We start from the raw sequence: 56,291 nt of genomic DNA on the forward strand, positions 1-56,291 counted from the left end.
GCGGGCTTCCCGATCGCGGTTACCAGCGATTTCGATGGCAGTGCGACGTTCAAGGACTTCAACCCGCGCGCCTCGATCAGCTGGCAGCCGAACCGCGATCACAACGTCTATTTCACCTATTCGCAGGGCTTCAAGGGCGGCGGGTTTGACCCGCGCGGCCAGACCACCGCGTGCCGCAACAGCGCCGGCGGCGCCTGTACCGCGGACGAGGTGTTCGACTTCATGGCGTTCGATCCGGAAACGGTCGACAGCTTCGAGCTGGGCTGGAAGGCCTCGCTGCTCGATAACCGCCTGAACATCCGTCTTGCCGGGTTCATCGGCCAGTATGACGATGTCCAGATCCCCGGCTCGGTCGGTTTCGACAGCAATGGCGATGGCACCAACGACAGCTTTATCGGCATCACCTCGAACGCGGCGAGTGCCGACGTCAACGGGATCGAATTCGAAGGCACGGCGCTGGTGGGCAAGGACTTCGCGGGCGACGGCAGCCGCTTCAGCATCAACTGGTCGCTGGGCGTGCTGGATGCCAAGTTCAACACCTTTATCGATGCTTTCGGCAATGACGTGGCCGATCAGCGGGTGTTCCAGAACACCCCCGACATCACCGCGCACATGGGCTTCAACATGGGCCTGCCGGTGGCGAGCGGGATGGTCGACTTGATCGGCCTTGCCTCGATGCGTTCGGACGCGAGCCAGTTCGAAGTGCCCAACCCGTTCCTCGATCAGGACGGCTTCGTGCTGGTCGATGCGAGCATCGTCTACACCCTCGACAGCGGGCTGTTCTCGATCGGGCTGCACGGCAAGAACCTGTTTGACAAGGAATACATCGTCGCAGGCTACAACTTCGTCGCGGGCGGCACGCCTCCGGGCACGCCGTTCGTTCCGACGCTGGGCCGCGAAGGCACGCTGACCGGCTTCTACGGCGATCCGCGCCGGATCTTCGTGACTGCGCAGGTCAATTTCTGATCTGCTCTCCCCGGGACGGGCGGCGGCCTCTCAGCCAATCACCGCCGCCCTTCCCCTCTTCCCTTGATGAACGCGAGCGGGCATAGGCCCGTGCCATGCACGACATCCGCTTCATCCGCGAAAACCCCGAATCTTTCGATGCAGCACTGGCCCGGCGCGGCCTCGAACCGCTCGCCGCCGGCCTGATCGCGCTGGACGAGGAACGCCGCGCGCTCACCACTCAGGTGCAGCTCGCGCAGAGCCGCCGTAACGAAGCGTCGAAGCTGATCGGCGCGGCGATGAGCAAGGGCGACAAGGAAGCCGCCGAGGCGCTGAAGGCAGAAGTCGCCGCGCTGAAGGACGAAATGCCCGCGCTCGAAGCCCGCGCCGACGAGGCTGCGGCGAAGCTGAAAGCGGCGCTGGAGATCATCCCCAATCTGCCCGCCACGGACGTGCCCGATGGTGCAGGCGAAGAGGAGAATGTCGAGGTCAGCCGCTGGGGCACCCCGCGCGAATTCGACTTCGAACCGAAGGAACACGCCGATATCGCGCCAGCCCTCGGCATGGATTTCGAAACCGGCGCACGGCTCTCCGGCGCACGCTTCACCTTCCTGCGCGGCGACATGGCGCGCCTCCACCGCGCGCTCGGCCAGTTCATGCTAGACACCCAGACCCGCGAGCAGGGCTATCAGGAATGCAACCCGCCGGTGCTGGTGGGCGACGATGCGATGTACGGCACCGACAAGCTGCCAAAGTTTGCCGAGGACAGCTTCTGCACCACCAACGGGCGCTGGCTCATCCCCACCTCGGAAGTCTCTCTCACCGCCAGCGTCATGGGCGAGCTGCTCGACGAGAGCGCGCTGCCGATGCGCCTCACCGCGCTTACCCTGTGCTTCCGCTCCGAAGCGGGCGCAGCCGGGCGCGATACGCGCGGTTTCATCCGCCAGCACCAGTTCGAGAAGTGCGAGCTGGTAAGCATCGTGCGGCCCGAGGACAGCGAGGCCGAACACCAGCGCATGATCCGCGCGGCCGAAACCATCCTTGAAAAGCTGAACCTGCCCTATCGCAAGCTGCTGCTGTGCACCGGGGACATGGGCTTCGGCGCGCGCAAGACCTATGATCTGGAGGTCTGGCTGCCGGGGCAAGGCGCCTTCCGCGAGATCAGCTCGTGCTCGAACACCGGCGATTTTCAGGCGCGCCGGATGAACACCCGTTACCGCGTCGCGGGGGAGAAGCGCACCGAGTTCGTCCACACATTGAACGGCTCGGGCCTTGCGGTCGGGCGCACGCTGGTGGCGGTGATCGAGAATTATCAGAACGCCGACGGCAGCGTGACCGTGCCCGACGCATTGCAGCCTTACATGGGCGGCATCACCAAGCTGGAGCCTGCCCGCTGATGCGCATTCTGCTGACCAATGACGACGGCGTGCACGCCCCCGGCCTGAAGGTGCTGGAAGAGATCGCGCGGCAATTCTCCGACGATATCTGGATTTGTGCGCCTTCGGAGGAACAGTCGGGCGCGGGCCATTCGCTCACGCTGACCCGCCCGGTGCGGCTCAACAAGCTGGGCGAGAGGCGCTTTGCCGTCACCGGCACGCCGACCGATAGCGTGATGATGGCGCTGCGCACGGTGATGGATTCTCCGCCCGATCTGATCCTTTCAGGCGTCAATCGCGGGGCCAATCTGGGCGACGATATCACCTATTCGGGCACCGTTTCCGCCGCGATCGAAGGCGCATTGGCAGGCATTCGCGCGATCGCCTTCAGCCAGGTCTATGCCCGCGAAGGCATGGGCGACGACGTGCCTTTCGGCGCGGCGCGCGAATGGGGGCCCAAAGTGCTTGCGCCGCTGCTCGACGCGCCGATGGCCGAACGCACGTTGATCAACGTCAACTTCCCCGCGATTGCCCCTGAACAGGTCAAGGGCATCCGCGTGGTGCGGCAAGGCTTCCACGACTATTCGCGCGGCAGCATCGTCGAAGGCCGCGACCCGCGCGGCTACCGCTATTTCTGGTTCGGGCTCGACCCGATCGAACACACGCTCGATCACGGCACCGATCTGGAGGCAATCGACGAAGGCTATGTCGCGGTGACGCCGCTCCAGCTTGACCTGACCCATTATTCGACCATCGGCGTGCTGGCCGAGCGGTTCGGGGACTGAGCGGAGGCGGGGGCGGATGGCCGAGAGCAAACCGGGCCGCAATCCCTTCCGCCGCAAGGCGATGCTGGCGAGCCAGTTCCGCCCGCTGCGTCGCGCGGTCAAGATCCCCGTCTGGGGCGACCTGGGCCTGAGGGCAGGCTTTGCTTTTGCCCTGCTGTTCATGGTCATCATGATTCACTGGTACGACCGGGCCGGGCTGATCGACAATGTCGACGGGCATATCAGCTTCCTCGACGTGGTCTATTTCACCATGATCTCGGTCACCACCACCGGCTTTGGCGACATCGCCCCGGTGTCCGACCGCGCGCGGCTGATAGAGGCGGTGATCGTCACCCCGGTGCGTATCGCCGTGCTGTTCATCTTCGTGGGCGCGGCCTATGATTTCGTCATCAAGCGTAGCTGGGAGAAATGGCGCATGGCTCGCATTCAGGAACAGCTCACCGATCATGTTGTGGTGCTGGGCTATGGCGTGTCCGGCTCGCAGAGTGTGGGCGAACTGGTCGAGCGCGGCATCGATCCGCGCCGCATCGTGGTGATCGACCCGAGCGAGGAGCGGCTTGCCGAGGCGGAAAAGCTCGGCGTCAACGTGATGGCCGCAGACGCGACCCGTGACGAAACGCTGAAGGCGGTGCGCATCGCGCAGGCGCAAAGCGTGCTGGTATCGGCCGGGCGCGACGACACCTCGATCCTGATCGTGCTGACCGTGCGCCATCTCGCGCCCGACGTGCCGATCAGCGTGGTGGTGCGGGCTGACGATAACGAGCTGCTCGCGCGGCAGGCGGGGGCAAACAACGTGATCAACCCGGTGCGCTTCACCGGCCTTTTGCTGGCCGGCAGCGTCAAGGGCGAACACATTGCCGATTACCTTGCCGATCTCGCCAGTGTCGGCGGGCGGGTGCAACTGGTGGAACGGGTGGTCAGCGCCGAGGAATGCGGCTGCCCGATCACCGATCTCAAGAGCGGCGGTCAGGGCCTGCGCATCTACCGCAATGGTCGTGCCATCGGTTTCTGGGAGGACGAATGCCAGAACCTGCAGCAGGGCGACGTGGTGGTCGAAATCGTGCCGACCATGGCCCGCGACAACGCCTGAACCGCGCTCAGCCCCTCAGCCAGACGAACACCCCGCCCATCGCTGCCATGCCGACCAGAAAATGCCCGGCGTCGATCAGGAACAGCGCCAGCGGTTTTCTGAGATAGAGATAATTGATGCCGATCGCAGGGATCATCACGCCCACAGCAAAACCCACCGCCATCATCATCACCACGAAGGGCGCAGGGTCGGTGCGGGCGAGCAGGTGCCACAGCACCATCGCCACCAGCATCTCGAAGGCAAAGGTCAGCCCGAAGATCAGCGCCATGTTGCCGCTTTTCAGCTGCGCGTCCGATAACCCTGCCGCGCGCTGCCAGGGCTTTGCGAAGATCACGCCGTACCAAAGCGCGCCGACAGCGAAGAAGGCGGCTGTTCCGGCCAGCACCGGCCACAGGGCAAAGTCATTCATCGGCGCATCTCCTCTCGCTTGCACGCTCTGCTAGCGCAAACCCGCGCGCTGGTGTAGGGGCGCGCCGCTATGTCCACTGCCACCACCGCAATCCCCGACCAGAAAAAGATCGGGATGGTCAGCCTAGGCTGCCCCAAGGCGCTCGTCGATTCCGAGCGTATTCTCACCCGTCTGCGCGCCGATGGCTACGCCTTTGCCGAGGATTACGCGGGTGCCGACGTGGTGCTGGTCAACACCTGCGGCTTCCTCGATTCCGCCAAGGAAGAAAGCCTTGCCGCGATCGGCGAGGCGATTGCCGAAAACGGCCGCGTGATCGTCACGGGGTGCATGGGCGAGGAAGCCGACGCGATCCGCGCCGCGCACCCCAGCGTGCTCGCGGTAACCGGCGCGCACCAGTACGAACAGGTGGTGGAAGCGGTCCACACCCATGCCCCGCCCTCGCAGGGGCCCTTCATCGACCTCATCCCGCAGCCGTCGGACACCGACATCAAGCTGACCCCGCGCCATTACAGCTATCTGAAGATTTCGGAGGGCTGCAATCACTCCTGCGCGTTCTGCATCATCCCGCAGCTGCGCGGCAAACTCGCCAGCCGCCGGATCGACGCCGTGCTGCGCGAGGCGGAGAAGCTGGTCGCGGCGGGAACGAAGGAACTGCTCGTCATTTCGCAGGATACCAGCGCCTACGGGGTGGATATCCGCCACGAGAGCCGGACATGGCATGGCCGCGAAGTGCGCGCGCACATGACCGATATGGCACGCGAACTCGGCCAATTGCGCACCGCAGACGGCACCCCGCCGTGGGTACGGCTGCACTATGTCTATCCCTACCCGCATGTCGATCAGGTCATCCCGTTGATGGCCGAAGGGCTGCTGACGCCCTATCTCGACATTCCCTTCCAGCACGCCTCGCCGAAGGTGCTGAAGCTGATGAAGCGCCCCGCGAACGAGGCCAAGGTGCTCGAACGGCTCAAGAGCTGGCGGGAAATCTGCCCGGACATCGCGATCCGTTCGAGCTTCGTGGTCGGCTTCCCCGGCGAGACCGAGGAGGATTTCCGCTATCTGCTCGACTGGCTGGAAGAGGCCCAGCTCGACCGCGTCGGCGCCTTCCGGTTCGAGCCGGTCGAAGGCGCCACAGCCAACGCCCTGCCCGATCCGGTACCCGAGGAAGTGAAGGAGGAACGCTACGCCCGGATCATGGAAGTGACCGAGCGGATCAGCGCCGCTAAACTCGCCGCCAAGGTCGGTCGCACGCTGCCCGTCATCATCGACGAGGTGGGCGAGGCGGACGAGGACGGCGATATTGGTGCCACCGGACGATCGCAGGCTGATGCACCGGAAATCGATGGCGCGGTTTACCTGCGCAACGTCCCCTCCACCCTCGCGCCCGGCGATATCGTCGAAGCGACCATCGAGGATGCCGACGCGCACGACCTGTTCGGGGTGATCGCACAAAAATAAGCGCGGGCTTTGCGAAAATTACAAAGTATACAAAGGTGACACCCTGTCACCTTTGAAGCCCACCCCTATTACATTGATTTATCATTGCTTTCGGGATGCCCCGCAGCCGGACGGACACAGGCTGCGGCGCGCGGAAACGCCAGACAGGCGGGAAACCAACGATGGCAAAGAGCGGATCGCCCGAAGCCTATCGCGCCAGTCTGCGGTAGGAAACCGGGCTAGCGCGCTGCCCCCTCATTCAGCGCCACCCGGCGCAGCGCCGCCTGCGGAATGAAGGCTTCGGGCATCTCGCGCACATACTTGGCAAGCGGCGCGGCCAACAGGCCGGCGGCAAGCGAAAGAATGGCGCGGACGGATATCGTCATGATAGCGATCCCCTTGTGAGGGAAGCCTTTTCCGGCGAACGGACGGCAAAGAAAAGGGAAAATCTGCCGCGACTGCCCACCTTCGGCGTTAATGCATCGCCGGCCATCGTCCCCGCAAGGGACGCGGATTGGTTAACCGCTGGCAACCATTCGCCCGACACGGCATAATGCGGCGCATGATCCGGTCTCTCGCCCTTCCCATCGCCCTGGTCGCCCTTGCCGCCTCGTGCGCGCCGTTGCTGGCCCAGCCGAGCGCGCAGGATGCCGCCGAAGCCGCGCAGCTTGTCGCCGCGCGTGCCGACAGCGCGTTCGAGCGGATCGATCCCGATCGGGAAATGTCGCCGCAGATCGACACCGTCCTGCCCGCTGGAACGGCGCAGGAAGAACCGGCGATGATCTATGCCAGCCTGCCACCGCTCGCCGCAGACGACGAGGTGACTTTTGCCTCCGCCGACGCTGCCTCCGAAGCTCCGCGCGGCCCGGCGGTGCGAATGATCGCCAGCGAAGTGGTGCAGCCGATCCCGGTTGCCGTTCCGGCTTCTGCGCGGTCCGCTCCGGTCAGCAATGATCCCTTCGTGATCAAGTCGATCCTGCCGATCGAAGGCGGCATCCGCTATGGCGAATGGTTCTGGGACGAAAGCGCCGCCCCGCGTTCCGGCAAGCTGGTGATCACCGTCGATCTTGATGCGCGGGTGATCAGCGCCTTCCGCGACGGTCACGAAATCGGCACGGCAGTGGCGTTGCTCGGCACGCAAAAGCACCCCACCCCGCTCGGCACTTTCCCGATCCTGACCAAGGAAAAGGACAATATCTCGGAAAAATACAACAACGCGCCGATGCCGTGGACGCTGCGCCTGACGTGGGACGGGATTGCGATCCATGGTTCGCCCGTGCTCAACGGCTATGCCAGCCACGGCTGCATCGGCGTGCCCGACGAATTCGCGGCCAAGCTGTTTGCCGCGGCCAAGCGCGGGGACAAGGTCATCATCACCCGCGGCAAAATGGTTGGCGTCGGCGACAAGGTGATGTGATTTTCGGCCACCTTCGGCGGCGCAATCAATTAACGGAACGCGGCGGCTCCGGCCGGAACCGCCACACCCGCATCAGCACGCCGATCTTCTCGACCCGTTCAATCCCGGGCACGGCTAGCACCCCGCCGAGCGACGCGTTCTCGCCCTGCCACAACCGGTCCCACATGCGCGCAGCCTCGGCACGGGTGGCGTGGCCGCCGAGTTCGGCGATGATCCGCAGGATAGTCTCGATCGCCACCACCCGCGGGACGTTGGCGCAATAGACGAAGCCGATCCCCCCGGGGGCGCTGTCGTCCTTCATCACCATCTCTTCCCAGTCGCATTCGGCATACCACTGGAGCGCCTGCCACCCTTCGGCGAGGTGCGCCGCACTGGCAGCAAGCTGCGCTGGATCAATCCAGTCCGCCGCCCCGGCCAGCCGTTCGCGCAGCGCCACCCGTTCGAAATCGCGGTTGGTGTTCGACGGATCGCGCACGGCGGCAATCCCCGCTCGGGTCACAACGGCTTCCAGTTCGGCCTTTCGCCAGCCGAGCAGCGGGCGCAACAGCACAGCATCGGTACCTTCAATGCCTGAGCGGGCACGCACCCCGGCCAGCCCCGCCAGCCCGCTGCCACGGTTCAGGCGCATCAGCAGCGTTTCGGCCTGATCGTCGGCATGGTGCGCAGTGGCAATCGCGCCCAGCCCTTCGCTGTTCGCCCAGGCCGCCAGCGCGGCATAACGTCCGGCGCGGGCCTGCGCCTGAAGATTGCCCGGCTGCAGGGTGAGCGTAATGGCGGCAAAGGGAATGCCGCGCTCACCGGCCAGCCGCTCTACCAGCGCAACCTCGCCTGCTGCCTCTGCGCGCAAGCCATGGTCGATGCTGGCGACGGCGATGCCGCCGGGCAGCGCCTCATGCGCGAGCAGCATCAGCGCAAGACTGTCGGGCCCGCCCGACACCGCAAGGCCAAGCGGGCCGGACCGATCTTCCTCCGGCCACAGCGCCGCCAGATCGGCGGCGAAGCGCGCCGTGAGATCAGGCGTCAGTTGCACGTCACCTTGTCAAAGGTGGCCTTGTATTCGTCGGCGAGGCGACCGCTGGCGACCAGCGGATAGGTGTCGCCGAATTCGGACAGGGCGATACAGGCCTTGCGCATGTCGTTCAGCGCGATCATCGACCTGGCCAGATAGAGCAGACTGTCCGCCGCGCGCGCACCGTTATTGTCGGCTTGGTAATTGCGCAGGAACCAGCGCGCCGCCTCGTTCGGCATGTTGTCGTCGAGGAAGGCCCGGCCCAGCAGGTTGCGCCCGAAGCTGATGCGCGAGTGGCTGGGGTATTTCTCGACAAAATCCGTCAGCTGCTGGCGCGCCTCGGGATAGAAGCCCGCGTTCCACAGGCGGAAGCCGTAAGAATATTCGTCGTCTCCGGCATCGCCGGTCTGCGGCTTGGTAATCGCCTGCACCGCTGCCAGCCGTTCTGCGCTGGGCGCGGCGACCGGAGTGGAAGCGGGGGCCTGTGCGGGTGTAGCGGCCATGACAGCCGACGTGCTGCCCGCGCCGCTGCGGTCGATCGCGGGCGGAGCGGCGTAAGCCGGTTCGGGTGCCGGTGCGGCGGCAGTTTCGAGCGCCGCCAGACGGGTCTCCATCTGCGCGAGCATGTTTGCCTGCTCCTCGGAACGCGCGGTCAGCGTCTGAAGCTGGGCCTCAAGCGCATCAAGCCGTACGAGGATGTCGGTCACCGCCGTCGTCGCAGGCGGAATCACCCCCATCACCTGGCCATTATTGCTCGGAGCCTGAGTGCCGGGCGCGATCTGCGGCTCGAAATAGCGTCCGTCGGCACCGGGAAATACCTTGCGCTGCAACGCGCGCACTTCGGCCTCGAGCTTGCGCAGCCGCGCCTCGTCTCCCGAATCCTGCGCGAAGGCCGGCACGGGCACGGCCGCAATGGCTGCGACTGCCAGCATCGCGCGCATCACGCGGGGACGAAGCATCGGAAAAGCGGTTTTCATGTCGGGTAGGCTCCCTTGCGATGGCCGCCCCGCTTTGCAGCGGGGCGCATGAACTTCAGCCGAACCCCTGCCGCTTCGCCCCGCGCAAGTCGAGAGCGAGGACCAGCCTAATCAACCGGAAATCGCGTGCGCGAGCGGCTCAATCCGCAGGTGCTGTCTCCGGCTCAGGCGCCGGGGCTTCGGTGGGGACGGATTCAGAGGCGGGAGAAGCAACCGGGGATGCCTGAACCGGCGCGGGCGCGGGACTGGCCGACTGTCGCACGGCGGGCCTGGGGGAAGGCGTCGATGCTGCAGGTCGAGGCGCGGAAGCAGCCAGCGGCGCGGGGGACGAACCCGGCGCGGGAGCGGGTGCCTCGCGCCCCAGCAGCGCACCGGCAGAAATCGCTGCGCCCGAAAGCGTCAGGGGCGTTTCTGCCAGCTTGGGAACGCTCCGCCCGCCAACCGTGATCCCCAGTGCATCGGGCCGCCCGGTATTGATGCGCGGATCAACCGCATCGGTGGGAACGACGAAACGTTCGTCCTTGGCCAGTTGCCTTTCGATCAGTCGTTCGCCGCCTTCTTCGTAGATCCGTACCCACACGCCGTCTTCCAGCGCGGTCAGCACCACTTCGCCCCCTTCAACCGGCACGGCACCAGGGGCAGGCGTCGCAATCGCCGTCGGCGCGGGCGTGGGGGGAGCAGTGAGCGGCGCGGGGCCGCTGCCCGCCCCGAAACGCGAGCCGAAGAATGCAATCAGTCCTGCTGCCAGCACCAGCGCCGCGAAGGCACCGAACCAGGCCAGCCCCGCAGACGGCAGCTTTGCCGGATCGCCCGGCTCCATCCCCGATCCGGCTGCGGAACGGCGCGCTGTATCGTCGGCCAGTTCGGCCCGCACAGCATCGGTAATCACAGCCTCGTCCAGCCCGACCGCTTTGGCAAAGGTGCGCGAGAAACCGATGGCATAGGCGCGCGAAGGCAGGGCGGTGAAATCGCCCGCCTCGACCGCCTCGAGATGGCGCAGCGGAATGCGTGTCTCGGCGGCGATCTCTGAAAGATCGAGCCGCCGCGCCTCACGCGCCGCCCTTAGCCGCGCGCCTGCCCCGGCATAGGCCGTGTCCTGCGCATCTTCGGCGCTGATATCCTGTTCGCTGTCCATGACCCGGGTCCGCGCCTTCTTCTGAGGCTGTTGTGACGATTTCGCGTGAATTGTTCTTGAACGGGACTCAGCCTGTCGCAGTGGTCCGTGTCAAGCAGTCACGGCGCAGGGTGCCCCATCCCGCGCACGGGCAGTCGCAAGGCCGCACCAGCAGCCGTCAGTCATATTCGATTTCACGCGCGTCGGCCCAGGCGGAAAGCGCCGCGCGCAGGCTTACCTGCGGATCGGCCAGCCATCCTGTCATCGCCGCCGAAAGTTCGGCCAGATCGACCTTGCGCACCAGTTCCTTGATCGGGCCGACGGCGGCAGGCGTGATCGACAGGCGGCGATAGCCGATGCCCATCAGCGCCAACGCCTCCAGCCGCCGTCCGCCCATCTCGCCGCATACGCCGATATCGACACCCGAACCGATGCTGGACTGCATCACCCGCCGCAGGAAGCGCAGGATCGAGGGGCTGAGCCAGTCGTAACGCTCGGCCAGCTTGGGGTTCGCGCGGTCGGCGGCGAACAGGAACTGGGTAAGATCATTGGTGCCGATCGACAGGAAGCTGAGCTTCGGCAACAACATGTCGAGCACTTCGGCCAGCGCCGGCACTTCGAGCATTGCGCCGAAATGGATCCGTTCGGGCAACAGCTTCTTCTGCGCCCGCAGATAGGCGAGCTGTTCGTCGAACACCGCCTTGGCGGCATCGAATTCCCACGGTTCGGAGACCATCGGGAACATGACATAAAGCGAGCGTCCGGCGGCGGCTTCAAGCAGCGAGCGCGCCTGCACCTTCATCAACCCTTCGCGTTCGAGTGCGAGCCGCAGCGCGCGCCAGCCCATCGCCGGGTTTTCATCCTGCGCGGCAATTTCCGAGGCGAGGTAGGGCACCGACTTGTCGCCGCCGATATCAACGGTGCGGAAGATCACCGGCTTGTCACCTGCGGCATCAAGAACGTCGCGGTAGAGCCGGGTCTGGCGTTCGCGTTGCGGCAGGGTGGCGGAGACGAGGAACTGGAACTCGGTACGGAATAGGCCCACGCCGTCGGCCCCCGTCATCGCCAGCGCGCTCATATCATCGCGCAGCCCGGCGTTCATCATCACCTGAATGCGTGTGCCGCAGCGGGTGAAGGGTTCTACATCCCTTAGCGAGGCATAGGCCGCCTGCTTCTCGCGGCTCTTGGCAAACCGCGCGTGGAAGGCATCGGCCACCTGCGGCAGCGGGCGCACGATGGCGCTGCCCGCGGTTGCGTCCAGCAGGATCTCGTCGCCTTCGCGGATGGTGGTGCGCACCCCCTTGACCCGGCCGATCACGGGTACGTTCATCGCCCGCGCCACGATTACGACATGCGCGGTGAGCGAGCCTTCCTCAAGGATCACGCCCTTCAGCCGGCGCTTGTCATATTCGAGCAATTCGGCCGGGCCGAGATTGCGTGCGATCAGGATGGTGTCCTTGCGCAGACCCTGCGATGCGGCAGTGCCGATCTGCCCCGCGACGATCCTGAGCAGCCGGTTCGCCAGATCTTCCAGATCGTGCATCCGGTCAGCCAGCAGCGGATCGTCGATCTCGCGCATGCGCATGCGGGTGTGTTGCTGCACGCGCTCGATCGCGGCTTCGGCGGTCAGGCCGGAATCGATTGCCTCGTTGATGCGCCGCGACCAGCCTTCGTCATAGGCGAACATCTTGTAGGTCTCGAGCACCTCCTCGTGCTCGCCACCCACGCCGAATTCGGCCTGGCTCGCGAGGCTGTCGATCTGCTCGCGCATCTTGTCGAAAGCGCGGTAGACGCGCTGGCGTTCGGCCTCGATGTCCTCGGCCATGACCTGCGTGATCTCGACCCGCGGCTGGTGATAGACCGCGGCGCCCGCGCCAAGGCCCTTTACCAGCGTCAGACCGGCAAGGGTCTGCGGCCCGGTTTGCTCCTGCGTCAGCCCGCGTGCTTCTTCCTCGTCGACCAATTCGGCATTGGCGATCAGTTCGGACAGCACCATTGCGGTGGTCTGGAGCGCCTCGATCTCGACCTCTTCATAGCGGCGCTGCTCGACATGCTGGACGCACAAGACGCCGACCGCGCGCTCGCGGTAGACGATCGGCACGCCGGCGAAGGAATGGAACTTTTCCTCGCCGGTTTCGGGGCGATACTGGAAGTCGGGATGGGCCTTGGCCTCGGCAAGATTGAGCGTCTCGACCTTCTGCGCGATCGCGCCCGTCAGCCCTTCGCCGATCGCCATGCGCGTGACGTGGACCGCGCTCTGGTTCAGGCCGCGGGTGGCGAAGAGTTCGAGCATGCCTTCGCGCAGGAGGTAGATCGAACACACCTCGCTCGACAGGCATTCGCCGATAATCTCCACCACCTGATCGAGCTTGCCCTGCGCGTGCAGGCGCGAGGCCATGACCTCGGTCAGGCGGGTGAGAATCTGGCGGGCTGCTGCGGCTGCACTCATCGGCTTGCAGGCTTAGGGCCGCGACCCGCAACCTGCAACTCTCGCCGCGATTAAGCGGTCGTCAGAAGCCGGCAATTTCTTCCTTCAATCGCAGCTTCTGCTTCTTGAGAGCCTGGATCGTCGCGGTGTCGGGCACAGGCCGGGCCATTTCATCGTGCAGCCGCTCGTCGAGCTCGGCATGCTTGGCCTGAAGGGCGTGGATGTGGGAAGACACTGCGGTCGATGCCATATGAGTTCTCCTTTCCTGCGGGGGTGTGCCCCCAGAAGGCGACTCGGCAAACACGCGGCCGAGCCGCAGGTTTCATTGAAACCACATGCAGGTTGGCTTTGAAAGCCTTTCCGCAATGTGAATCGTCCTATCCGCATCTGTCTGCGACGAACCGTTGGCGGGCGGATCGCGGGAAAAATGCGCAGGGCATCTTATCGAATCGCACAGGAACGCGTAGCGCGGCCAGCAGGCTAGACGCGCAGCAAGGGGACACAAGGCAGGCATGACCGAGCAGGAGCTCCGCAAAAAGCTCGAATTGCTCAGGACCGAGCATCGCGACCTCGATGCCGCGATCGCCGCCCTGACCGAGGCCGCGCGCCAGAATGCCTTTGCCGACCAGCTTCAGATCGCCCGCCTGAAGAAGCGCAAGCTGCGCCTGAAGGATCAGATTGCGATCATCGAGGACACGCTGCTGCCGGATATCATCGCGTAACAAGACGGTTCGTCGCCGTCACGGCACAGCCCGCCTGCCCGCCGCGTTAAGCATCGCGGAAAACTGTTCCCGGTCGGGACAAAGCGCAAAAATTACTTGGAAAGTAACCATGCCCCAGTGGCGGGCCAGGCGCGGTGTGCGTAATCTCTGACGCACATGGCACGGACCACCAATCTCTCGCGCCCGATCATCGAGGCGCTTTATACCGAAGCGCTTGTGCTCGCCGATGAAGTGCGTGCGGTGTTCGCCGCCGGCACGCGTGAACCGCTGATCGGTGAGGATGCCTTCGTGCGGCTCGCGCTCTCGACCGAGGGGCTGAAGACCACCACCCGGATGATGCACGTGCTGGCATGGCTGCTGAACCAGCGGGCACTGTTTTCCGGAGAGCTCAGCGAAAGTCAGGTCCGGCTGCACGGCACACTGCCGCCTGATCGCGGCGCGGACGAGAAGCAGCTCGCTCTGCTCGAACCCGAAACCCGCGAACTGATCGCCGAGACCGAGCGGCTGCACCAGCGTATCGCCCGGCTGGACGAGGCATGGCGCCAGCATTTCGAGATGACCTCGCCCGCACGCTCATTCCAGGACCGGATCGGGCGGGCGTTCGGTAATCTGGGCTAGACCTCTCGGTATGCCTTCAGCGCAAGCTGACAACAAAAGGCGCAATCACGCCGCGCCAAGCGCCTTGCGCCACCGCGCCAGCCGCTCGTTCCGCACGCTTTCCTCCATCGCCGGCTCGAACCGCGCCAACTGCCCGCGCATTGCCGCTGCCGCTTCATCCAGGCTGCGGTAAAGGCCCGCTCCGGTCGCGGCCAGCATCGCTGCGCCCAGCGCAGTCGTTTCGACGAAGCCCGGTCGTTCGACGGTAATGCCGAGCATGTCGGCAAGGTCCTGCGCCATCCAGTCATTTGCCGCCATGCCGCCATCGATGCGCAAGGCCTGCCATGCGGCCCCGTCGGCAGCAAAAGCGGTGGCAAGATCGTGCGTCTGGTGCGCCATTGCCTCCAGCGCCGCCCGCGCAAGCTGCGCCTTGCCGCTGGCGAAGCTGAGGCCCGCGATGACACCGCGCGCCTCGGCCTGCCAGTGCGGCGCACCAAGGCCCGCCAGGGCAGGCACGATCACCACCCCGCCGCTATCGGGAATGGAGCGCGCCAGCGCCTCGGTCTCCTCGGCGACATCGACAATGCCGAGCGAATCCCGCAGCCACTGGACAAGACTGCCCGCGACAAATACCGAACCTTCTATGGCGTAGCTGCGCTGACCTTCGATCTGAGTCAGCACCGTGCCGAGCAGGCGGTTGGAAGAACGCGGGATGCGGCTTCCCTGACAGGTCAGCACAAAGGCGCCGGTGCCGTAGGTCGCCTTGGTCTGTCCGGGCGCAAGACAGGCCTGCCCGATCGTTGCGGCCTGCTGGTCGCCCGCAAGGCCGGTGATCGGGATTGCGCAGCCGAACAGCGCCGGATCGGTCATGGCCAGCGGACCGGCCATGTCGGTCACGCCGGGAAGCGCCGACCATGGCACGCCGAGCAGATCGCAAAGGCCTTCATCGAACTGCGCGTCCTCCAGCCCCATCAGCAGCGTGCGGCTGGCATTGCTGGCATCCGAGATATGCGCCGCACCGACGGTGAGCTTGAAGACCAGCCAGCTTTCAACCGTCCCGAAAGCCAGCGTCCCGCGCTCCGCCGCGGCGCGCACTTCGGGCACGTTGTCGAGCATCCAGCGCATCTTGGTACCCGAAAAATAGGGGTCGAGCAGCAGGCCGGTGCGTTCCTGCACGCCTGCTTCATGCCCGGCATCGCGCAAGCTCGCGCACAGCGGCTCGGTGCGGCGGTCCTGCCACACGATCGCGCGGGTGAGCGGTTCGCCGGTCGCCTTGTCCCACGCCACCACGGTCTCGCGCTGGTTGGTGATGCCCAGCCCAGCGATCATCGCCGCCCCGCCCGCCCTGGGGATCACCTCCAGCGCGCAGGCCAGAGTCTTTTCCCAGATTTCCGCCGGATCATGTTCGACCCAGCCGGCCTGCGGGTAATGCTGCGTCAGGGGCGCCTGTGCGCTCGCCACCGGCACACCGTCGCTGGCGAACAGCATCGCGCGGGTCGAGGTCGTGCCTTCGTCGAGAACCAGAATGTAGTCGGACATCTTTGTTGCGCTACCACTTCGTTGCTTGAGCGCGCGGTTGTTGCGCTACCGCTTCGCTGCCTGAGCGCAGGGTGGTGTTACCCCGGCTCCTCTCTCTTGCGTGACTTCTGCCACGTGAGACTCCATATGCAAGCCCATGGTCACGATCCCTCCCAAGCCCTGGCCCACGGGCCTTGCCGAAGATGTCGAGCCGCTGGTGCGCCGCGTGCTCGCGCCCAATCCCTCGCCCTATACCTTCACCGGCACCCAGACCTATGTCGTGGGCGAGGCGGCGGGGCCGGATTGCGCGGTGATCGATCCGGGGCCGAACGAGGAAGCCCATATCGACGCGATCATCGCTGCGATTGCGGGCCGCAAGGTCGTCGCGATCATGTGCACCCACACCCACCGCGACCATTCGCCCGCCGCCGCCCCGCTGGCCGCGCTGACAGGCGCACCGATCGTCGGCTGCGCGCCCTTGGTGCTGAAAAGCGACCTGCCGCGCGCCGACGAGGCATTCGATCCGACCTACGCCCCCGGCCGCGTGCTCGCCGACGGCGAGGCGATGCGCGGCACGGGCTGGACGCTGACGGCAGTGGCTACGCCGGGCCATACTTCCAACCACCTGTGCTTCGCGCTGGAAGAATCGGGCGCGCTGTTCACGGGCGATCATGTGATGGGCTGGTCGACCAGCGTCGTCATCCCGCCCGACGGCGACATGGGCGATTACATGGCGAGCCTCGAGAAGCTGCTGGCGCGCGAAGATGTGCGCTATCACTCCGCCCATGGTGCCGCGATCGAGAAACCCCGCCAGCTGGTGCGCGGCATGATCGGCCACCGCCGCCAGCGCGAGAACCAGATCCTGCGGCTGCTGGGCGAACGCGCACGGCCTGTCTGCGACTTCATCCCGGATATGTACAAGGGACTGGACGAACGCCTGATCCCTGCGGCCGAGATGAGCGTCACCGCGCATCTCATCGACCTCGAGAAACGCGGCATGGCGGCGCGCGAGGCAGAAGTGTGGCGCACGTGCTAGGGATGGGTTAGTCTCCCGGCGCGGCGCACAAGTGGGGGGATTGTTGATGCAGGCGACCAGCGCACAGGCCTATGCCGCGCAGAACCGCTATTTCCGGCGGACGGCGTTCACGCTTGTGGGCATCGCAGTTGTCGGCTTTATCGCCTTCAACCTGACGGGGATTACCGACATCACCGCGATGCCATCGGCAACCCATGTGCACGCGGTTGCCATGGCCGCCTGGGTGTCAGTTTTCGCGGCGCAGGTCATGCTCGCGACGGGAGGCAAGATCGCCGCGCATCGCAAGCTGGGCAAGGCCGGGATGGCGCTTGCGGCTATCACCTTCGCAACCAGTTTCGGCGCAATCTTCGCCACTTTCGCGGCAGGCCGCGTGCCGCCGTTCTTCCCGCCCGGCTATTTCCTCGTGCTCGGTTTCGCCAATGTCACCATGTTCGGCCTGTTCGTCGCCGGAGCCGCGATCATGCGCAAGCGCACCGACTGGCACAAACGGCTGATGCTGGGATCGCTGGTGATGATCTACGAGCCTGTGCTGGGCCGCACCCTGCCCTTCATCGTGATCCCTGCGCTGGGCGGCCCGGAGGCGGCCTTTCCCGCGATCATCGAAAACCGCGAAGCCTTCGAGCTGTTCCGCTTCACGGTTCACATCGCAATCGCCGGCCTGCTGCTGGTGCTGGACCGGCGCGTCAGCGGCCGGGTGCATCCCGCCTCGTGGATCATCGTCGGGGCTGTTGCCATGATCTATGCGCTGGCCAACGGCATCGGGCTGGGCGCGGGCATGACGGAATATGCGATCAGCCTCACGCCCTCGGGCACCGCCGGCGCGCCGCCGGCTGGACTTTAGGCTCGAAAATCCCTGCGGCCGTGCCTATGTCCCCTGCACGATAACGAGCGGGAAGACCCATGAACCAAGTCACCAAAGTCCCCACCGGCGCCGATCTGCTGGCCGAGATCGACCGCCTGCGCAAAGAACGCAACGCGGTGATCCTTGCGCATTATTACCAGACGGCGGACATTCAGGACATTGCCGATTTCGTGGGCGACAGCCTCGAACTCTCGCGCAAGGCGGCGGCGACCGATGCCGACGTGATCGCCTTTTGCGGGGTCAAGTTCATGGCCGATACCGCCAAGATCCTTTCGCCCGACAAGATCGTGATCCTGCCCGACATGGACGCCGGATGCAGCCTTGAAGACAGCTGCCCGCCCGAGAAGTTCCGCGCCTTCCGCGAAGCCCACCCTGATCACATCGCGCTGACCTACATCAATTGTTCTACGGAAGTGAAGGCGCTGTCCGACGTGATCGTCACCTCCTCCAGCGCCGAAACGATCCTTGCCCAGATTCCGCCCGAACAGAAGATCATCTTCGGGCCCGACCGGCACCTTGGCGGCTATCTGTCGCGCAAGTTCAATCGCGAGATGCTGCTGTGGCCCGGCGTGTGCATCGTGCACGAAGCGTTCTCCGAAACCGAATTGCTCAAGCTGAAAGAGCAATATCCGAACGCGCCGATCGCCGCGCACCCGGAATGCCCGCCGACGATCATCGACCACGCAGACTATGTCGGTTCGACCAGCGGCATTCTAAAGTTTGCGCAGGAATTCGAGGGCGACACGCTGATCGTCGCGACCGAGCCGCACATCATCCACCAGATGGAGAAGGCGCTGCCGGAGAAGAATTTCATCGGCGCACCGGGCGCTGACGGGAACTGTTCGTGCAACATCTGCCCCTACATGGCGCTCAACACCATGGAGAAGCTCTACGTCGCGCTGCGCGATCTGGAGCCGCGTATCGAGATCGAGGAAGGCATCCGCCTGAAAGCCAAGCGCAGTCTTGACCGGATGCTGGAAATGGCCGGCGGGACTGTCGGGCTGGGCGATCTGGGCAAGGTGCCGTTCAGCGGGGATTGATCCTTAGCCGCCCTAGGTGCCAGCTTTCGCTGGCATGACGTCAATTTCCCCGTCACCCCAGCGAAAGCTGGGCCTAGGGCGGCCATGTGCTAAGCTTCTCAAATGGAGCGCGGTGGCTGTGTCTACATCATGACGAACAAGCGCTACGGCGTGCTCTATACCGGCGTCACCAGCGACTTGGCCGCTCGCGTGATGCAGCACCGCGAAGGGAAGGGCGGCGCATTTACGGCCAGGTACAAATGCACCCGTCTGGTATATATCGAACACCACCTGACCATCACGGATGCTATCGCCCGCGAGAAAGCGATCAAAGCTTGGCAGCGGATGTGGAAGATCGAGGCTATCGAGAAGCAGAACCCGGCTTGGGATGACCTCTTCCACAGGCTGAACGCATAGCCGCCCTAGGCCCCAGCTTTCGCTGGGGCGACGATGAAAACTAGGTTGCCCGCCCCCTGCTCACCGCCAGCGCCGCGCCGACCAGCATCATGCCCACGATATCCAGCCCCGACAGCACCTCGCCAAAGGCCAGCCAGCCGCAGAGCGAGGCGACTGCGGGCTGGGTCAGCAGCGCCAATCCCACCACCAGCGGCGGGAAATATTTGAGCGAATAGACCATCAGGCCCTGCCCGATCAGCTGGCTGACCACGAACAGGCCGATCACCGGCGTCCAGTCGGTCGGCCATACAGGCTCGCCCAATACCAGCGCGATGGCGAGCAGCACGGGGCAGCCGAACAGGCTCACCCAGACCAGCAGGCTCCACGATCCGAAGGCACCGCGCGCGCCCTGCAAGGTCAGCAGGTAAACCGCGTAAAGCAGACCTGCGGCGAGGCAGAACAGGTCGCCCACCAGCGTCGCGGTGGAGATTTCAAGGCTGCGGCCCATCAGGATCGCCGCGCCCGCCAGCGCAAAGATGATCGCCAGCCACTCCAGCCCCTTGGGCAGCATCCGCGCGGCAACGAAGCCCCAGAACAGGAGCACAATCGATCCGGCATTGCCGAATAGCGTCGCATTTCCCAGCCGGGTCATGCCGATGCCGATGTGCCAGCTGGCCAGATCGAGCGCGAAAGTCACCGCCCCAAGCGCCACCAGTCCGAGCGTTTTCGCGCCCATCCCCGTCAGCCGTTGGCCGCCGATCTTCGCGAACAGAATGAGGAACGGCAGCGCCAGCAGCAACCGCCAGAACCCGGCGGACACCGGCCCGGTATCGGCCATCCGCACGAACCACGGCCCCAGCGCGAGCGCCACGTTCCCGCCCAGCAGCGCGGCCAGCAGCAGGATGCTGCGGGGGCGCGCCAGCGCGGCGACAAGATTCTCTTGGGACGCCCCCTCATTTTCCATGCTTGCGCCCTAGCCTCGCGCGCCCCAAGTGCCTAACCCAAAGACGTTACCGAAGGAGATTTTCCCACATGCATGATGCCCTGTTCCAGCCGCTCCAGATGGGCGCGCTCCATGCCAAGAACCGCATCCACATGGCCCCGCTCACCCGCGGGCGCGCGGCCGAGCCGATGTTCGTGCCCAATGAACTGATGGCGACCTATTACCGCCAGCGCGCCGGCGCGGGCATGATCCTGACCGAAGCGACCGGTATCAGCCGCGAAGGCCTCGGCTGGCCGTCGGCTCCCGGCATCTGGAGCGACGAGCAGACCGAAGCGTGGAAGGCCACCACCAAGGCGGTGCACGAGGAAGGCGGCCTGATCGTCATGCAGCTGTGGCACATGGGGCGCATCGTCCACCCGGTGTTCCTTGACGGGCAGCCGCCCTTCTCCGCCAGCGCCACCACCGCGCCGGGCGAAGCGCACACGCCGACGGGCAAGCAGCCCTATGCGCAGGCGCGCGAAATGACACACGAGGATATCAAGCGCACGATCGGCGACTATCGCCGCGCTGCCGAGAACGCCAAGAAGGCGGGCTTTGACGGCGTGCAGCTGCACGGCGCGAACGGCTACCTTGTCGACCAGTTCCTGCGCGACAAGACCAACCTGCGCACCGACGAATATGGCGGCACCCCCGAAAACCGCACCCGCTTCATGCGCGAGGTGCTCGAGGCGCTGATCGACGTGTGGGGCGCGGACCGCGTCGGCATTCGCTTGTCGCCCAACGGCGATTCGCAGGGCACTGACGACAGCAATCCGCCCGCGACCTTCGGCGCAGCTGCCAAGGTGTGCGAGGAACTCGGCCTAGCCTTCGTCGAACTGCGCGAACCCGGCCCGGACGGCACCTTCGGCCAGACCGAGGTGCCCAAGCAGAGCCCGCTGATCCGCCAGATCTACACCGGCAAGCTGATCCTCAACTCGGACTACACCGCCGAGCAGGCCGAGGCCGACGTCACCAGCGGGAAGTGCGACGCGGTGAGTTTTGGACGCCCCTATATCTCCAACCCCGATCTCGAAAAGCGGATCGCGGCGGGCGCGCACTGGAACCCCAACAAGGACGTGCCCAAGAGCTGGTACTTCCCGATTCCGGAAGGCTACATCGACTATCCGACGCTGGAAGAAGAGCAGGCGCAGGCCGCCGAGTAAGCTCTATTCTTCGGCGGAAGCCGTTTCGGGGGCCGGAGCAGCGGGGGCTGCTTCGGCCCCTTCGCTTTGTGCTTCGCCTTCGGCGGCGGCATCTTCGCCAGCATCGGCAGCAGGCGCAGCGTTCTCGCGCGGCATCGGCGGCGCTTCGGAGCGCAGTTGTTCCAGCGGGATCATGTCATCGCTGATTGAGCCGCCCAGCACCTCGCCCGCCGCCTCTCCGCCCTGTTCGGACGGCGGTGCGGCCGGTTCGTCGCATCCGGCAAGGGCAAGCGCGACAAGGGCAACGGCGAATGCGGGCTTCTTCATCCGCATGTCCTTCGCCCGGCCTTGTCGAGCGCGTCAAGAAAATCCGCACTGGTGGCGATCAGCGCCTCGTCCCATTGCTCGGGCGAAACCGTCAGCCCCAGCTTCGCCAGGCTGGTGACGCCATATTCGGCAATGCCGCAAGGCACGATTCCGCCGAAATGCGAAAGGTCGGGATCGAGGTTCACCGAAAAGCCGTGCATCGTCACCCAGCGCCGCACGCGCACGCCGATTGCGCCGATCTTGGCCTCGCTGCCGTCGATGTCATGGGTCCAGATGCCGACGCGGCCCTCGGCCCGCCAGCTTTCCACCCCGAACGTCGCCAGCGTGGCGATCACCCAGCCTTCGATCGCGTGGACGAAACAGCGCACGTCTTTCCCGCGCCGATTGAGGTCGAGCACCAGATAGCCGACCCGCTGGCCCGGCCCGTGATAGGTGTAGCGTCCACCGCGTCCGGTCGCGACCACTTCGAAACGCGGATCGACCAGTTCGGCAGGGTCCGCGCTGGTGCCGGCAGTGTAGACCGGCGGGTGTTCGAGCAGCCAGACAAGCTCTGCCGCCTCGCCCGCGGCGACCGCCTGATTGCGCGCCTCCATATCCGCCAGCGCCTGCGCGTAAGGCACCGGCGCGACTTCGCGGCGCCATTCGATGGCTACAGCCGATTCAACCCGGGGAGCAGTGCTTGCCATGCTGCTCCGGTGGGGGCATTGAGCGCGCATGGCAAGAGGCGATTGTGCGATCGCCCCTGCGGGCAAAGGGATCGTGAGGCAGCACTATGGCAAACCGCAAACTCGACATGGGCAAGGCGTGGACGCAGACGACCGCGTTGATCGGTGCGAACAAGGACACGATCTCGGCGATTGCCGGGCTGTTCATTTTCCTGCCCTCTTTCGCCGCGGCGCTGTTCGTGCCGGAAATCGCAAACCCGCCGCAGCCTGCACCCCAGCCCGGGGCCGATCCGCAAGTCGCGATGCAGGCCACGCTCGACCAGCTCACTGCAATGTATGCCGATAACTGGGCGCTGTTCCTCGCTATTACGATCGCCGGTTTCGTGGGATCGATGAGCCTGCTGGCGCTGCTGACCGACCGCGGCAATCCCACCGTGGGCGAGGCGCTAGGCAAGGGTCTGAAAAGCATCCCTTCCTATATCGCGGCGCAGATTCTCTGCGGGTTGGCTGCAGGTCTGGTAATCGGCTTGCCGCTCGGGCTGGTCGGCGCTTTCGCTCCGCCAGCGGTAACGGTGCTGGTCAGCCTGTTGCTGGTGGTGCTGGCGATATATCTGGTCATCAAGTTTTCGCTGATCGCGCCGGTGATCGCCATTGACGAGGTGCGCAATCCCTTCACCGCCATCGCCCGTTCGTGGCAACTGACCAAGGGCAACAGCTTGCGGATCTTTGCCTTTCTGGTGCTGCTGTTCGTGGTGATCGTGATCATCGGCGCGCTGGTGCAGGGGGTTCTCACACTGATCCTGTCGGCCTTTGGCGGGTCGGTGGCGAGCATTGGCACCGGAATTGTCGGCGCGCTGGTCAATGCCGTGGTGACGGTGATCTTCCTCGTCGTCATCGCTGCGGTCCATCGCCAGCTGGCAGGAGCCTCGCCCGAGCGGCTGGCCGAGACCTTCGAATAGCGCGCCGCGCCCATTCGATGGCCGATACCGATCCACAGCTGAGCCGCGCCGCCTCCCCCGGCACCGACGCGCGGGCGATCCCGCCGTCGCGCATGGCGCTGCTGTTCACTGTCATGCTGGTGACTGCGGCGGGCAACACCGCGATGCAATCGGTGATGCCCTCTATCGGCACAGCGCTCGGGGTGGCCGATGTGTGGATCAGCCTCGCCTACAGCTGGTCGGCACTGCTGTGGGTGGTGTGCGCGCCGCTGTGGGCGCGGCGATCGGACAAGCGCGGACGCAAGGCGATGATGGCGCTGGGGCTGGCGGGCTTCATCATCTCGATGCTGCTTTGCGGACTGGCGCTCTATGCCGGGCTGTCGGGCTGGCTTTCGGCACTATGGGCGCTGATCGCCTTTGCTGCCGCGCGCAGCCTTTACGGCGGGTTCGGCAGCGCCGCACCTCCGGCGGTGCAGGCCTATGTCGCTTCGCGCACCCCGCGCGCCCAGCGCACGCAGGCCCTGTCGCTCATCGCGTCGAGCTTTGGTCTGGGCACGGTGATCGGCCCGGCACTGGCGCCGCTGATGGTGCTGCCGCTGCTGGGTCTGGGGCTGACGGGGCCGTTCATCTGCTTCGCCGCGATCGGGCTCGTCGCGCTTGTTACCCTGCGGCTGCGGCTGCCCAATGACGAGCCGCAATTCGCCGCGCGCGGGCAGGCCGCGCCCTATTCCAGCGCATCGAGCGGCGCGCCCAGCGATCCGCAGGGGCAACTCGACACGGACGAGGATGGCGCGGAGAATGGGGAACCGCCGCGCCTCAGGTGGCTCGATCCGCGCCTGCGCCCATGGGTCTTCGCGGGCTTTTTCGGCGGCCATGCACAGGCGATGGTGCTGGGGATTTCGGGCTTTCTGGTGCTCGACCGGCTGGGCCTGCGCGACACGCCTGCCGAAGGCGCGGGGCCTGTAGGTCTTGTGCTGATGAGCGGCGCGATTGCCACCTTGCTGGCGCAATGGGGGCTGATCCCGCGCTTCGATCTGGGGCCGCGCGCGGCAACCTTGTGGGGGATCGCCACCGCTGCCTTCGGCACGATCGTGCTGGCCGTGGCGGGCGATCTGCACCTGATCGCACTGGGCTATGCCATTGCCTCGCTGGGTTTCGGCCTGTTCCGGCCCGGCACCACGGCAGGCACCTCGCTCGCCGTGACGCGGTCCGAACAGGGACAGGCATCGGGGATTGTCGCCAGCCTCGCCGGGGCGAGTTACATCTACGCCCCCGCGCTCGGCGTATGGCTTTACGGCCATTCGGACTGGCTCGGCTTCGGGCTGATCGTGGCGCTGTGCGCGGCGGTGCTGGTGCATGGCTGGAAAGGCCTGCAGGCCGATACGGAACTCACCCGCGAGCGCGGGTAGCGTCTACAAGATCTCCAGCACCACGTCCTGCGGACGGCACAGCCGCACGCCCTTATCGGTTTCCACCAGCGGGCGTTCGATCAGGATCGGATCGGCTGCCATGGCCGCGAGCACGGTGGCGTCATCGGCCTGCGGCAGGCCGCGCTCCGCGGCATCGGTACCGCGCAGGCGCAGGCCCTTTTGCGGGGTAATCCCGGCATCACGATAAAGCTGGGCAAGTTTTCCGGCGCTGGGCGGATCTTTCAGATATTCGACCACGGTCAGCTCCACCCCGCCCAAATTCTCCAGAATCGCCAGCGTTTTGCGCGAAGTGCCGCATTTGGGGTTGTGCCAGATTGTCGCCTTCATCGCCGCCTTCCTCCTGTTGCCGACCCCCTGCGCAAATAAACGAGCGGCGACCCGAAAGCCACAGTTTGATGATTATCAATTTCATCGTCACGCAAGACTTGCAGATGCGAGTAAGTTGCAATAGCTGACCCGGCAACACGAGAAAGGCTTTCCATGATTCTTCCCTTCGCGCGCACCGCCCTGCTGCTGGGCTGCGCTGCCATCGCTTTCCCCGCCCTGGCCGAAACCGCTCCCGCTGCGGAAGCCGCCGGCGCAGCTGCCGAAGCCGCAGCGGGTGCCGATGACGCAGGCGACAGCGGCCCCAATATCGTTGTTACCGGCGACGTGCTCTATTCCAGCCAGCTCAACGCGCTGAAGACCCCGACGCCGATCATCGACATTCCCCAGTCGCTCAGCATCACCACCGCCGACCAGATTATCCAACAGGGCTTCGACAGCGTCGGCGACATCATCGCCTACACCCCCGGCGTCACCACTTCGCAGGGCGAGGGGCACCGCGATGCCGTGGTGTTTCGCGGGGTGCGATCCACCGCCGACTTCTTCGTCGACGGGGTGCGCGACGACGTGGAATATTACCGCGGCCTCTACAATCTTGAACAAGTGGAAATCCTGCGTGGCCCCAACGCGCTGCTGTTCGGGCGCGGCGGCACCGGCGGCATTCTCAACCGCGTAACCAAGAAGGGCGTTGTGGGCGAGACCTTCGCCGGCGGCGTTGCGACGTTCGATACCTTCGGCGCCTACAGCCTGTGGGCCGACGTCAACCTTGCCACCGGCGAGAATTCAGCGTTCCGGATCAACGCCGCTTACGAGCATCTCGACAACCACCGCGACCTGTTCGACGGCGAGCAGATCGGCATCAACCCGACCTTCCGCGCCGAACTGGGCGGGCGCACCACGATTGATCTGTCCTACGAATATGTCGATCACGAACGCTTCATCGACCGCGGCATCCCGACCGACGCCAACGGCGATCCGGTGCGCTCCCTGCGCGACATCACCTTCGGTGACCCGCAGGAAAACTACACCACCTTCAGGGCGCACGTCCTGCGCGGCACGGTGCAGCATGCTTTCTCGGATAGCCTGAAGGGCAATCTCACCGCCTCGTGGGGCGATTATGACAAGGTCTACGCCAACTATTTCCCGGTGGGTTACAACGAGGCGACCAACGTGGTGGCGATGGACGGTTACATCGACACCACACAGCGCCGGAACCTCGTGCTGTCCGGCAACCTGATCGGCGAATTCGCCACCGGCGGGATCGGTCACACGCTGATCGTCGGCGGCGAATATATCGACACCAGCAACGACAATGACCGCTTCAATCCGGTGTTCGACACAGCGCTGGCCGACGGCCGCCGTACCGATGTCGAATTCTTCCCGGCAGTGCGTCCCTTCCCGCTCGTGGGCGGGGTTGGCACGCTGGCCGATGGTCGCACCACCACCGCGACCTTCTCGCAGCTCAACGATGATACCGCCGCCGATCTCACGGTGTTTTCGGCCTATATTCAGGACGAGGTGAAGCTGGCCGAATGGCTGCGCGTCGTCCTCGGCGCACGGTTCGACAGCTTCGAGATCACGGTGCGCGATCTCAAGAACGGCGGCACCCGCACCCGCAAGGACGAGGAAATCACGCCGCGCGTCGGCCTGATCGTCAAGCCGCAGCAAAACCTGTCGCTCTACACCAGCTATTCGGAAACCTTCCTGCCGCGTTCGGGCGACCAGTTCGCCGACATCAACCCGCCCGCTGACGCGCTGGACCCGGATACCTTCTCCAACCTCGAAGCGGGGGTGAAGTGGGACATCAAGCCGGGCCTCGCGCTGACGGGGGCGGTGTTCCAGATCGAACAAACCTCGCCGCAGGTGTCGGACAACAACCCCGATACGCTCGACGTGATCGATTCCAAGATCCGCGGTTTCGAAGCGCAGTTGCAGGGCCAGGTCACCGACTGGTGGTTCCTGTCGGCCGGCTATTCCTATCTCGACGGCGAACAACAGAGCCGCACCGGCCCGACCGGCCGCCGGTTGCGCGAACTGCCGGAAAACATGTTCTCGATCTGGAACAACTTCCAAGCGACGGACCGGCTCGGCTTCGGCCTCGGCCTGACGGCGCAGGACGAAAGCTTTGCCGATAACGCCAACACCGCGACCCTGCCCGCCTATGCGCGGGTCGACATGGCGGTGTTCTACCAATTGTCGGACAACCTGCGCCTGCAGGTGAATGTCGAGAACCTGCTGGACGAACTCTACTTCCCCAACGCCCATTCGGCGAACGAGTTGACCGTTGCCCCGCCGCTCAATGCGCGGTTCACGATCACCGGCAGGTTCTGAGGATTACTCCGTTCCCGGCTGCGCAACACGCAGAGCCGGGACGGCCTTGGCTGCGTCCTCGGCACTGATGCCGGGTGCGGGTGCGGCGCTGATGCTCTCGCGCCGCCGGGCAACCCGTCCGGCCTGCTCGACTGCACGCACCAGCCGGGGGTAGACCCCGCAGCGGCAGATATTGGGGATCGCGCTTTCGATCTCCTCGCGGGTGGGCGAGGGATTGCGCTGGATCAGCGCGGCAGCGGAAATGACGATACCGGGGGTGCAGTATCCGCACTGGATCGCCTGCTGCGCCACCATCGCCTGCTGGACCGGGTGCGAACGATCGCGCGACAGCCCCTCGATCGTGGTTATCATCCGCCCTTCGGCCTCGGCCAGCGTGATCTTGCAGGATCGCAGCGCCACCCCGTCGACCAGCACCATGCAAGCGCCGCCGCATTCGCCGCCGCCGCACGCCTTGGTGCCGGTGAGGTTCATCGCCTCGCGCAGCGCGTAGAGCAGCGGCGTGCGCGGATCGAGATCGAACTCGACCGGCCGCTCGTTCACGGTCATGCGCGACATTGGTGGGCCTTAGCTGCTTACTGCCGCCAGCTGTCGTCGATCTTGTCGACCCGGCGCTTCCACGCCTCGAAGTCGAACATCCCGGCACCGCCCTGCCCGCTCATCACAGACAGATCGCGCTGGTGGACATCGACAACTTCCTGCGGGACGAGGTTGGGATTGCCCATCGAAAGCGTCGCCACCTGAATCTCGCAGGCGCGCTGGAGCGCCCACATCTTCACGAACATGCCCTGAATGGTGCGGTCCATCACCACGGGGCCGTGGTTGCGCAGCATCAAGATCGAATGGTTGCCGAGGTTCTCGACCAGCCGCTCGCCTTCCTCGGCACGGACAGTCACGCCTTCGAAGTCGTGATAGCCGATCTGGCCCTGGAAATTGCAGGCATAGAAATTGGTCGGCAGCAGCCCGTCCTTGTGGCTGCACACCGCCATGGTCGCGGTGGTGTGGACGTGGCAGATCGCCGCCGCCTTGTCGCCCAGATGCTTGTGGAAATAGGCGTGCTGGGTGAAGCCCGCCTTGTTCACCATATAGGGCGAACCGCCGACATTATTGCCCTCGACGTCGATCTTGACGAGGTTGCTGGCAGTCACTTCGGAATAGAGCAGGCCGAAGGGGTTGATGAGGAAGGTGTCTTCCTCGCCCGGCACCTTCACCGAGATGTGGTTATAGATCGATTCCGACCAGCCGAGATGGTCAAAGATGCGGTAGCACGCCGCCAGATCGAGCCGCGCCTGCCATTCTTCCTTGCTGCATTCGATACCGGGTTTGAGCTGGGTCGCCATGGGCCGTTCCTCTCCGTCTGTCCTTGCCGAGTTCTATCGCACGCGCAGGGAATGCTTTGCAAGGTGCTCGCGGCGGGCTAGGCCTCGAAACCGCATGAACGCTTCCGAGCAAAGCCTTCCCAGACTGGTCAGCGGCTCCATCCCGGGACACCTCGTCAGCCAGACGCTGCCGATGGTGATCGGGGTTGCCGCGATCATGTCGATCGGGCTGGTCGATGCCTATTTCATCGGCCGGCTGGGCAGCGACGCGCTGGCGGCGATCTCCTTCATCTTCCCGGTGTCGGTCGCGATCACTTCGCTTGGTGTCGGCATCATGGTCGGCATCAATTCGGTGGTCGCGCGCGCGCTGGGCGAAGGCGACCGCGAAAAGGCCGCAAGACGCGCCAATTTCGGGATCGTTTTCGCTGCGGGCTGCGGCCTGCTCATGGGCATTGCGCTGTGGCTGGCGATCGACCCTATCTTCGCCGCGATGAACGCTCCGGCGCAGCTGATGCCGCTGATCCGCGATTACATGCGCCCCTATGCGACGGGGTTCCCGCTGATCCTCGTCATCATGGGCTTTAACGGCGTCCTGCGCGGACAGGGCGAGGCGCGCAAAACCAGCACCATCAGCATTTCCTATGCCGCGGCCAACTGGGTGCTCGATCCGCTGCTGATTACCGGCGCTTTCGGGGTGGAAGGCTACGGCATGGCGGGCGCTGCCTATGCCACTGTCATCGGCTGGGGAATCGGCGTGGCGGTGGCGGTGTGGCTGGTGCGTTCGACCACCCTGCCGCTCGATTTCACCTTGCTCAGGAATTGCAGCCTGATCGATCCGGCCACCGCGATCATCCGCGTCGGGCTGCCTGCGGCATTCTCGAACGCGATCAATCCGCTCGGACTGTCGATCCTCACCGCGCTGGTCGCGCTGGAGGGCGAGGCGGCGGTGGCGGGCTTCGGCGCGGCGGGGCGGCTGCAGAGCTTCGTGATCGTGCCGCTCCTCGGCCTGTCGGGCGCGATCGGCGCCATCGTCGGCCAGAACTGGGGCGCGGGCCGTTACGACCGTTCGCGCGAGGCAGCGCTATGGGCGGCGGGTTTCTGCGTGGTCTGGGGGCTGTTCGTAGCCATCGCGATGGTGGCGGCGGGAGAGAATTTCGCGAGGCTGTTCACCGACGATCTGGCAGTGATCGCCGAATTCGCGCGCTATCTCGAAATTGCCGCCTGGGGCTATGCCGGCTTCGGGCTGCTGATCGTCGGCAACGGCATCATGAATGCGGTCGACAAGGCGGGCTATGCGTTGCTGCAATCGGTGGCGCGGGTGTTTCTGGTGATGCTGCCCGTGGCCCTGGTGCTGCAACCCGGCATGGGCAGCGCCGCGATCTACACCGCCGAACTGGCCGCCAACCTGTTCGGTGCGGTATCGGCGGTGCTGCTGGTGCGCCACATTTTCGTCCGGAAGTCACCCGCTTGGGGCCAGCGTTGAGCCGCGCGCTAGGCCTTCATTAACCAACCTGTTCCATAGAGTGCCCTGAAAGACCAAAGGGGCGCGCTACCGCATGGACGATCTGCTGGCGGAATTCATCGCCGAGACCCGCGAAATGCTGGAGGCTTCGGGCGGCGAAATCGTCGCCTGGGAAGCCAATCCGGACGATCGTGCGCGGCTCGATACGATCTTCCGTTTCGTCCACACGGTGAAGGGCAATTGCGGGTTCTTCGACTTCCCGCGCCTCGCCGCGCTCAGCCATGCTGCCGAGGACGCGCTGGCCGATTGCCGGGCCGGACGACGCGATCCCGATCATGCCCTTGTGTCTGCCGTGCTTGCCATTATCGACCGGATCGCGGCGATGGTGGACGCGATCGAAGCGGGCGAGGAATACCCCGAAGGCGGCGACGAGGCGCTGATCGCCGCGCTCGATGTTACACGTGAAACATTGCTGGAAGACGAGCTGGAAGAGGGCAAACAGGGGTCAAACCCGCCGAGAAACGCCCAAAACGGCCCGAGTTTCCGGCAAGACGACGATCAGACCCGCGCCCGCCGCGCCGACGGCAACGCTGCCGGGCAGCGGACCATTCGCCTGCCGGTAGAACTGCTCGACCGGGTGATGAGCGGCGTTTCCGACATGGTGCTGGCGCGCAACGATCTCGCCCACCGGTTGCGGCAGGCGGGCAACCAGCCGACCATCGACGGGCCCTTCGAACGGCTCACCGCGATCCTTTCCGACGTGCGCGATGCGATCACCCGGATGCGGATGCAACGGATCGAGACGCTGTTCGGCGTGCTGCCCCGGCTGGTCCGCGATCTTTCGGCGGAACTCGGCAAGCAGGTGATGGTCGATCTCGACGGCGGCGACGTTGAGCTTGACCGCGAGATGATCGAGACCATCCGCGATCCGCTTACCCACCTCATCCGCAACGCTATCGATCACGGGATCGAGGCCCCTTCGGCCCGCCACGCCGCAGGCAAGCGCGAGATCGGCCTGCTGGCCATCGCCGCGCGCCAGTCGGGCAACACCATCGCCATCCTGATCAGCGATGACGGCCGCGGTCTGGACGAGGAAAAAATCGCCGCCAAGGCGCTCGCCACCGGCCTCATCACGCCCGCCGAACGCGCCGGCATGAGCCGTGACAAGCTGCTGAACCTGATCTTCGAACCCGGCTTCTCCACCGCCGACGCCGTCAGCGCCGTATCAGGCCGCGGGGTCGGACTGGACGTGGTGCGCCAGAATCTCGAAAAGGTCGGCGGCAGCATCAAGGTGACGAGCGCGCCCGGCGAAGGCACCCAGTTTGCCCTGCAGATCCCGCTCACGCTCAGCATCATCGCCGGGCTGACAGTCGAGGTCGCCGGCCAGCGCTTCGCCATCCCGCAAGGCTATGTCGAGGAAATCGTCCAGGCTTCGGCCGCGGCGCTCGATTTCACCCGCATGGGCGAGGCCGCACTGGTCACGTTCCGCGGCAACCGCATTCCCTGCCTGATGCTGGCCGATGTGCTCGGGCTGGAGGCATGCGATCTTTCCGCGCGTGATCTGACGCTGGTGCTGCTGCGACTGGCCAGCGGCGATCTGTTCGCGCTGGTGGTAGAACGCATCAACAGCCACGGCGATCTGGTGGTAAAGCCGCTGGCCCCGGCGGTGATGAAGCCCGGACTTTATGCCGGATCGACCCTGCTTGACGACGGCCAGCCGGTGCTGCTGCTGGATGTCACCAACATCGCTGCGATGCACGATCTGGTGTCCGATGGACGCGCGCGGATGCTTCAGCCAGCCGAAGAGGAAGCCGCCGTCGCCGCCGCACCGCGAGCGATGCTGTTCACCGATTTTGCCGGACGCCGCTGCGCAGTACGTCTCGAACTGGTGCAACGTATCGAAACCGCGTCGGCCGGTGCGGTCGATCGTTCGGCCCCGCGGGCGCGGATGGTTATCGATGGCGCGATCCTGCCGCTGGCCGGCCTGCCCGACGGGCCGGTGACGGGCGAGAAGCTGCGCCTATTGCGGCTCGGCGACGGGGCGAGCGAACTGCTCCATGCCGTGCGCGAGATCGAGGATGCGGTAGAACTGACAGAGGCGCTGGTGCCTGTACCCGAGGATCCGCTGGTCGAGGCCATGACGCTGGTCGAAGGCCGTCCGGTCGCGCTGCTCGATGCCCACGAACTCTTCGCCCGTTACGGCGAGCCGCCGCTGTCGAGCCCCGGCGCGCGTCCGCGCTGCGTGCTGCCCGACAGCGAATGGGCGCGCAGCATCCTCGCCCCGCTGGTGACGTCGGCGGGTTACGAGGTGGTGAGCGAAGCGGGCGATGATCCCGACGTGGTCACGATCCTTTCGCAGGATGTTTTCGAGGTTGCCGAGGCGCTGGGCCGCATGCCTGCCGGGCCGGTCATCCGGCTCAGCGATCATCCGCAGAATTCGGGCCAGGACGGCGCAATCTACCGCTACGACCGGGAACGCCTGCTCGCCGCACTTGCCGCCGCGCGTCACCCCCGGGTCGCAGGAGGAAAGCGGACATGAGCGAATTGCTCGTCATCATCCAGATCGCCGGACGGCGCTGCGCGCTTTCGGCGCATGACGTGAAATCGGTGATCGAGATCGGCGTTGTAACGCCGGTGCCGCGCACGCCCGATTTCATCGCCGGAATCACCGCGCTGCGCAGCCAGACGCTGACCGTGATCGATTGCCGCCGCGCGATCGGACTGGACGCTGCACAGGCACCGACCGACGAACGCGCCGTGGTGATCGCCCAAGGCGGACATTCCTATGCCCTGCTGGTCGATGCGATCGAGGACATTACCACCGCGAATGGTGAGCCGGGGCAGGTTCCTGGCGGGTTCGGTCCGGACTGGTCGCGCATCGCCACCGGCATGATCGAGACTGCCAGCGGCCCTGCCTTGCTGATCGATTTGCCCGCGCTGATCGCCGGCCCGGATACGGTACGCGGCGAAATCGAAGCAGCGGCTTAATCCTATGCTTACCAGAAGTTTCTAGGCTCATGCCCGGTCCAACGCAGGAAAAGCCATGAAAACGTGTCTGATCGTCGATGATTCGCGAGTGATCCGCAAGGTTTCGCGGCATATTCTCGAAACCCTGGGCTTTGCCGTGGAAGAGGCCGAGAACGGCAAGGCCGCGCTCGACGCCTGCGAGTCGGCAATGCCCGACGTGGTGCTGCTCGACTGGAACATGCCGGTGATGACCGGGATCGAATTTCTGGTGCAACTGCGCCAGCGGCCCGGCGGCGACAAGCCCAAGGTGGTGTTCTGCACCACCGAAAACGACGTGGCACATATCCGCGAGGCGATCGAAGCCGGTGCGGACGAATATGTGATGAAGCCGTTTGATCACGAAACCCTCCAGATCAAGCTGCAGCTCGTCGGCTTCGTGTGAACCTTTCCGCGCGCCCCTTGTCTACGGCCACGGCGCGTCGGGCGGGCGCGATCCGGGTGATGATCGTCGATGATTCGCTCACCGTGCGCACGATCTTCAAGCGCATGGTCGAAAGCGATCCGGCCCTTGCGGTCGCGGGCACCGCCAGCAGCGCCGAACGCGCGATTGCCCAGCTTTGCGAAGAACCCGCCGATGTGGTGCTGCTCGATCTCGAAATGCCCGGCATGGGCGGGCTCGATGCCCTGCCCGCGATCCTCGCCACGCCCGGCGGGCCGCAGGTGCTGGTGGTATCCTCGCTCACTGTGGACGGGGCCGAACACACGCTCGCGGCGTTGCAGATGGGGGCTGCGGATACGTTGCTGAAACCGCTGCCGGGCGGCTTCAACGAAGATTACCGCACCCAGCTGCTCGGCAAGATCCGGGCGCTCGGCACGCGCAGTTCCGAACCGGGCGGCAATGCGGCCGAACCCCCGGAAAGATCCTTCGCGCGGCCAGCCGCCACGCTGCGCCAGCGCCGCACCGAAGTGCTCGCCATCGGAGCCTCGACCGGGGGTATCCATGCGCTCGGGCTGATGCTCGGCGCGATGGGGCGCAGTTGCGACCTGCCGATCCTGATTACCCAGCACCTGCCCGCCTCTTTCATTCCGGTCTTCGCCCGCCAGGTGGAAAATGCCTGTGGTCGCCCCGCCGACATCGCGGAGGACGGCATGGATATCCGCCCGGGCCGGGTCCTTATCGCTCCCGGTCACGGGCACCTGCTGGCACGCCGCAGCGGTCAACGTCTGGTGGTGCGGATCTGCACCGAACCCGCGCCGAGCGGCTGCGTGCCTTCGGTCGATCCGATGCTCTCAAGCCTCGCCGCAGCCTGCGAAGGCCGCGCGCTCGGCGTGATCCTGTCGGGCATGGGCCGCGACGGGCTGATCGGCGCAACGGAACTGGTCGCCGCGGGCGGCACCATCTTTGCGCAGGATGCCGAAAGCAGCGCGGTTTGGGGGATGCCCGGCGCAGTGGCCAAGGCAGGACTTGCCAGCCTTATCGCCAGCCCCGAACGCCTTGGCGAGACCATCATCGCGCGAACCAGCGCCCCGATGCTGCGGCAAGGATAGGGCGCGCATGATGGACAGCAGCGAAGCCTCGCACCAGATCATTGCCGATCTGCTTGCCGCACGCACCGGCCAACACCTCACCGAAAGCCGGCGCTGGCGCGTCAATTCGGCGCTGGCGGGGATCTTCCGCGAACATGGCATCAGCAATGTCGACCAGCTTGTATGCCTGCTGGCCCAGCCGCGGGCCGGGCCCGAAAGCCCCGATCTGTCGCAGGACGTGGTCGAGGCGCTGCTCAACAACGAAACCTATTTCTTCCGCGACAAGCCGACCTTCGATCAGCTGCCGCACGAGGTCCTTCCCGAACTCGCCAGCCGCCGCGCCCATGCAAAGCGCCTTTCGATCTGGTCGGCGGGATGTTCGACCGGCCAGGAGGTCTATTCGCTCGCCATGCTCTTCGCCGAGCAGAAGGAGCGCTGGGCAGGCTGGACCATCGAGCTGCTCGGCACCGATGTTTCCAACCGCGCGATCCGCGCCGCGCGCAGCGGGCTCTACAGCCAGTTCGAAGTGCAGCGTGGGCTTGGCGTGACGCAGATGCTGCGGTTTTTCGACGAGACTTCCGGCGGCTGGCAGATCCGCGAGGAACCGCGCCGCATGGCCCATTTCCGCCAGCACAATCTCCTCGCCCCGCACCCGGGCCGCCAGCCGTTCGATCTCGTGTTGTGCCGCAACGTGCTGCTCTATTTCGATCGCACCACCCGTGCCGCCGCCTTCGACCGGCTGGCCTCGGCGGTTGCGCACGACGGGTTCCTGATGCTCGGTGCGGGCGAAACCGTGGTCGGCCAGACCGATCGCTTCGCGCCCTGCCCGCGCCGCGCGAGCTTTTTCGAGCCGCTGCAGGATGCCCGCCAGCCCCGCCTGATGCGCGCCGGTTGAACGCCACGTCAAACGCGGCAACGCGCCATGCCCGGCATCGTGCTTTACGCTTCCTTAGCCGCTGGCGTTTACGATGTTGATCGAAAGGCCGCCGCCACCGTTGGCGGCCGAACAGGGATGTGATCTTGGCCGCGAAGAAGAATTCCTTGCGTTTGACACCCACCGGCCTTGTGCTGGTGCCGCTGGCAGTGGCCTGCGTCATCACCGGGGTGGCGGTGCTGGCTGTCAGCCTCAACGAACAACTTACCATCGTCGCCCCCGGCGCGCTGATAACCGCCACCATTCTTGTCTATTCGGCGCTGCTGGTGCTGATCGGTCGCAGCGCTGTCGCCAATGTGCGTGAACTCGAAGCGCTCGGCATCACCGATTCGCTTTCCCGCCTGCCCAATCGCCGCGCCCTGCACGATGATGTCGTGCGGCTGTCGCAAGGCACGGACGAGGTTGCGCTGGCGCTGATCGACCTCGACAGCTTCAAGCAGGTGAACGACCATTACGGCCATGAAACAGGCGACGAACTGATCGCCCGCTGCGCCGATATGCTGCGCGAGGTCTGCGGTGACGAGGCCCGGGCCTACCGTCTGGGCGGAGACGAATTCGCCGCCGTGATGTCCGGCAAGGTCGCCGGAACGATCCTCGAAGGCATTTGCCGCACCCTGCTTGAACGGTTGGTCGCTCCGGTGAGGGTGGGAGAGCGCCAGATCGCAGTCGGCGCCAGCATCGGCCTTGCCCGCAGCCTTGCCGACCAGCGCATCCCCTCGTCGGAACTCCTGCGCCGCAGCGATGTCGCCATGTCGATATCAAAGCGCGGCGGCAAGATGCGCTGCACATGGTTCAACGAAAGCTTCGACCGTCGCCGTGAACGGCTGCGCGCGATTGAGGACGAGATCCGCACCGGCATCGCCACGAGCGAATTCAGCCTGGCCTACCAGCCTTTGGTCGATGCCGCAGACCGCCGGATCGTTGCGGTCGAGGCGCTGCTGCGCTGGGATCGCGGGGAACGCGCACCGCTCGGTCCGAATGTGTTCATTCCGGTGGCCGAGGATTCGGGGTTGATCAACCCGCTGGGCCAGTGGGTGCTGCGTCAGGCGGTGTGCGACGCGCTGCGTTGGGGCGATATCACTCTGTCGGTCAACATCTCGGCCGCGCAGCTGCGCAATCCCGAATTCCCGATCAAGCTGGGCGAGGTGCTGGAGGAAACCGGCTTCCCGCCGCACCGGCTCGAACTCGAAGTCACCGAAACCTGCCTTGTACTCGATCCGGTGGTGGCAGAGCGCACGCTCGACGTGATCCGCGCTTTCGGGGTACGGATAGCGCTCGACGATTTCGGTACAGGCTATGCCTCGATCGGGTTCCTGCGGCGGTTCCGCTTCGAAAAGCTCAAGCTGGACCGCAGCCTGATCGAACTGGCGGGCGGCGATGACGGCAGCCGGGCGATGATGCTTTCGAGCATCGCGCTTGCCCGCGCGCTCAATATGGGCGTTGTCGCCGAAGGTGTCGAAACCGAAGATCAGGCCGAACTGGTGCGGCTGGCCGGATGCGACCAGATCCAGGGCTGGCTCTATTACCGCGCCCTGCCCGCAGCCGAAATCGATCGGCTGATCGCGGCGCAAAGCGCAGCGAAACAGGACGGAAAAGCAGCATGAGCGCATTGCAGGAACTTGCTGTCGAGCTTCAGGCCGAAACGGTCAGCGCCCCCGCCCCGGCCCGCGGCGGATTTCTGCCCCACGTTCGCGACTGGTTTTCAGGCCTGTCGATCGGCGGCCGGATCACCCTTTTCTTCACCCTCAATCTGGTTTTCGCCCTGTTTGCAGGCCTGTTCGCCATCGGCGGCTTCATCGAACTCGGCAATCGCGCCGAAGGGATCAATGTCACCCATGATAATGTGATCGAGGCCGAACGGCTGATGGTGCACCTGAGCGAAGGTCACCGGCATGCCGAAATGTTGGCAGTCGGTGCAGGGCAGGCACGCGCCCGCGCCGCGCTCGACGAACTCGCCGCCGCCGATCGCACGGTTGCGGTTCTCGGCGAAAGCCTGCGCGTCTCCAATGTCGCGGCCTATGATCGGCTTGCCCTCATCCGCGAGGGCATTGCCGATTTCCGACGCCAGATCGATACGCTGGAACTTCGCGCAAACGATCCCCGCCGCCGCGCAGCACTTGCGCGGGAACTGACTGCCACCGGCGGAGCCGTGCTGGAAGCGGGGCGCGAGATGGCGCAGATGCTCAGCGCAGAGGCCGACGCGCGCTCTGACGCGGGGTCTGATCTGATTTCGGCCTTGCTGTTCGCGTGGATCGGTATCGCCGTTGCGCTGACGGCGATCACCCTGATCGCTCAGCGCTATGTCAACCACACCGTCAGCGGTTCGCTGAAGTCGATGGCCGGGCAGATGGCGCAGCTTGCTGCGGGCGAAAGCGATCTCACCATCAGCGGCAAGGAACGCCGCGACGAGATTGGCGAGATGGCGCGCGCGCTCGAGGTGTTCCACCGGGCCGGACTGCGACTGGAGCGGCTCAGCCGCGAACGCGCCAACCGTGCGCGGGTGGAGCTTGACGAACAGACCCGGCTCCAGCTCCAGCAGGAAGAGGCGCGTGTTGAACGCGAAAGAATGCTGCGCGATGTGGCCGACCAGTTCGAACGCACCGTCGGCGAAGTCGTCACCGGCGTGGTCGCGGCCTCTGGGCAGTTGCAATCGACTTCGAAACTAATGGCCGCCACGGCTGAAGAAACCAGCCGCCGTGCCAGCGACGTCGGGGCCTCGATGGAAGAGGCTAATCGCGGTGCGACCGCAGCCGCTTCGGCCAGTGACGAATTCGCCATGTCGATCGGCGAGATCAGCCGTCAGGCGGCCTCTTCCGCCGAACTGGCGCGCGAGGCGACGTTGTCTGCACGGCAAGCCGACAGCACCATCGGCGCGCTCACCACATCGGCGCAGCAGGTCGGCGAGATCGTCGAACTGATCCAGACTATCGCCCGGCGCACCAATCTGCTCGCCCTCAATGCCTCGATCGAGGCTGCGCGCGGCGGCGAGGCGGGCCGCGGCTTCGCGGTGGTGGCAAGCGAGGTCAAGGAACTGGCCAACCAGACCAGCCGCGCGACCGAGAAGATCGCCGAACAGATCCGCGAAATGCAGGACACCACAGGGGCCAGCGCCGCCGCCCTGCGCGCGATTGCGGGCCAGATCGAACAGCTCGAAACCACCGCTGTCTCGATCGCCACTGCCGTCGATCAGCAATCGGTGGCTGGGCGCGAACTGGCCCAGAGCATCGATCTTGCTGCACGCGGCACCGAACGCGTGGCGGGCCATATCGACGACGTGCGCCAGATGGCGCTGTCGACCGGATCGGCAGCCAGCCAGGTGCTCTCCAGCGCAACCAGCCTCGAATCCCAGGCCGCAACGCTGCGCCAGCAAGTCCAGTCTTTCCTGAAAAGGGTGCGCGCCGGATAATCCGCAAAAGTCCCTAGCTTACGCTGCGGAATCAAGCTTTTGGAAAGGATTTTCCTTCACAAATGCTTGAATACAAGCCCCGGGGGATTGCGGCATGAACATGATGACCCTGCAGGAGCGCCGCGAGGAACAGGCCGTTCCCGAATTCGTGCGCGACCTCAGTTCCGAAATCGAGGCGGAAGAAGCCCGGTCCGCCGACAGCGATTCCGCTGCATCGGCAACGACCAGCCTGCTTGAAAGGCTCGCATGGTTTCGCGACCTTTCGCTGGCGAAAAAGATCAACGCGATCTTCGGCACCTTCTTCGCGGTCGGATTTGCCATGTCGCTGGTACTGGGTCTGGGCCTGAGCGAATTGTGGGGCCGCTACAATGCCTCCGCGCGGGTACAGGAAGCGGTGGTCGCTGCGGGCGAGTTTGAATCAGCAGCGGGGGAACTGCGCTATCACTCCGTCCGGGCGCTGTATGATCGCTCGCCAGACTTGGGCGAAAGCCAGCGTGCCAGCGAGGTCGAAGTCGCAACGCAGATCGCCGCAATCGACGCGGCACTGGCAGAGCATCTGCCCGACATGCAGCCGCGCGCTGTGGCGGCGGGCGAACAGCTTCGCGCGTTTCAATCCGAATTCGACCGCGCCAGCCAGGCCGTGCGCGGCAACGCCAGCACCGGTTCCGCCGTCGCCGGGGTCGCCTCGCAGGGTGATCGGCTGGTGGAGGAAGCCTCCCGTCTGGCCGCCGATCTGGCCGCACGCGGCGAGACACAGGAAGCAAGCGGCATAGGCTATTTCTTCAATATGGTGCTGATCCTCGGCGTCCTGGCTGCCATCGGCGCCGCGATATTGCTGCTGGGCCTTGCCTATCTCTCGCGCGATTTCTCGCGCAAGATCGTTGAGATCACCGCCGGGATGAACCAGCTGGCCACGGGAGACCGGCACTTCACCATCGCCGGGGCTGAACGCAAGGACGAGGTCGGCCAGATGGTCCGCGCGCTCGACCTGTTCAAGCGCGCCAACAAATGGATGGAAGACCGCGCCCGCGAGCGTTCGGAAAAGGCCGAACAGGAATTGCTGATGCAGCAGGAGCGCGAACGCGAACGGCAGGAAGCCGAAGCGCGCAAGGCCGCGATGCTGGAAGATGTGGCACGCCAGTTCGAACGCACGGTCGGTGACGTCGTCAACGGGGTCGCCGCCGCGTCAAGCCAGCTCCACACCACCGCCACCCGCATGGCCAGCAGCGCCGAGGAGGCGAGCCGCCGCACCGGCGAAGTCGCAAGTTCGATGGAAGAAGCCAATGCCGGCGCCACTGCCGCAGCAGCGGCAAGCGACGAATTCGCATTGTCGATCAGCGAGATCAGCCGGCAGGCAGCGTCCTCCAGTGAACTCGCGCGGCTGGCTGCCGATGCCACCGGCGAGGCTGACGAGACCATCTCCGCCCTCGCCGCTTCGGCCGAGGAAGTGGGACAGATCGTCGAACTGATCCAGACCATCGCCCAGCGCACCAACCTGCTCGCCTTGAACGCCTCGATCGAGGCCGCCCGAGGGGGCGAGGCCGGCCGCGGCTTTGCGGTGGTGGCCAGCGAGGTCAAGGAACTGGCGATGCAGACCAGCCGCGCGACCGAAAAGGTGGCCGACCAGATCCGTGCGATGCAGTCCACCACCGGCTCCAGCGTCAAGGCGCTCCGTTCGATCGCCGGGCAGGTCAAGGAACTCGAATCCACTGCCGTTTCGATCGCCACAGCGGTGGATCAGCAATCGGTCGCTGGCCGGGATCTCGCCCAGAGCATCGATCTGGCTGCGCGGGGAACCGAAAAGGTGGCGAGCCATATCGAGGACGTGCGTCAGCTGTCGCTCCACACCGGCGCGGCGGCGAGCCAGGTGCTTTCCAGCGCCAACGAGCTGGAAGCGCAGGCAGCCCATCTGAACGATCAGGTGCGCGGGTTCCTGTCGCGGGTGCGTGCGGGATAGCCCCCCCCTATCGAGACGCCGATTACGTCAAATCGGAGACTTTGCGAACACGCGGTGCGGCGGTCAGACTTGCCATGCGCCGTTCGTCAGTACCTATCAGACTGCCGGAATGCGCTTATCGGCGTTGTCGTTGCTCGCGGTACAGCGCTCCTCACCTCCGCGCGGTGTAAGGCGCCGATCCTCATTGGTCGTAGCAGCATCAAGGACCTCGAGCGCCCCACGCGAGACCCCCGCCAGAGCGCCGACATGGCTACATTATGAGCCCCGGTCGGTGGGCACCAATCCCGACAGTGCTACAGCCAGGAGCGTTTGATCCTCACGGTGGGATTTGCCAACGCTATGACTGCGGCCCTGATCGGGTGAGTTGCAGGGGCATATTCCCCGTCACGGATCTGCGTTCACCGCTTCGGGTTGTACAGTCCGGCGCACGTCGGTCAGGCGCGTCCGCGCGTCTTCGTTGGAACAACGCAAAAGGCGCTCGGCAGCGAGGCTGCGGACGTGAAAAAACAAAACAGAAACGGGTTTTTGACGATGGTTGCGGGAGTTGGATTTGAACCAACGACCTTCAGGTTATGAGCCTGACGAGCTACCGGACTGCTCCATCCCGCGTCACCGACGCCTAAGCGTAAAGACGCCAAAAGGGCCGCCCTTGCGGGACAGCCCTGTTGACTATGTGAATGGGTTTATTCCGCGCATCCACTGGCTGCAATGCCTGGCGACGCCCTACTCTTCCGTGCCTTGAGACACAGTACCATCGGCGCAGTCTGGTTTCACGGCCGAGTTCGAGATGGGATCGGGTGGGGCACAGACGCTATGGCCACCAAGCAATGGAGCCAGTGGAATGCGGGTTTTAAATCGATGCACTCTCTGTTCGAGAGCAAAGGGCGTATCTGGCTGATCAATTCTCGCCTTCAACGCGATCCTGCGAGGCAGGACTGACGTTGATGGTGGGATTCATCAAGCGCGATATGAACTATTAGGACCGGTTAGCTCCATACATTACTGTACTTCCACACCCGGCCTATCAACGTGATGGTCTATCACGGTTCAAAGATACCTAATCTCAAGGGAGGCTTCCCGCTTAGATGCTTTCAGCGGTTATCCCGTCCGTACATAGCTACCCTGCGGCACTCTTGGCAGAATGACAGGTACACCAGAGGTACGTTCACCCCGGTCCTCTCGTACTAGGGGCAACTCCTTTCAAGTATCGACGCCCACGGCAGATAGGGACCAAACTGTCTCGCGACGTTCTGAACCCAGCTCACGTACCACTTTAATTGGCGAACAGCCAAACCCTTGGGACCTGCTCCAGCCCCAGGATGTGATGAGCCGACATCGAGGTGCCAAACGATTCCGTCGATATGAGCTCTTGGGAATCATCAGCCTGTTATCCCCGGCGTACCTTTTATCCGTTGAGCGATGGCCCTTCCACGAGGGACCACCGGATCACTATGACCGACTTTCGTCTCTGCTCGACTCGTCAGTCTCGCAGTCAGGCAGGCTTATGCCATTGCACTCTAACAGACGGTTTCCAACCGTCCTGAGCCTACCATCGCGCGCCTCCGTTACTCTTTAGGAGGCGACCGCCCCAGTCAAACTACCCGCCACAGAGGGTCCCTACACCGGATAACGGTGCGAGGTTAGACATCAGAAAACAGCAGGGTGGTATTTCACCTATGGCTCCACGACAGCTGGCGCCGTCGCTTCAAAGCCTCCCACCTATGCTACACAACTCTTTCCTAATGCCACTCTGAAGCTGCAGTAAAGGTGCACGGGGTCTTTCCGTCTAACCGCGGGTACTCCGCATCTTCACGGAGAATTCAATTTCGCTGAGCATATCCTGGAGACAGTGGGGAAGTCGTTACGCCATTCGTGCAGGTCGGAACTTACCCGACAAGGAATTTCGCTACCTTAGGACCGTTATAGTTACGGCCGCCGTTTACTGGGGCTTCAATTCGGAGCTTGCACTCCTCCTCTTAACCTTCCAGCACCGGGCAGGCGTCAGACCCTATACGTCGTCTTGAAGCCGACTTAGCAGAGTCCTGTGTTTTTGATAAACAGTCGCTACCCCCTGGCCTGTGCCCCCCACCAAAAGTTGCCTTAAGATGGGGCCTCCTTCTTCCGAAGGTACGGAGGCAATTTGCCGAGTTCCTTCAGGATACTTCTCTCAAGCGCCTTGGTATACTCTACCTGACCACCTGTGTCGGTTTCGGGTACGGTCTATACGGTGGGGCTATTTCCTGGAACCTCTTCACTGCCCGACCAATCCAATAAGGTCGAACAATTTACGAGATCCGTCACACACCACCAGGCCCACGAATATTAACGTGGTTCCCATCGACTACCCCCTTCGGGCTCGTCTTAGGGGCCGGCTCACCCTGCGCCGATTAGCGTTGCGCAGGAACCCTTGGTCTTTCGGCGAGAGGGCATCTCACCCTCTTTGTCGCTACTCATGTCAGCATTCGCACTTCCGATACGTCCAGCGTCGGTTACCCTTCGCCTTCACTCGCTTACGGAACGCTCCGCTACCGCTGCAGTAAACTGCAACCCTAAGCTTCGGTGCATATCTTTAGCCCCGTTACATTTTCGCCGCAGGAACCCTTATTTAGACCAGTGAGCTGTTACGCTTTCTTTAAAGGATGGCTGCTTCTAAGCCAACCTCCTGGTTGTTTTGGGATTCCCACATGCTTTCCCACTTAGATATGACTTGGGGACCTTAGCTGTAGGTTAGGGCTGTTTCCCTTTTGACGACGGACCTTAGCACCCGCCGTCTGTCTGCCAGACAAGACTCGATGGTATTCGGAGTTTGGTTAGGTTTGGTACCGCTCGCGCAGCCCTAGCCCATCCAGTGCTCTACCCCCATCGGCATACATCTGACGCTCTACCTCAATAGATTTCGCGGAGAACCAGCTATTTCCCGGCTTGATTGGCCTTTCACCCCTAAACACAAGTCATCCGAGCATTTTTCAACATGCAACGGTTCGATCCTCCAGTGCGTGTTACCGCACCTTCAATCTGCTCATGCCTAGATCGCCGGGTTTCGGGTCTAATCCAACATACTCAGTCGCCCTATTCAGACTCGCTTTCGCTTCGCCTACACCTAACGGCTTAAGCTCGCATGCTAGATTAAGTCACTGACCCATTATGCAAGAGGTACGCTGTCACCCCCTATGGGGCTCCAACTGCTTGTAAGCATCCGGTTTCAGGTACTGTTTCACTCCCCTAATCGGGGTGCTTTTCACCTTTCCCTCACGGTACTGTGTTCGCTATCGGTCATGTACGAGTATTTAGGCTTGGAGGGTGGTCCCCCCATGTTCAGACAGGATTTCACGTGTCCCGCCCTACTCTAGTCCTTCATCATCACTTTCGCATACGGGGCTGTCACCCGCTATGGCCACACTTTCCAGAGTGTTCTGCTAGTTGAAATGGAGGCACTGGCCTGGTCCCGGTTCGCTCGCCACTACTACGGGAATCTCTGTTGATGTCTTTTCCTCCAGGTACTGAGATGTTTCAGTTCCCCGGGTTCGCTTCACCAAGCCTATATATTCAGCTCGGTGATACCTTATCCACCTCGCCCGGCATCCCCTAAGGGATACTGGAAGAAATGGTGAAGGTGGGTTTCCCCATTCGGAAATCGCCGGATCAAAGTTTGCTCACAACTCCCCGACGCTTATCGCAGCGTGCCACGTCCTTCATCGCCTGTACATGCCAAGGCATCCACCAAATGCTCTTACCTCACGCTTGAGAATCCACACCATCAACGTCAGGCCTGCATAAAAGCCTGAGCGCTTGAAGATGGTTGGAGAATTATCTCAGCCAGATAATCAATTTGATTGATTTGTGATGCATTGATCGCCGGCACAGGCCAAAGCCCGTCCGTTACAATCCATGCGCCACGGCATCGATTTAAAAACCCATTCACAATGTCAAAGATCGGCGATCGTAATCGCCTGGCCTGCCGAAGCAGGATCCGCTTTCGTTTCATCTACCGGATATAAGAAGTGCCTGGTGGAGCCTATCGGGATCGAACCGATGACCCCCTGCTTGCAAAGCAGGTGCTCTCCCAGCTGAGCTAAGGCCCCTTAAAGCAATGGTGGGCCTGAGAAGATTCGAACTTCTGACCTCACCCTTATCAGGGGTGCGCTCTAACCGACTGAGCTACAGGCCCACTCCACTGCGTCCGGCCACCATTCCCGAAGGAACAGGCTGCCGCGTGGGCGTGAGCCGGCTCAGGCACACAGCACACCAGAAGGTGCGCTGTATCCGATTGATGAAAGGACATGAGGACGACGGCAATGTTCTTTGGAAACCGCGAAGCAATTCCCCGGGCTAGCCGAGGCGCTTTCGCGAAGATCCTTAGAAAGGAGGTGATCCAGCCGCAGGTTCCCCTACGGCTACCTTGTTACGACTTCACCCCAGTCGCTGAACCCACCGTGGTCAGCTGCCTCCTTGCGGTTAGCGCACTGCCTTCGGGTGAATCCAACTCCCATGGTGTGACGGGCGGTGTGTACAAGGCCTGGGAACGTATTCACCGCGGCATGCTGATCCGCGATTACTAGCGATTCCGCCTTCATGCTCTCGAGTTGCAGAGAACAATCCGAACTGAGACATCTTTTGGAGATTAGCTCACCCTCGCGGGATAGCTGCCCACTGTAGATGCCATTGTAGCACGTGTGTAGCCCAGCCTGTAAGGGCCATGAGGACTTGACGTCATCCCCACCTTCCTCCGGCTTATCACCGGCAGTTTCCTTAAAGTGCCCAACTTAATGATGGCAACTAAGGACGAGGGTTGCGCTCGTTGCGGGACTTAACCCAACATCTCACGACACGAGCTGACGACAGCCATGCAGCACCTGTCACTAGGTCCCCGAAGGGAAGAAATCTGTCTCCAGAAGTCGTCCTAGGATGTCAAAGGCTGGTAAGGTTCTGCGCGTTGCTTCGAATTAAACCACATGCTCCACCGCTTGTGCAGGCCCCCGTCAATTCCTTTGAGTTTTAATCTTGCGACCGTACTCCCCAGGCGGATAACTTAATGCGTTAGCTGCGCCACCCAAGTTCTATGAACCCGGACAGCTAGTTATCATCGTTTACGGCGTGGACTACCAGGGTATCTAATCCTGTTTGCTCCCCACGCTTTCGCACCTCAGCGTCAATACTTGTCCAGCGAGTCGCCTTCGCCACTGGTGTTCTTCCGAATATCTACGAATTTCACCTCTACACTCGGAATTCCACTCGCCTCTCCAAGATTCTAGCTCTCCAGTTTCAAAGGCAGTTCCGGGGTTGAGCCCCGGGATTTCACCCCTGACTTAAAAAGCCGCCTACGTGCGCTTTACGCCCAGTAATTCCGAACAACGCTAGCTCCCTCCGTATTACCGCGGCTGCTGGCACGGAGTTAGCCGGAGCTTATTCTCCCGATACTGTCATTATCATCTCGGGTAAAAGAGCTTTACAACCCTAAGGCCTTCATCACTCACGCGGCATTGCTGGATCAGGCTTTCGCCCATTGTCCAATATTCCCCACTGCTGCCTCCCGTAGGAGTCTGGGCCGTGTCTCAGTCCCAGTGTGGCTGATCATCCTCTCAGACCAGCTATGGATCGTCGCCTTGGTAGGCCTTTACCCCACCAACTAGCTAATCCAACGCGGGCCCATCTAAAGGCGATAAATCTTTGGTCCGAAGACATTATCCGGTATTAGCTCAAATTTCTCTGAGTTATTCCGAACCTAAAGGCAGGTTCCCACGCGTTACGCACCCGTGCGCCACTAGACCCGAAGGTCTCGTTCGACTTGCATGTGTTAGGCATGCCGCCAGCGTTCGTTCTGAGCCAGGATCAAACTCTCAAGTTGTGTCACACACCAAACCGGCATGGGGAAAACCCCATCAGCCAGACTGGCATGAGCTTCAAGGAGCCGATACCTGCACTGTCAAACGTAATGGATACGAATGAACATGCTTGCCATCCGGGCAGGCGTGGAGCCTGCGATCGGATGTGGCGATCGGCTTGAGTTAACCGGTTACCGGAGCCTTGAGGTCCCCGGACCGGGCGCCGTCGCCCACATGTCCCTTCATCAAAAACCAACGATGTCAAAGAGCCGCCAGACAGTAATAGCGGACAGCGCTTGGTTCCCCGATTTTCACCGGGGGACCGGCTATCCGAATTTGTTGGCGACCGAGCGTTGCGGTGGCGGTGGAAGCCGTCAGCGCCGCGTCGGTGGAGCCCGTCTATGAGCGCTTCGTGATTCGGTCAACGGCTTTTTGCAATTTTATTTCAGGGACGCGCAAGAACCGCAGAAATCCGCGGTTTTTTCCCTACCCAACCGCGGGAACAGACCGGTTTCGGGCGCCAGAAACCGGCGCCAGCGGCCCCGAATCCCGTGAATCACCCCCTTATCGGGCTGTGAATCGGCCCACCCGAGCCGCTTCGATCGCCCACTTTCTCGACCGCGAGCGATTCACAGCCGTGAGGTTCGCCAGAGGCGCGAATCAACGCCGCCGTTTGGGCGCATTGCGGATCGGTGGTATTATCCGCCTTGCGGACGCGGCCATGTTGCCGGGTTCGCCTGGGAGAGAGAAACATGCACCGTCGCGCGCTTGGGCAGCTGGCTTTGGTCGCCGCCTCCACCATCCTGATGGTTGGTTCGCCTTTATATGCGGAGTCCCCCACCCCTGCACCGGCGCCGGTGCCGGGCCTGGTCAACCCACAGGCAGCCGAAGTGATCGCGCTCGACGAGGATCGTAACCGCCGCATGACGGTGCCGGTGCATATTGATGGCAGCGGCCCCTATGACTTCATGATCGACACCGGCAGTCAGGCTACCGCCGTCACGCGCGAGATCAACGAGGGCCTCGGCCTGCGTCCCGCCGGCACCGCGATGCTGGTCGGCATGGCCAGCCGTCGCGCAGTCGAATTGGTGGAAGTCGCACGGCTCGACATCGGTAGCCACACGATTACCGATTTCGCCGCACCGGTGCTTGATCGCGAACATGTCGGGGCGGACGGGATCGTCGGACTCGATTCGCTTCAGGACTTCCGGGTCATGATCGATTTCCGCGACCAGACCATCGCGCTGGAGGATGTGCGCGACAAGGACCCCAGCCGGCGCGGGTTCGAGATCGTGGTCCGCGCGCGCCAGCGGCTGGGCCAGTTGCTGATTACCGACGCCATCGTAGAAGGGGTGCGGGCGACCGTCATCATAGACACGGGCGCGCAGGCGAGCCTTGCCAATAACGCGCTGCGTGACCGGATCCGCACCAAGCGCGCATCGGAAGTCACCACCACCGACGTCAACGGCGTCGATCTGATCGGACAGATGTCGCTGATGCGCAGCCTGACGATCGAGGGGCTTTCGCTCACTAATGTCCCGCTGACCTTTGCCGATGCCCCCGCCTTCGAGGCGCTCGGCCTTACAGACACGCCCGCGCTTTCGCTCGGGATGCAGCATCTGGCCCTGTTCGACCGGGTAGCGATCGACTTTGCCAACCGCCGGGTGCTGTTCGATGTGCCGCGCGACGTGGCGCGCGCGATGCGCGAGAGCCGGATGAAGGGGTTCCGCGCACCGCTTTAATAAGCAGCCCGATCTCGCGCGCGGCTTGCGCCTTTGCCTGCAGGCGCCCACATCAGGGGCCATGCCTCCCGACAGCCAGCAACCCGCCGATCCGGATAAGCGCGCCCGCGACATTGAAAGCTGGGCGACGCTGAAGCGTTTCCTTCCGTACCTGTGGCCGAGCGATAATCCCGCGCTGCGCATGCGGATCGCAATTGCGATGACGCTGGTCTTGGCGGCCAAAAGCGTCACGCTCTCCCTGCCCTTTGCCTATAGGGGCGCCGTCGATGCGATGGCCGGCAAGGTCGACGAAGGGCTGACGGTCGCGCTTGCGCTGGTCGCAGCCTATGCACTGGGGCGTTTCGCCGCGGTGGCTTTCGACAACCTGCGCAATATCGCCTTCGAGCGGGTCGGACAGGTCGCCACCACCAATCTGGCAGAGGACGTGTTCCACCGGCTCCACCGCCTCAGCCTGCGGTTCCACCTTGCCCGGCGCACCGGCGAGGTCACAAAGATCATCGAACGCGGCACGAAGAGCATCGACCAGATGCTCTATTTCCTGCTGTTCAACATCGCCCCCACCATCATCGAACTGATCGCGGTGGCGGTGATCTTCTACATCAACTTCGGCCTCGGCCTGGTCGCAGCAACCGCGCTGACCGTGGTCGCCTATGTCATCATCACCCGCGCGATCACCGAATGGCGCACCAAGCTGCGGCGCGAGATGAACGAGCTCGACGGCAAGGCGCTGCACCGCGCAGTGGATTCGCTGCTCAATTTCGAGACCGTGAAATACTTCAACGCCGAGGCCCGCGAGGAAGCCCGCTATGCACAGGCCGCGCGCGCCTATGCCGAAGCGGCGATCAAGTCGGAAAACTCGGTCGGCCTGCTCAACATGGCGCAGGCGAGCATCATGAACCTGCTGATGGGCGGGGCGATGGCCTATACCGTGTGGGGCTGGAGCAAGGGCCAGCTGACGACCGGCGATCTGGTTTTCGTGAACACTTACCTGACCCAGCTGTTCCGTCCGCTCGACGTGCTGGGCTGGGTCTATCGCACGATCCGGCAGGGGCTGGTGGACATGGCGGAGATGTTCCGCCTGATCGACACCGACATAGAAGTGAAGGACGCGCCCGGCGCGCCGGCGCTGATCGTGCGCACGCCGACGGTCGTGTTCGACAATGTCACCTTCGGTTACGAGCCGGGGCGCACCATCCTCAACGGCCTCAGCTTCGAAGTGCCTGCCGGTTCCACCACCGCGATCGTCGGCCCGTCGGGGGCGGGAAAGAGCACGATCGGGCGGCTGTTGTTCCGCTTCTACGATCCGCAGGGCGGACGCGTGCTGGTCGGCGGGGAGGATATTGTCAGGGTCACACAGGATTCGCTCCGCGCGCAGATCGGGATCGTCCCGCAGGATTCGGTGCTGTTCAACGAAAGCCTTGCCTACAACATCGCCTACGGGGCCGAGGGCGCGGATATGGATGTGGTCGAACAGGCGGCGCGCGATGCTGCACTGATGCCGCTGATCAGCCGCCTGCCCGACGGGTTCGACACGCTGGTGGGGGAACGCGGGCTGAAGCTGTCAGGCGGCGAGAAGCAGCGCGTCGCCATCGCCCGCACGCTGGTGAAGAACCCGCCGATCCTGCTGCTCGACGAGGCGACCAGCGCGCTGGATACCCGTACCGAACAGGAAATCCTCGGAACGCTCAAGCGGCTGGAGGAAGGACGCACCACCATCGCCATCGCGCACCGCCTGTCGACCGTGGCGGATTCGGACAATATCCTTGTGCTCGATCATGGGCGGCTGGCCGAAAGCGGAACCCATTCCGCGCTACTGGCCAAAGGCGGGCTCTACGCCGAGATGTGGTCGCGGCAAGCGAGCGAGCGGCGCGAGGAGGCGAGCGAGGCTGCGGAATAGCGCGCGGCGGCGGCGGGCATTGCTTCCGGCGCGCACCGGTGGTTAGTCCTTGCTCTCCATGCCCCCGCGCGGGGCGAACTTCCACGAAGAGAGAAACCGTCCGATGCGTCATGCCCGCCTGATTGCCGCCCTGCTTGCCACTTCCGGCCTGCCCGCCGCCGCGCAGGACGCCGTCACCGATACGCCCGCCGTCCCGATCCCCGCTGCCATTACCGCCGAAGAAATGCCGCCGGTGCCGCTGGCGCTGGCCGAAAGCGCACGGCCCTATCTCGAAGCGCGCGGCGCTTCCTTTGCAGGATGGGATCCGAATACCCGCGCAGTGCTGATCGGCACCCGCTTTGCCAACGTCACCCAACTCCACCGCGTTGCCGAGCCGATGGGCGCACGCACCCAGATCAGTTTCGAGGCCGAGCCGGTCTATGGCTCCTATGCGCCGGAAAAGGGCGACATCATCCTTGTCTCCAAGGATCGCGGGGGCGACGAATATTACCAGCTCCACACGCTGAAGGACGGCCGGCTTGCGCTGCTGACCGACGGCAAGAGCCGCAACCAGATGAACGCGTGGAGCAATGACGGCGAACTGATCGGCTTTAGCTCGACCAGACGGAACAGCGTGGATGCCGATCTTTACGTGATGAACCCGCGCGATCCGGCCTCGACCCGCATGGTGCATGAAAGCAAGGGCGGCGGTTGGGCGCTGGTGGGCTTTTCGCCCGACAAGCAGACCGCCTATGTCGCCGATTACCTGTCGGTGCAGAATATCGATCTCTTCACCCTCGATCTGGCGAGCGGGATGATGACCCCGATCGGCGATCCGGCGACCGAAATTGCCTATGGCGGGCTGAAGGTCGCGCCCGACGGCACGCTGTGGGTTACGAGCGATTTCGGCGCAGATTTCCAGCAACTCGGCCGTCTAGACCCGATTTCCGGCGTATTCTCGGCTGTTTCACGTGAAACATGGGACGTCGACAGCTTTGATCTGAGCGCGGACGGGAAGACTATTGCCTATGTCGTCAACGAGGCGGGAACCGACCGGTTGCGCGTCCTCGACATCGCCAGCGGCAAGGTCACGAAAGTCGATGCCCTGCCCGCAGGCCAGATCAGCAGGGTCAGTTTCGCGCCGTGGGGCGAAATCGGCTTCTCCTTCTCCTCGGCCCGCAGTGCGGCGGATGTGTGGTCGCTCGATCCGAAGACGATGGCGCTGACGCGCTGGACGCAGAGCGAGACCGGCGGGCTCGATCCGGCGGTCAATGTCGAACCGCGGATCGTGACGACGATAAGCTTTGACGGACTGGAAGTTTCGGGCCTGCTCTACCTGCCCGATCCGGCGAAATTCGCAGGGCCCCGCCCGCTGATCGTCAGCGTCCACGGCGGGCCGGAAGGCCAGAGCACAGCGGGCTTCATGGGGCGCAACAACTACTATCTCAACGAGTTGGGCATCGGCATCTTCTATCCCAATGTGCGCGGATCGACCGGGTACGGAAAGACCTTCGTCAGCCTCGATAACGGCCCCTTCAAACGTGAGGATTCGGTGAAGGACATGGCCGCTCTAATCGATGCAGTCCGCGCCGATCCGGCGGTCGATGCCGACAAGGTCGGCCTCACCGGCGGATCATACGGCGGATACATGTGCTATGCTGCCGCGGTGCAGCTGAAGGACAAGCTAACCGCCACCCAGTGCACCGTGGCGATCAGCAACTTCGTCAGCTTCCTCGAAAACACCAACCCCTATCGACAGGACCTGCGCCGGGTCGAATATGGCGACGAACGCGATCCGGTGCAGCGCGCCAAGCTGACCGAGATCAGCCCGCTGACCCGCGTGAACGAGATCGAAAAGCCGATGTTCGTGATCACAGGAGCCAACGACCCGCGCGTGCCCAAATCAGAGGCCGATCAGATGGTCGCTGCGATCCGCGCGAACGGCGGCGAGGCATGGCACATGATTGCAGCCGACGAGGGCCACGGCTTCCGCAAGAAGGACAATTCGGACTACGCCTTCCTCGCGCAGCTGATGTTCTGGCAGGAACACCTGCTGGGCGAATAATTAGCCTGCTTTGGCGAGGCGCTGGAGAACAGCCAGCGCCTCGTCGCGCCTCTCCCACGGCACGAACAGGTGATCGTGGTGGTATCCGGCCACGATATTGCAGGCGATCCCTGCCCCGGCGAGCGCGCTGGAGACCGCCGCAGTCAGCCCTACGCCTTCAAGCGCGGAATGCACCGTCAGGGTGATGCGCGCAAACGGCTGGCCGGCGCGCTCTCCGGGAAGGATTGCCGTTACACCTTCATCCTCGCGGATCACCGCGAAGGCATCTGCGGGCGGCGCGCCATGCACCACTTCGAAATACCACGCCCGCCGGTCAAGCACCGGCGCCATGCCCGCCAGCATCGCCGAAAGCTCGCTGACGGGTTGGCGTGTCGTCACAGGATATACTTCGAAAGATCGGTATTGCCGGCAAGGTCCGCCAGCCGTTCGCGCACATAATCGGCATCGACCCGGATCGTCTCGCCCTTGTGGTCCTCCGCCTCGAAGCTGATTTCTTCGAGCAGCCGCTCCATCACCGTCTGCAACCGCCGCGCGCCGATATTCTCGACACTTGTGTTCACCTGTGCAGCGATATGCGCGATCTCGGCGATGGCATCATCGGTGAAATCGAGCGTCACATCCTCGGTGCCGAGCAGCGCTTTGTACTGCGTCACCAGGTTCGCCCGGGTCTCGGACAGGATGCGCACGAAATCTTCCTCGGTCAGCGCGCGCAGCTCGACCCGGATCGGCAGGCGGCCCTGCAATTCGGGCAACATGTCGGAGGGCTTGGCCACGTGAAAAGCGCCGCTGGCGATGAACAGCACGTGGTCGGTCTTCATCGGGCCGTATTTGGTGGCGACCGTGGTGCCTTCGATAAGCGGCAGCAGGTCGCGCTGCACACCCTCGCGGGACACCGAGCCGCCGCGTACGTCGGAAACCGCAATCTTGTCGATTTCGTCGAGGAACACGATTCCGTTGGACTCCGCGTTCTGGAGAGCCGCACGCGCAACATCGTCCTGATCGAGCCGCTTGTCGGCCTCTTCGTCGACCAGCCGGTCCCACGCATCGGGCACGCGCAGCTTCTGCCGGCGCGTGGCTTTCCGCCCGAAGGCCTTGCCCATCATGTCGGAGAGGTCGATCATCTGCATCGAACCGCCCATGTTCCCCATGTCGAACGGGGCCGAAGGACTGTCGGCCACCTCGATCTCGACTTCGACATCGTTCATCGCGTTTTCGACGACCCGCTGGCGGAAGGCCGCACGGGTCGCCTCTGAGGCATTTTCGCCCACCAGCGCATTGAGCAGGCGGTCCATCGCGGCTTCGGAGGCAGCCTCGCGCACCTTTTCGCGGCGGCGTTCCTTTTCCAGCCGGATCGCCTCTTCCACCAGATCGCGGGCGATCTGTTCGACGTCGCGCCCGACATAGCCAACTTCGGTGAACTTGGTTGCCTCGACCTTCACGAACGGCGCTTCAGCGAGCTTGGCCAGCCGTCGGCTGATCTCGGTCTTCCCGCAACCGGTCGGCCCGATCATCAGGATGTTCTTGGGCGTCACCTCGTCGCGCAAGTCAGCGCCCAGCCGCTGACGGCGCCAGCGGTTACGCAGCGCCACCGCGACCGCGCGCTTGGCGTCCTTCTGGCCGATGATGTGTTCATCAAGAGCGGCGACGATCGCCTTTGGGGTGAGGTTGTCGATCATGGTGTCCCGGGAAAACGGAGGGATGTGTCAGACGGTTTCGACCGTCAGATTGCCATTGGTGAAGACGCAGATTTCGGCAGCGACCGCCATGGCCTTGCGCGCGATGGTTTCAGCGTCCTGCTCGTAATCGGCCAGCGCCCGCGCGGCGGCGAGCGCGAAATTGCCGCCCGATCCGATCGCGGCGATATCACCCACCGGTTCCAGCACGTCGCCATTGCCGGTGAGCACCAGCAGCGTTTCCTTGTCCGCGACGATCATCAGCGCTTCAAGATTGCGCAGGTACTTGTCGGTGCGCCAGTCCTTGGCGAGTTCGACGCTCGCGCGCATCAACTGCCCGGAATATTGTTCGAGCTTCTTTTCGAGCCGCTCGAACAGGGTGAATGCGTCGGCGGTCGCTCCGGCGAAACCGGCGATCACCTTGCCGTCACCGATCCGGCGCACCTTGCGCGCATTGGGCTTCATCACGGTGTTGCCCATCGAAACCTGCCCGTCGCCCGCAATAACGGTGGTGTCGCCGCGCCGGACGCCGATGATAGTGGTGCCGTGCCACTGGACGAGGCCGTGGCTCGCAGAATCATGTGTCATGTAAGCGAATATGGCGCACCTGCGCGCAGGTTCAAGCGCGTGGCGGGAGCCGGCCGATTACGGCCCGCCCGGACCGCCGCCGCCGGGCAGACCAGCGCCGCCGACCTGGCCGATATTGCCGAACAGGTCTTCAAGGAAACCACGCTCGCGGCCCAGAGTCGGCGTCTTGTCGCCATCGGGATCGAGATAGGTGACTTGATCGATCCCGCTGCGATCGACCTCCATCACCTTGCCGGCTTCGTCGAAGCGCACGGCAAGCACGCTGTGCTGGCGGATACGCGGGCGGGAAAACGGGCGCTGACCGGTAACGCTCGAAACGTAATACCAGGTGGGCTGGCCAAACTGGCTGGTGAATGTCGGGCGTCCGAGCGTGCCTTCAACCGATTGCTGGTTGTCGATGCCCGGCTGCACCACATCAGTCAGCAGCGGATCGGTGATGTAACCGCGCGACTCGCGGATCGCAGAACAGGCCGGCAGCATCGCCGCCACGCCAAGCACCAGCACCGCACGCATCGCGGCGCGCTGGCGGCGGCTGGCTTCGGGGTTCATTTTCGCAGTCTGCGTCAAACCGTATACGTCCCGTCTAATGTCCGCGCTGGGCGGCAACCTCATATCCCTTGGGTCTTGCGCTTTAAGGGGCTAGGCACAAGCTTGCAACGCACCATCTGTGGGCAGCGGGCAAAGGCGTGTTGGCAAGGGTGGCTTGAACCGCGCTTGAACGCATCCGGCGCAGTCGTTGCAACGTAGGTTTACAGGGGCCTCACCGGCTTTTTGAAAGGCGAAAATACCGCAATGTCGTTCCTCTCCCGTCTGCTGGGCACCGCCCCCGACCCGCGCGAAACCATTCGCCCGCTGTGGCATCGCGTGGTCGAACTGGCGCGCGACCCGGACTATTATCAGGATTGCAACGTCGCGGATTCGGTCGCCGGGCGGTTCGATCTCATCACTGCGGTGCTGAGCGTGGTGATGGTGCGCGTCGAGGCATCCGACATGCGCGCCGAAAGCGCGCTGCTGGCCGAACTCTTCGTCGAGGACATGGACGGACAGCTCAGGGAATTCGGCGTCAACGACGTCGTGGTGGGCAAGCGCATCGGCAAGCTGATGAGCGTGCTCGGCGGCAGGCTCGGTGCCTATCGCGGGGCACTCAACGCTGGCGATCTCGACAAGCTGACGGCCGCCGTCGGCCGCAACGTGACCTTTGCCGAAGGCGCCGACGAAGCGGCAAGCGCGGCGCTGGTCGCCGACCGGCTGATGAAGCTGTCGCAGCGCCTTGGCCGCTTCAGCGACCAGGAAATGCTCGAAGCGAGCGCGATCTGGTGAACACGGCAGTGCCTCCTTCCGAACTGACCCGCATGGTCAAGGCGCGTCAGCTTCCCGCCGCACCGGTGGTGATCGAAGCGAATGCGAACGAGCGCGCAGCGCTGGCGGCCCGCTTCGGGCTGGGTGCGGTCGAAACGCTGCGTGCCGAAGTGGCGCTGGAACAGAAACCGCGCGCGATCCGTGCGAGCGGGCGTCTGCGTGCGGCGATCATGCAGCCCTGCGCGGTTTCGGGCGAGGACTTTCCCGTCGCCATCGACGAGCCCATCGACCTGCGCTTCGTCGAGGAAGGCTCCCATGCCTTGCCGGACGACGAAGACGCGGAAATCGAGCTCGAAGCGGATGATTGCGACGAGATCGAAT

48 protein-coding genes, 3 tRNA genes and 3 rRNA genes (2 of these 54 only partly in view) are annotated in these 56,291 nt (G+C 64.1%); 30 read left to right on the top strand and 24 right to left on the bottom strand.

The annotated features are described in order from the left end of the window. The 4 genes from OIK40_RS07000 to OIK40_RS07015 form a co-directional block, all read left to right on the top strand. Nucleotides 1–966 carry the 3' portion of a TonB-dependent receptor gene (locus OIK40_RS07000; protein WP_273677329.1) on the top strand. The gene continues 1,356 nt to the left of window position 1, outside the view, so 966 of the gene's 2,322 nt are visible here — the last part of the coding sequence; the start codon falls outside the window, past its left edge; its stop codon occupies nt 964–966. A gap of 95 nt (nt 967–1,061) precedes the next feature. After that, nucleotides 1,062–2,342: a serine--tRNA ligase gene (gene serS / locus OIK40_RS07005; RefSeq protein ID WP_273677331.1), complete on the top strand. Its 1,281-nt coding sequence runs from the start codon at nt 1,062–1,064 to the stop codon at nt 2,340–2,342. Next, the gene (gene surE / locus OIK40_RS07010; RefSeq protein WP_273677332.1) at nt 2,342–3,106 is read left to right on the top strand and encodes a 5'/3'-nucleotidase SurE; all 765 of its coding nucleotides are present in this window, start codon (nt 2,342–2,344) and stop codon (nt 3,104–3,106) included. The genes serS and surE overlap by 1 nt, the downstream gene beginning before the upstream one ends. A gap of 16 nt (nt 3,107–3,122) precedes the next feature. Further along, a complete protein-coding gene (locus tag OIK40_RS07015) occupies nt 3,123–4,196 on the top strand; it encodes a potassium channel family protein (RefSeq protein WP_374211794.1) in 1,074 nt (357 codons plus the stop codon). A gap of 7 nt (nt 4,197–4,203) precedes the next feature. On the opposite strand, the gene OIK40_RS07020 is transcribed toward OIK40_RS07015, so the two are convergent. Continuing rightward, a complete protein-coding gene (locus OIK40_RS07020) occupies nt 4,204–4,605 on the bottom strand; it encodes a DUF1761 domain-containing protein (protein WP_273677334.1) in 402 nt (133 codons plus the stop codon). Nucleotides 4,606–4,674: 69 nt separating this feature from the next. Between OIK40_RS07020 and rimO the strand changes: the two genes are divergently transcribed. Continuing rightward, the gene (gene rimO, locus OIK40_RS07025) at nt 4,675–6,063 is read left to right on the top strand and encodes a 30S ribosomal protein S12 methylthiotransferase RimO (RefSeq protein ID WP_273677335.1); all 1,389 of its coding nucleotides are present in this window, start codon (nt 4,675–4,677) and stop codon (nt 6,061–6,063) included. Between the two features lie 218 nt (nt 6,064–6,281). Here rimO and OIK40_RS07030 read toward each other — a convergent pair whose 3' ends face one another. Further along, complete coding sequence (locus tag OIK40_RS07030; RefSeq protein WP_273677336.1) at nt 6,282–6,428, bottom strand: hypothetical protein; 147 nt, start codon at nt 6,426–6,428, stop codon at nt 6,282–6,284. A 176-nt stretch (nt 6,429–6,604) separates the two neighbouring features. On the opposite strand from OIK40_RS07030, the gene OIK40_RS07035 reads away from it, so the two are divergent. Further along, nucleotides 6,605–7,459 carry a L,D-transpeptidase family protein gene (locus tag OIK40_RS07035; RefSeq protein WP_273677337.1) on the top strand — a complete coding sequence of 285 codons (855 nt, stop codon included), beginning with the start codon at nt 6,605–6,607 and terminating at the stop codon, nt 7,457–7,459. 25 nt (nt 7,460–7,484) lie between these two features. Here the strand turns inward: OIK40_RS07035 and tilS are convergent, their stop codons facing one another. From tilS to OIK40_RS07060, 5 genes are all read right to left on the bottom strand, one after another. After that, nucleotides 7,485–8,489 (bottom strand): tRNA lysidine(34) synthetase TilS, encoded by a 1,005-nt coding sequence (gene tilS, locus OIK40_RS07040; protein ID WP_273677338.1) that lies wholly within the window; start codon nt 8,487–8,489, stop codon nt 7,485–7,487. Further along, entirely contained in the window at nt 8,480–9,445 is a 966-nt protein-coding gene (locus OIK40_RS07045) for a tetratricopeptide repeat protein (RefSeq protein WP_374211795.1), read from the bottom strand. The genes tilS and OIK40_RS07045 overlap by 10 nt, the downstream gene beginning before the upstream one ends. A 139-nt stretch (nt 9,446–9,584) precedes the next feature. Beyond that, nucleotides 9,585–10,580 carry a helix-turn-helix domain-containing protein gene (locus OIK40_RS07050; protein ID WP_273677339.1) on the bottom strand — a complete coding sequence of 332 codons (996 nt, stop codon included), beginning with the start codon at nt 10,578–10,580 and terminating at the stop codon, nt 9,585–9,587. Nucleotides 10,581–10,737: 157 nt separating this feature from the next. Beyond that, nucleotides 10,738–13,008 carry a phosphoenolpyruvate--protein phosphotransferase gene (gene ptsP, locus OIK40_RS07055; protein ID WP_273677341.1) on the bottom strand — a complete coding sequence of 757 codons (2,271 nt, stop codon included), beginning with the start codon at nt 13,006–13,008 and terminating at the stop codon, nt 10,738–10,740. Between the two features lie 61 nt (nt 13,009–13,069). Continuing rightward, a complete protein-coding gene (locus OIK40_RS07060; protein ID WP_273677342.1) occupies nt 13,070–13,237 on the bottom strand; it encodes a YdcH family protein in 168 nt (55 codons plus the stop codon). Nucleotides 13,238–13,499: 262 nt separating this feature from the next. Between OIK40_RS07060 and OIK40_RS07065 the strand changes: the two genes are divergently transcribed. Both OIK40_RS07065 and OIK40_RS07070 read left to right on the top strand, forming a co-directional pair. Then, nucleotides 13,500–13,709 carry a DUF465 domain-containing protein gene (locus tag OIK40_RS07065; RefSeq protein WP_068863954.1) on the top strand — a complete coding sequence of 70 codons (210 nt, stop codon included), beginning with the start codon at nt 13,500–13,502 and terminating at the stop codon, nt 13,707–13,709. A 156-nt stretch (nt 13,710–13,865) separates the two neighbouring features. Continuing rightward, nucleotides 13,866–14,327, top strand: a complete 462-nt coding sequence (locus tag OIK40_RS07070) for a DUF1465 family protein (RefSeq protein WP_273677343.1) — start codon at nt 13,866–13,868, stop codon at nt 14,325–14,327. Between the two features lie 45 nt (nt 14,328–14,372). Here the strand turns inward: OIK40_RS07070 and glpK are convergent, their stop codons facing one another. Further along, nucleotides 14,373–15,845, bottom strand: coding sequence for a glycerol kinase GlpK (gene glpK, locus OIK40_RS07075; protein WP_273677345.1), 1,473 nt, complete (start codon nt 15,843–15,845; stop codon nt 14,373–14,375). A gap of 136 nt (nt 15,846–15,981) precedes the next feature. Here glpK and OIK40_RS07080 point away from each other — a divergent pair, with 136 nt between their 5' ends. The 4 genes from OIK40_RS07080 to OIK40_RS07095 all read left to right on the top strand — a co-directional run bounded on the left by OIK40_RS07080 (nt 15,982) and on the right by OIK40_RS07095 (nt 19,158). After that, entirely contained in the window at nt 15,982–16,860 is an 879-nt protein-coding gene (locus OIK40_RS07080; RefSeq protein WP_273677346.1) for an MBL fold metallo-hydrolase, read from the top strand. 46 nt (nt 16,861–16,906) lie between these two features. Beyond that, entirely contained in the window at nt 16,907–17,701 is a 795-nt protein-coding gene (locus tag OIK40_RS07085; RefSeq protein ID WP_273677347.1) for a hypothetical protein, read from the top strand. Nucleotides 17,702–17,760: 59 nt separating this feature from the next. After that, nucleotides 17,761–18,762 (top strand): quinolinate synthase NadA, encoded by a 1,002-nt coding sequence (gene nadA / locus OIK40_RS07090; protein ID WP_273677348.1) that lies wholly within the window; start codon nt 17,761–17,763, stop codon nt 18,760–18,762. A gap of 102 nt (nt 18,763–18,864) precedes the next feature. Further along, nucleotides 18,865–19,158 (top strand): GIY-YIG nuclease family protein, encoded by a 294-nt coding sequence (locus OIK40_RS07095; protein ID WP_273677349.1) that lies wholly within the window; start codon nt 18,865–18,867, stop codon nt 19,156–19,158. Between the two features lie 40 nt (nt 19,159–19,198). Here the strand turns inward: OIK40_RS07095 and OIK40_RS07100 are convergent, their stop codons facing one another. Further along, the gene (locus tag OIK40_RS07100; protein WP_273677350.1) at nt 19,199–20,101 is read right to left on the bottom strand and encodes a DMT family transporter; all 903 of its coding nucleotides are present in this window, start codon (nt 20,099–20,101) and stop codon (nt 19,199–19,201) included. A 68-nt stretch (nt 20,102–20,169) separates the two neighbouring features. Here OIK40_RS07100 and OIK40_RS07105 point away from each other — a divergent pair, with 68 nt between their 5' ends. Further along, on the top strand, nt 20,170–21,282 hold the full coding sequence (locus OIK40_RS07105; RefSeq protein WP_273677351.1) for an alkene reductase: 1,113 nt from the start codon (nt 20,170–20,172) through the stop codon (nt 21,280–21,282). 3 nt (nt 21,283–21,285) lie between these two features. Here OIK40_RS07105 and OIK40_RS07110 read toward each other — a convergent pair whose 3' ends face one another. Further along, nucleotides 21,286–21,588, bottom strand: a complete 303-nt coding sequence (locus OIK40_RS07110; RefSeq protein WP_273677352.1) for a hypothetical protein — start codon at nt 21,586–21,588, stop codon at nt 21,286–21,288. Continuing rightward, entirely contained in the window at nt 21,585–22,274 is a 690-nt protein-coding gene (gene lipB / locus OIK40_RS07115; RefSeq protein ID WP_273677353.1) for a lipoyl(octanoyl) transferase LipB, read from the bottom strand. The genes OIK40_RS07110 and lipB overlap by 4 nt, the downstream gene beginning before the upstream one ends. 86 nt (nt 22,275–22,360) lie before the next feature. On the opposite strand from lipB, the gene OIK40_RS07120 reads away from it, so the two are divergent. Both OIK40_RS07120 and OIK40_RS07125 read left to right on the top strand, forming a co-directional pair. Beyond that, nucleotides 22,361–23,212, top strand: a complete 852-nt coding sequence (locus OIK40_RS07120; protein ID WP_273677354.1) for a glycerophosphoryl diester phosphodiesterase membrane domain-containing protein — start codon at nt 22,361–22,363, stop codon at nt 23,210–23,212. A 17-nt stretch (nt 23,213–23,229) separates the two neighbouring features. Beyond that, entirely contained in the window at nt 23,230–24,600 is a 1,371-nt protein-coding gene (locus OIK40_RS07125; protein WP_273677355.1) for an MFS transporter, read from the top strand. A gap of 3 nt (nt 24,601–24,603) precedes the next feature. Here OIK40_RS07125 and OIK40_RS07130 read toward each other — a convergent pair whose 3' ends face one another. Beyond that, on the bottom strand, nt 24,604–24,948 hold the full coding sequence (locus OIK40_RS07130; protein ID WP_273677358.1) for an arsenate reductase family protein: 345 nt from the start codon (nt 24,946–24,948) through the stop codon (nt 24,604–24,606). A gap of 153 nt (nt 24,949–25,101) precedes the next feature. On the opposite strand from OIK40_RS07130, the gene OIK40_RS07135 reads away from it, so the two are divergent. Then, entirely contained in the window at nt 25,102–27,276 is a 2,175-nt protein-coding gene (locus OIK40_RS07135; RefSeq protein WP_273677360.1) for a TonB-dependent receptor, read from the top strand. A gap of 3 nt (nt 27,277–27,279) precedes the next feature. On the opposite strand, the gene OIK40_RS07140 is transcribed toward OIK40_RS07135, so the two are convergent. Further along, nucleotides 27,280–27,831, bottom strand: coding sequence for a (2Fe-2S)-binding protein (locus OIK40_RS07140; RefSeq protein ID WP_273677361.1), 552 nt, complete (start codon nt 27,829–27,831; stop codon nt 27,280–27,282). Between the two features lie 17 nt (nt 27,832–27,848). After that, complete coding sequence (locus OIK40_RS07145; RefSeq protein ID WP_273677362.1) at nt 27,849–28,613, bottom strand: class II aldolase/adducin family protein; 765 nt, start codon at nt 28,611–28,613, stop codon at nt 27,849–27,851. 94 nt (nt 28,614–28,707) lie between these two features. Here OIK40_RS07145 and OIK40_RS07150 point away from each other — a divergent pair, with 94 nt between their 5' ends. The 9 genes from OIK40_RS07150 (at nt 28,708) to OIK40_RS07190 (ending at nt 40,845) form a co-directional block, all read left to right on the top strand. Next, nucleotides 28,708–30,075 (top strand): MATE family efflux transporter, encoded by a 1,368-nt coding sequence (locus OIK40_RS07150; RefSeq protein WP_273677363.1) that lies wholly within the window; start codon nt 28,708–28,710, stop codon nt 30,073–30,075. Between the two features lie 73 nt (nt 30,076–30,148). Continuing rightward, on the top strand, nt 30,149–32,593 hold the full coding sequence (locus OIK40_RS07155) for a chemotaxis protein CheA (RefSeq protein ID WP_273677365.1): 2,445 nt from the start codon (nt 30,149–30,151) through the stop codon (nt 32,591–32,593). Next, a complete protein-coding gene (locus OIK40_RS07160) occupies nt 32,590–33,042 on the top strand; it encodes a chemotaxis protein CheW (RefSeq protein WP_273677367.1) in 453 nt (150 codons plus the stop codon). The genes OIK40_RS07155 and OIK40_RS07160 overlap by 4 nt, the downstream gene beginning before the upstream one ends. Before the next feature lie 55 nt (nt 33,043–33,097). Further along, nucleotides 33,098–33,463, top strand: a complete 366-nt coding sequence (locus tag OIK40_RS07165; RefSeq protein ID WP_273677369.1) for a response regulator — start codon at nt 33,098–33,100, stop codon at nt 33,461–33,463. A 17-nt stretch (nt 33,464–33,480) separates the two neighbouring features. Next, nucleotides 33,481–34,569, top strand: a complete 1,089-nt coding sequence (gene cheB, locus OIK40_RS07170; RefSeq protein ID WP_273677371.1) for a chemotaxis-specific protein-glutamate methyltransferase CheB — start codon at nt 33,481–33,483, stop codon at nt 34,567–34,569. 7 nt (nt 34,570–34,576) lie between these two features. Continuing rightward, on the top strand, nt 34,577–35,443 hold the full coding sequence (locus OIK40_RS07175; protein ID WP_273677373.1) for a CheR family methyltransferase: 867 nt from the start codon (nt 34,577–34,579) through the stop codon (nt 35,441–35,443). A 146-nt stretch (nt 35,444–35,589) separates the two neighbouring features. Continuing rightward, entirely contained in the window at nt 35,590–37,086 is a 1,497-nt protein-coding gene (locus OIK40_RS07180) for a putative bifunctional diguanylate cyclase/phosphodiesterase (protein ID WP_273677375.1), read from the top strand. Then, nucleotides 37,083–38,888: a methyl-accepting chemotaxis protein gene (locus OIK40_RS07185; protein WP_273677376.1), complete on the top strand. Its 1,806-nt coding sequence runs from the start codon at nt 37,083–37,085 to the stop codon at nt 38,886–38,888. The genes OIK40_RS07180 and OIK40_RS07185 overlap by 4 nt, the downstream gene beginning before the upstream one ends. A gap of 94 nt (nt 38,889–38,982) precedes the next feature. Further along, nucleotides 38,983–40,845: a methyl-accepting chemotaxis protein gene (locus OIK40_RS07190; RefSeq protein WP_273677378.1), complete on the top strand. Its 1,863-nt coding sequence runs from the start codon at nt 38,983–38,985 to the stop codon at nt 40,843–40,845. A 532-nt stretch (nt 40,846–41,377) separates the two neighbouring features. Here OIK40_RS07190 and OIK40_RS07195 read toward each other — a convergent pair. From OIK40_RS07195 to OIK40_RS07220, 6 genes are all read right to left on the bottom strand, one after another. Further along, a tRNA-Met gene (locus tag OIK40_RS07195) sits at nt 41,378–41,454 on the bottom strand. A gap of 101 nt (nt 41,455–41,555) precedes the next feature. Beyond that, nucleotides 41,556–41,670, bottom strand: a 5S ribosomal RNA gene (gene rrf, locus OIK40_RS07200). Nucleotides 41,671–41,801: 131 nt separating this feature from the next. Then, nucleotides 41,802–44,589 (bottom strand): 23S ribosomal RNA (locus tag OIK40_RS07205). 262 nt (nt 44,590–44,851) lie between these two features. Next, nucleotides 44,852–44,927: transfer RNA gene (locus tag OIK40_RS07210), tRNA-Ala, on the bottom strand. Nucleotides 44,928–44,936: 9 nt separating this feature from the next. After that, nucleotides 44,937–45,013 (bottom strand) — tRNA-Ile (locus OIK40_RS07215). Nucleotides 45,014–45,205: 192 nt separating this feature from the next. Beyond that, nucleotides 45,206–46,690 (bottom strand): 16S ribosomal RNA (locus OIK40_RS07220). The 16S, 23S and 5S rRNA genes sit together here with 3 tRNA genes alongside, the layout of an rRNA operon. A 729-nt stretch (nt 46,691–47,419) precedes the next feature. Here OIK40_RS07220 and OIK40_RS07225 point away from each other — a divergent pair. From OIK40_RS07225 to OIK40_RS07235, 3 genes are all read left to right on the top strand, one after another. After that, nucleotides 47,420–48,409: an aspartyl protease family protein gene (locus OIK40_RS07225; RefSeq protein WP_273677380.1), complete on the top strand. Its 990-nt coding sequence runs from the start codon at nt 47,420–47,422 to the stop codon at nt 48,407–48,409. 61 nt (nt 48,410–48,470) lie between these two features. Next, nucleotides 48,471–50,306, top strand: coding sequence for an ABCB family ABC transporter ATP-binding protein/permease (locus OIK40_RS07230; RefSeq protein WP_273677382.1), 1,836 nt, complete (start codon nt 48,471–48,473; stop codon nt 50,304–50,306). Nucleotides 50,307–50,409: 103 nt separating this feature from the next. After that, nucleotides 50,410–52,350 carry a S9 family peptidase gene (locus tag OIK40_RS07235; protein WP_273677383.1) on the top strand — a complete coding sequence of 647 codons (1,941 nt, stop codon included), beginning with the start codon at nt 50,410–50,412 and terminating at the stop codon, nt 52,348–52,350. Here OIK40_RS07235 and OIK40_RS07240 read toward each other — a convergent pair whose 3' ends face one another. From OIK40_RS07240 to OIK40_RS07255, 4 genes are read right to left on the bottom strand one after another with little or no spacing between them, the layout of a single operon-like run. Further along, entirely contained in the window at nt 52,351–52,728 is a 378-nt protein-coding gene (locus OIK40_RS07240) for an ACT domain-containing protein (RefSeq protein WP_273677384.1), read from the bottom strand. It abuts the gene before it with no gap. Further along, nucleotides 52,725–54,026, bottom strand: a complete 1,302-nt coding sequence (gene hslU / locus OIK40_RS07245; RefSeq protein ID WP_273677385.1) for an ATP-dependent protease ATPase subunit HslU — start codon at nt 54,024–54,026, stop codon at nt 52,725–52,727. The genes OIK40_RS07240 and hslU overlap by 4 nt, the downstream gene beginning before the upstream one ends. A gap of 27 nt (nt 54,027–54,053) precedes the next feature. Next, entirely contained in the window at nt 54,054–54,611 is a 558-nt protein-coding gene (hslV, locus tag OIK40_RS07250; protein WP_273677387.1) for an ATP-dependent protease subunit HslV, read from the bottom strand. Between the two features lie 57 nt (nt 54,612–54,668). After that, nucleotides 54,669–55,124, bottom strand: coding sequence for an outer membrane protein assembly factor BamE (locus tag OIK40_RS07255; protein ID WP_374211797.1), 456 nt, complete (start codon nt 55,122–55,124; stop codon nt 54,669–54,671). Between the two features lie 279 nt (nt 55,125–55,403). Between OIK40_RS07255 and OIK40_RS07260 the strand changes: the two genes are divergently transcribed. Together OIK40_RS07260 and OIK40_RS07265 are read left to right on the top strand one after the other, a co-directional pair. After that, on the top strand, nt 55,404–55,931 hold the full coding sequence (locus tag OIK40_RS07260; protein WP_273677390.1) for a ubiquinol-cytochrome C chaperone family protein: 528 nt from the start codon (nt 55,404–55,406) through the stop codon (nt 55,929–55,931). Further along, on the top strand, nt 55,928–56,291 hold the 5' portion of the coding sequence (locus tag OIK40_RS07265; RefSeq protein WP_273677391.1) for a YceD family protein. Its footprint extends 176 nt past the window's final position; only the first 364 of its 540 coding nucleotides appear in the window; its start codon is at nt 55,928–55,930; the stop codon falls past the right edge of the window. Before OIK40_RS07260 ends, OIK40_RS07265 begins: the two co-directional genes overlap by 4 nt.

Origin of the sequence: Erythrobacter fulvus (assembly GCF_028595285.1) — a bacterium.
Taxonomy (GTDB): Bacteria; Pseudomonadota; Alphaproteobacteria; order Sphingomonadales; family Sphingomonadaceae; genus Erythrobacter; species Erythrobacter fulvus.

What these genes read in the sequence shown, in the direction of transcription:
- OIK40_RS07175 (WP_273677373.1), top strand. Translation starts at nt 34,577, where the DNA reads ATGATGGACAGCAGCGAAGCCTCGCACCAGATCATTGCCGATCTGCTT.
- surE (WP_273677332.1), top strand. Translation starts at nt 2,342, where the DNA reads ATGCGCATTCTGCTGACCAATGACGACGGCGTGCACGCCCCCGGCCTG.
- OIK40_RS07150 (WP_273677363.1), top strand. Translation starts at nt 28,708, where the DNA reads ATGAACGCTTCCGAGCAAAGCCTTCCCAGACTGGTCAGCGGCTCCATC.
- hslV (WP_273677387.1), bottom strand. Translation starts at nt 54,611, where the DNA reads ATGACACATGATTCTGCGAGCCACGGCCTCGTCCAGTGGCACGGCACC.
- OIK40_RS07130 (WP_273677358.1), bottom strand. Translation starts at nt 24,948, where the DNA reads ATGAAGGCGACAATCTGGCACAACCCCAAATGCGGCACTTCGCGCAAA.
- OIK40_RS07020 (WP_273677334.1), bottom strand. Translation starts at nt 4,605, where the DNA reads ATGAATGACTTTGCCCTGTGGCCGGTGCTGGCCGGAACAGCCGCCTTC.
- hslU (WP_273677385.1), bottom strand. Translation starts at nt 54,026, where the DNA reads ATGATCGACAACCTCACCCCAAAGGCGATCGTCGCCGCTCTTGATGAA.
- OIK40_RS07255 (WP_374211797.1), bottom strand. Translation starts at nt 55,124, where the DNA reads ATGCGTGCGGTGCTGGTGCTTGGCGTGGCGGCGATGCTGCCGGCCTGT.
- OIK40_RS07120 (WP_273677354.1), top strand. Translation starts at nt 22,361, where the DNA reads ATGGCAAACCGCAAACTCGACATGGGCAAGGCGTGGACGCAGACGACC.
- OIK40_RS07050 (WP_273677339.1), bottom strand. Translation starts at nt 10,580, where the DNA reads ATGGACAGCGAACAGGATATCAGCGCCGAAGATGCGCAGGACACGGCC.
- rimO (WP_273677335.1), top strand. Translation starts at nt 4,675, where the DNA reads ATGTCCACTGCCACCACCGCAATCCCCGACCAGAAAAAGATCGGGATG.
- glpK (WP_273677345.1), bottom strand. Translation starts at nt 15,845, where the DNA reads ATGTCCGACTACATTCTGGTTCTCGACGAAGGCACGACCTCGACCCGC.
- OIK40_RS07235 (WP_273677383.1), top strand. Translation starts at nt 50,410, where the DNA reads ATGCGTCATGCCCGCCTGATTGCCGCCCTGCTTGCCACTTCCGGCCTG.
- OIK40_RS07095 (WP_273677349.1), top strand. Translation starts at nt 18,865, where the DNA reads ATGGAGCGCGGTGGCTGTGTCTACATCATGACGAACAAGCGCTACGGC.
- OIK40_RS07030 (WP_273677336.1), bottom strand. Translation starts at nt 6,428, where the DNA reads ATGACGATATCCGTCCGCGCCATTCTTTCGCTTGCCGCCGGCCTGTTG.
- OIK40_RS07260 (WP_273677390.1), top strand. Translation starts at nt 55,404, where the DNA reads ATGTCGTTCCTCTCCCGTCTGCTGGGCACCGCCCCCGACCCGCGCGAA.
- OIK40_RS07165 (WP_273677369.1), top strand. Translation starts at nt 33,098, where the DNA reads ATGAAAACGTGTCTGATCGTCGATGATTCGCGAGTGATCCGCAAGGTT.
- OIK40_RS07100 (WP_273677350.1), bottom strand. Translation starts at nt 20,101, where the DNA reads ATGGAAAATGAGGGGGCGTCCCAAGAGAATCTTGTCGCCGCGCTGGCG.
- OIK40_RS07135 (WP_273677360.1), top strand. Translation starts at nt 25,102, where the DNA reads ATGATTCTTCCCTTCGCGCGCACCGCCCTGCTGCTGGGCTGCGCTGCC.
- OIK40_RS07185 (WP_273677376.1), top strand. Translation starts at nt 37,083, where the DNA reads ATGAGCGCATTGCAGGAACTTGCTGTCGAGCTTCAGGCCGAAACGGTC.
- ptsP (WP_273677341.1), bottom strand. Translation starts at nt 13,008, where the DNA reads ATGAGTGCAGCCGCAGCAGCCCGCCAGATTCTCACCCGCCTGACCGAG.
- OIK40_RS07155 (WP_273677365.1), top strand. Translation starts at nt 30,149, where the DNA reads ATGGACGATCTGCTGGCGGAATTCATCGCCGAGACCCGCGAAATGCTG.
- OIK40_RS07230 (WP_273677382.1), top strand. Translation starts at nt 48,471, where the DNA reads ATGCCTCCCGACAGCCAGCAACCCGCCGATCCGGATAAGCGCGCCCGC.
- lipB (WP_273677353.1), bottom strand. Translation starts at nt 22,274, where the DNA reads ATGGCAAGCACTGCTCCCCGGGTTGAATCGGCTGTAGCCATCGAATGG.
- OIK40_RS07045 (WP_374211795.1), bottom strand. Translation starts at nt 9,445, where the DNA reads ATGAAAACCGCTTTTCCGATGCTTCGTCCCCGCGTGATGCGCGCGATG.
- OIK40_RS07160 (WP_273677367.1), top strand. Translation starts at nt 32,590, where the DNA reads ATGAGCGAATTGCTCGTCATCATCCAGATCGCCGGACGGCGCTGCGCG.
- OIK40_RS07060 (WP_273677342.1), bottom strand. Translation starts at nt 13,237, where the DNA reads ATGGCATCGACCGCAGTGTCTTCCCACATCCACGCCCTTCAGGCCAAG.
- OIK40_RS07190 (WP_273677378.1), top strand. Translation starts at nt 38,983, where the DNA reads ATGAACATGATGACCCTGCAGGAGCGCCGCGAGGAACAGGCCGTTCCC.
- OIK40_RS07105 (WP_273677351.1), top strand. Translation starts at nt 20,170, where the DNA reads ATGCATGATGCCCTGTTCCAGCCGCTCCAGATGGGCGCGCTCCATGCC.
- OIK40_RS07125 (WP_273677355.1), top strand. Translation starts at nt 23,230, where the DNA reads ATGGCCGATACCGATCCACAGCTGAGCCGCGCCGCCTCCCCCGGCACC.
- serS (WP_273677331.1), top strand. Translation starts at nt 1,062, where the DNA reads ATGCACGACATCCGCTTCATCCGCGAAAACCCCGAATCTTTCGATGCA.
- OIK40_RS07140 (WP_273677361.1), bottom strand. Translation starts at nt 27,831, where the DNA reads ATGTCGCGCATGACCGTGAACGAGCGGCCGGTCGAGTTCGATCTCGAT.
- nadA (WP_273677348.1), top strand. Translation starts at nt 17,761, where the DNA reads ATGAACCAAGTCACCAAAGTCCCCACCGGCGCCGATCTGCTGGCCGAG.
- OIK40_RS07080 (WP_273677346.1), top strand. Translation starts at nt 15,982, where the DNA reads ATGGTCACGATCCCTCCCAAGCCCTGGCCCACGGGCCTTGCCGAAGAT.
- OIK40_RS07035 (WP_273677337.1), top strand. Translation starts at nt 6,605, where the DNA reads ATGATCCGGTCTCTCGCCCTTCCCATCGCCCTGGTCGCCCTTGCCGCC.
- OIK40_RS07225 (WP_273677380.1), top strand. Translation starts at nt 47,420, where the DNA reads ATGCACCGTCGCGCGCTTGGGCAGCTGGCTTTGGTCGCCGCCTCCACC.
- OIK40_RS07065 (WP_068863954.1), top strand. Translation starts at nt 13,500, where the DNA reads ATGACCGAGCAGGAGCTCCGCAAAAAGCTCGAATTGCTCAGGACCGAG.
- OIK40_RS07110 (WP_273677352.1), bottom strand. Translation starts at nt 21,588, where the DNA reads ATGAAGAAGCCCGCATTCGCCGTTGCCCTTGTCGCGCTTGCCCTTGCC.
- OIK40_RS07070 (WP_273677343.1), top strand. Translation starts at nt 13,866, where the DNA reads ATGGCACGGACCACCAATCTCTCGCGCCCGATCATCGAGGCGCTTTAT.
- OIK40_RS07085 (WP_273677347.1), top strand. Translation starts at nt 16,907, where the DNA reads ATGCAGGCGACCAGCGCACAGGCCTATGCCGCGCAGAACCGCTATTTC.
- OIK40_RS07145 (WP_273677362.1), bottom strand. Translation starts at nt 28,613, where the DNA reads ATGGCGACCCAGCTCAAACCCGGTATCGAATGCAGCAAGGAAGAATGG.
- OIK40_RS07015 (WP_374211794.1), top strand. Translation starts at nt 3,123, where the DNA reads ATGGCCGAGAGCAAACCGGGCCGCAATCCCTTCCGCCGCAAGGCGATG.